Source organism: Klebsiella sp. K5-306, assembly GCF_051835185.1.
GTDB classification, from domain to species: domain Bacteria; phylum Pseudomonadota; class Gammaproteobacteria; order Enterobacterales; family Enterobacteriaceae; genus Klebsiella; species Klebsiella oxytoca.
This window is the reverse complement of the sequence record NZ_JAIFJY010000001.1, coordinates 227,995-285,665: the sequence shown is the minus strand read 5'-3', so window position 1 is coordinate 285,665 and position 57,671 is coordinate 227,995. Positions and strand designations below refer to the sequence as shown.

The 57,671-nt window shown below is 56.8% G+C and carries 42 protein-coding genes and 1 pseudogene (1 of these 43 running past the window's edge); 20 read left to right on the top strand and 23 right to left on the bottom strand.

Annotation, left to right across the window (positions count from 1 at the left end):
- Positions 1–112 precede the first annotated feature (112 nt).
- The 5 genes from ygeW (at position 113) to arcC (ending at position 6,237) form a co-directional block, all read left to right on the top strand.
- Positions 113–1,300 carry a knotted carbamoyltransferase YgeW gene (ygeW, locus tag K2184_RS01360; protein ID WP_004103164.1) on the top strand — a complete coding sequence of 396 codons (1,188 nt, stop codon included), beginning with the start codon at positions 113–115 and terminating at the stop codon, positions 1,298–1,300.
- Between the two features lie 61 nt (positions 1,301–1,361).
- The gene (dpaL, locus tag K2184_RS01355; RefSeq protein ID WP_017145668.1) at positions 1,362–2,561 is read left to right on the top strand and encodes a diaminopropionate ammonia-lyase; all 1,200 of its coding nucleotides are present in this window, start codon (positions 1,362–1,364) and stop codon (positions 2,559–2,561) included.
- A 62-nt stretch (positions 2,562–2,623) separates the two neighbouring features.
- Positions 2,624–3,835, top strand: coding sequence for a YgeY family selenium metabolism-linked hydrolase (locus tag K2184_RS01350; protein ID WP_004113674.1), 1,212 nt, complete (start codon positions 2,624–2,626; stop codon positions 3,833–3,835).
- Positions 3,836–3,885: 50 nt separating this feature from the next.
- A complete protein-coding gene (gene hydA, locus K2184_RS01345; protein ID WP_163524884.1) occupies positions 3,886–5,292 on the top strand; it encodes a dihydropyrimidinase in 1,407 nt (468 codons plus the stop codon).
- Positions 5,293–5,304: 12 nt separating this feature from the next.
- Complete coding sequence (gene arcC / locus K2184_RS01340; RefSeq protein WP_004103169.1) at positions 5,305–6,237, top strand: carbamate kinase; 933 nt, start codon at positions 5,305–5,307, stop codon at positions 6,235–6,237.
- 107 nt (positions 6,238–6,344) lie between these two features.
- Here the strand turns inward: arcC and K2184_RS01335 are convergent.
- A pseudogene (locus tag K2184_RS01335) lies at positions 6,345–7,121 on the bottom strand (XdhC family protein); the annotation flags it as partial.
- Positions 7,122–7,652: 531 nt separating this feature from the next.
- On the opposite strand from K2184_RS01335, the gene ygfK reads away from it, so the two are divergent.
- Both ygfK and ssnA read left to right on the top strand, forming a co-directional pair.
- Complete coding sequence (gene ygfK / locus K2184_RS01330; RefSeq protein ID WP_064383037.1) at positions 7,653–10,757, top strand: putative selenate reductase subunit YgfK; 3,105 nt, start codon at positions 7,653–7,655, stop codon at positions 10,755–10,757.
- 2 nt (positions 10,758–10,759) lie between these two features.
- A complete protein-coding gene (ssnA, locus tag K2184_RS01325; RefSeq protein ID WP_196552946.1) occupies positions 10,760–12,091 on the top strand; it encodes a putative aminohydrolase SsnA in 1,332 nt (443 codons plus the stop codon).
- Positions 12,092–12,189: 98 nt separating this feature from the next.
- Here ssnA and K2184_RS01320 read toward each other — a convergent pair whose 3' ends face one another.
- Together K2184_RS01320 and ygfT are read right to left on the bottom strand one after the other, a co-directional pair.
- Positions 12,190–12,666: a 4Fe-4S dicluster domain-containing protein gene (locus K2184_RS01320; protein ID WP_004103174.1), complete on the bottom strand. Its 477-nt coding sequence runs from the start codon at positions 12,664–12,666 to the stop codon at positions 12,190–12,192.
- Positions 12,663–14,603 carry a formate-dependent uric acid utilization protein YgfT gene (gene ygfT, locus K2184_RS01315; RefSeq protein ID WP_163524878.1) on the bottom strand — a complete coding sequence of 647 codons (1,941 nt, stop codon included), beginning with the start codon at positions 14,601–14,603 and terminating at the stop codon, positions 12,663–12,665. The genes K2184_RS01320 and ygfT overlap by 4 nt, the downstream gene beginning before the upstream one ends.
- A 510-nt stretch (positions 14,604–15,113) precedes the next feature.
- Here ygfT and K2184_RS01310 point away from each other — a divergent pair.
- Positions 15,114–16,589, top strand: coding sequence for a nucleobase:cation symporter-2 family protein (locus K2184_RS01310; protein WP_004103176.1), 1,476 nt, complete (start codon positions 15,114–15,116; stop codon positions 16,587–16,589).
- Between the two features lie 133 nt (positions 16,590–16,722).
- Entirely contained in the window at positions 16,723–18,870 is a 2,148-nt protein-coding gene (fdhF, locus tag K2184_RS01305; protein WP_163524876.1) for a formate dehydrogenase subunit alpha, read from the top strand.
- Positions 18,871–18,943: 73 nt separating this feature from the next.
- On the opposite strand, the gene K2184_RS01300 is transcribed toward fdhF, so the two are convergent.
- From K2184_RS01300 to K2184_RS01290, 3 genes are all read right to left on the bottom strand, one after another.
- Positions 18,944–19,549: a nucleotidyltransferase family protein gene (locus K2184_RS01300; RefSeq protein ID WP_004113683.1), complete on the bottom strand. Its 606-nt coding sequence runs from the start codon at positions 19,547–19,549 to the stop codon at positions 18,944–18,946.
- Positions 19,550–19,614: 65 nt separating this feature from the next.
- On the bottom strand, positions 19,615–20,073 hold the full coding sequence (locus K2184_RS01295) for a (2Fe-2S)-binding protein (RefSeq protein ID WP_004103181.1): 459 nt from the start codon (positions 20,071–20,073) through the stop codon (positions 19,615–19,617).
- Between the two features lie 12 nt (positions 20,074–20,085).
- A complete protein-coding gene (locus tag K2184_RS01290) occupies positions 20,086–23,298 on the bottom strand; it encodes a molybdopterin cofactor-binding domain-containing protein (protein WP_163524874.1) in 3,213 nt (1,070 codons plus the stop codon).
- Between the two features lie 1,011 nt (positions 23,299–24,309).
- On the opposite strand from K2184_RS01290, the gene K2184_RS01285 reads away from it, so the two are divergent.
- Together K2184_RS01285 and K2184_RS01280 are read left to right on the top strand one after the other, a co-directional pair.
- Complete coding sequence (locus tag K2184_RS01285) at positions 24,310–25,749, top strand: sugar porter family MFS transporter (protein ID WP_004113687.1); 1,440 nt, start codon at positions 24,310–24,312, stop codon at positions 25,747–25,749.
- A complete protein-coding gene (locus K2184_RS01280; RefSeq protein ID WP_004103186.1) occupies positions 25,746–26,180 on the top strand; it encodes a PTS sugar transporter subunit IIA in 435 nt (144 codons plus the stop codon). The genes K2184_RS01285 and K2184_RS01280 overlap by 4 nt, the downstream gene beginning before the upstream one ends.
- 96 nt (positions 26,181–26,276) lie before the next feature.
- Here K2184_RS01280 and uraH read toward each other — a convergent pair whose 3' ends face one another.
- Positions 26,277–26,651: a hydroxyisourate hydrolase gene (gene uraH / locus K2184_RS01275; protein WP_029779342.1), complete on the bottom strand. Its 375-nt coding sequence runs from the start codon at positions 26,649–26,651 to the stop codon at positions 26,277–26,279.
- A gap of 249 nt (positions 26,652–26,900) precedes the next feature.
- Between uraH and K2184_RS01270 the strand changes: the two genes are divergently transcribed.
- Positions 26,901–27,428, top strand: a complete 528-nt coding sequence (locus K2184_RS01270; RefSeq protein WP_004103190.1) for a lipocalin family protein — start codon at positions 26,901–26,903, stop codon at positions 27,426–27,428.
- 78 nt (positions 27,429–27,506) lie between these two features.
- Here K2184_RS01270 and K2184_RS01265 read toward each other — a convergent pair whose 3' ends face one another.
- Both K2184_RS01265 and pckA read right to left on the bottom strand, forming a co-directional pair.
- Positions 27,507–28,001 (bottom strand): hypothetical protein, encoded by a 495-nt coding sequence (locus tag K2184_RS01265; protein WP_004103192.1) that lies wholly within the window; start codon positions 27,999–28,001, stop codon positions 27,507–27,509.
- A 232-nt stretch (positions 28,002–28,233) separates the two neighbouring features.
- Complete coding sequence (gene pckA / locus K2184_RS01260) at positions 28,234–29,874, bottom strand: phosphoenolpyruvate carboxykinase (ATP) (protein ID WP_163524870.1); 1,641 nt, start codon at positions 29,872–29,874, stop codon at positions 28,234–28,236.
- A 315-nt stretch (positions 29,875–30,189) separates the two neighbouring features.
- Between pckA and K2184_RS01255 the strand changes: the two genes are divergently transcribed.
- Complete coding sequence (locus K2184_RS01255) at positions 30,190–31,083, top strand: LysR substrate-binding domain-containing protein (protein ID WP_004103196.1); 894 nt, start codon at positions 30,190–30,192, stop codon at positions 31,081–31,083.
- A 59-nt stretch (positions 31,084–31,142) separates the two neighbouring features.
- Positions 31,143–31,829: an RluA family pseudouridine synthase gene (locus tag K2184_RS01250; protein WP_163524898.1), complete on the top strand. Its 687-nt coding sequence runs from the start codon at positions 31,143–31,145 to the stop codon at positions 31,827–31,829.
- A 193-nt stretch (positions 31,830–32,022) separates the two neighbouring features.
- Here the strand turns inward: K2184_RS01250 and K2184_RS01245 are convergent, their stop codons facing one another.
- The 3 genes from K2184_RS01245 to K2184_RS01235 all read right to left on the bottom strand — a co-directional run bounded on the left by K2184_RS01245 (position 32,023) and on the right by K2184_RS01235 (position 35,044).
- Positions 32,023–32,823: a phosphate/phosphite/phosphonate ABC transporter substrate-binding protein gene (locus K2184_RS01245; RefSeq protein ID WP_123830330.1), complete on the bottom strand. Its 801-nt coding sequence runs from the start codon at positions 32,821–32,823 to the stop codon at positions 32,023–32,025.
- Positions 32,816–33,799: a fatty acid desaturase gene (locus K2184_RS01240; RefSeq protein WP_163524869.1), complete on the bottom strand. Its 984-nt coding sequence runs from the start codon at positions 33,797–33,799 to the stop codon at positions 32,816–32,818. Before K2184_RS01240 ends, K2184_RS01245 begins: the two co-directional genes overlap by 8 nt.
- A gap of 105 nt (positions 33,800–33,904) precedes the next feature.
- Positions 33,905–35,044, bottom strand: a complete 1,140-nt coding sequence (locus K2184_RS01235) for a multidrug effflux MFS transporter (RefSeq protein ID WP_163524867.1) — start codon at positions 35,042–35,044, stop codon at positions 33,905–33,907.
- Positions 35,045–35,138: 94 nt separating this feature from the next.
- Between K2184_RS01235 and K2184_RS01230 the strand changes: the two genes are divergently transcribed.
- Positions 35,139–35,906 (top strand): AraC family transcriptional regulator, encoded by a 768-nt coding sequence (locus K2184_RS01230; RefSeq protein ID WP_049591838.1) that lies wholly within the window; start codon positions 35,139–35,141, stop codon positions 35,904–35,906.
- On the opposite strand, the gene K2184_RS01225 is transcribed toward K2184_RS01230, so the two are convergent.
- The 7 genes from K2184_RS01225 to K2184_RS01195 form a co-directional block, all read right to left on the bottom strand.
- The gene (locus tag K2184_RS01225; protein ID WP_163524865.1) at positions 35,891–36,643 is read right to left on the bottom strand and encodes a proteasome-type protease; all 753 of its coding nucleotides are present in this window, start codon (positions 36,641–36,643) and stop codon (positions 35,891–35,893) included. The genes K2184_RS01230 and K2184_RS01225 overlap by 16 nt on opposite strands.
- A 16-nt stretch (positions 36,644–36,659) precedes the next feature.
- A complete protein-coding gene (locus K2184_RS01220; RefSeq protein ID WP_004103213.1) occupies positions 36,660–37,475 on the bottom strand; it encodes a transglutaminase family protein in 816 nt (271 codons plus the stop codon).
- Positions 37,472–38,401: an alpha-E domain-containing protein gene (locus tag K2184_RS01215; RefSeq protein WP_163524862.1), complete on the bottom strand. Its 930-nt coding sequence runs from the start codon at positions 38,399–38,401 to the stop codon at positions 37,472–37,474. Before K2184_RS01215 ends, K2184_RS01220 begins: the two co-directional genes overlap by 4 nt.
- Entirely contained in the window at positions 38,395–39,834 is a 1,440-nt protein-coding gene (locus tag K2184_RS01210) for a circularly permuted type 2 ATP-grasp protein (protein WP_004113694.1), read from the bottom strand. Before K2184_RS01210 ends, K2184_RS01215 begins: the two co-directional genes overlap by 7 nt.
- A gap of 275 nt (positions 39,835–40,109) precedes the next feature.
- The gene (locus K2184_RS01205) at positions 40,110–42,890 is read right to left on the bottom strand and encodes a beta-glucosidase (protein ID WP_163524860.1); all 2,781 of its coding nucleotides are present in this window, start codon (positions 42,888–42,890) and stop codon (positions 40,110–40,112) included.
- A gap of 83 nt (positions 42,891–42,973) precedes the next feature.
- Positions 42,974–44,365: a carbohydrate porin gene (locus K2184_RS01200; protein ID WP_004103222.1), complete on the bottom strand. Its 1,392-nt coding sequence runs from the start codon at positions 44,363–44,365 to the stop codon at positions 42,974–42,976.
- A gap of 102 nt (positions 44,366–44,467) precedes the next feature.
- On the bottom strand, positions 44,468–45,826 hold the full coding sequence (locus tag K2184_RS01195; RefSeq protein WP_163524858.1) for a glycoside-pentoside-hexuronide (GPH):cation symporter: 1,359 nt from the start codon (positions 45,824–45,826) through the stop codon (positions 44,468–44,470).
- Between the two features lie 508 nt (positions 45,827–46,334).
- Between K2184_RS01195 and K2184_RS01190 the strand changes: the two genes are divergently transcribed.
- On the top strand, positions 46,335–48,041 hold the full coding sequence (locus tag K2184_RS01190) for an alpha,alpha-trehalase (protein WP_163524856.1): 1,707 nt from the start codon (positions 46,335–46,337) through the stop codon (positions 48,039–48,041).
- A gap of 102 nt (positions 48,042–48,143) precedes the next feature.
- On the opposite strand, the gene emtA is transcribed toward K2184_RS01190, so the two are convergent.
- The gene (gene emtA / locus K2184_RS01185; protein WP_016808276.1) at positions 48,144–48,755 is read right to left on the bottom strand and encodes a membrane-bound lytic murein transglycosylase EmtA; all 612 of its coding nucleotides are present in this window, start codon (positions 48,753–48,755) and stop codon (positions 48,144–48,146) included.
- Positions 48,756–48,850: 95 nt separating this feature from the next.
- Between emtA and ldcA the strand changes: the two genes are divergently transcribed.
- Together ldcA and K2184_RS01175 are read left to right on the top strand one after the other, a co-directional pair.
- Positions 48,851–49,765: a muramoyltetrapeptide carboxypeptidase gene (gene ldcA, locus K2184_RS01180; RefSeq protein WP_004103238.1), complete on the top strand. Its 915-nt coding sequence runs from the start codon at positions 48,851–48,853 to the stop codon at positions 49,763–49,765.
- 92 nt (positions 49,766–49,857) lie between these two features.
- Positions 49,858–51,591: a potassium/proton antiporter gene (locus K2184_RS01175; protein ID WP_004103240.1), complete on the top strand. Its 1,734-nt coding sequence runs from the start codon at positions 49,858–49,860 to the stop codon at positions 51,589–51,591.
- A gap of 16 nt (positions 51,592–51,607) precedes the next feature.
- On the opposite strand, the gene dadX is transcribed toward K2184_RS01175, so the two are convergent.
- Entirely contained in the window at positions 51,608–52,678 is a 1,071-nt protein-coding gene (gene dadX, locus K2184_RS01170) for a catabolic alanine racemase DadX (protein ID WP_163524854.1), read from the bottom strand.
- Positions 52,679–52,690: 12 nt separating this feature from the next.
- A complete protein-coding gene (locus K2184_RS01165; RefSeq protein ID WP_004103245.1) occupies positions 52,691–53,989 on the bottom strand; it encodes a D-amino acid dehydrogenase in 1,299 nt (432 codons plus the stop codon).
- Between the two features lie 320 nt (positions 53,990–54,309).
- Between K2184_RS01165 and K2184_RS01160 the strand changes: the two genes are divergently transcribed.
- A complete protein-coding gene (locus K2184_RS01160; RefSeq protein WP_004103247.1) occupies positions 54,310–55,842 on the top strand; it encodes a SpoVR family protein in 1,533 nt (510 codons plus the stop codon).
- A gap of 58 nt (positions 55,843–55,900) precedes the next feature.
- On the opposite strand, the gene fadR is transcribed toward K2184_RS01160, so the two are convergent.
- The gene (fadR, locus tag K2184_RS01155) at positions 55,901–56,620 is read right to left on the bottom strand and encodes a fatty acid metabolism transcriptional regulator FadR (protein ID WP_004103249.1); all 720 of its coding nucleotides are present in this window, start codon (positions 56,618–56,620) and stop codon (positions 55,901–55,903) included.
- Between the two features lie 245 nt (positions 56,621–56,865).
- Between fadR and nhaB the strand changes: the two genes are divergently transcribed.
- A protein-coding gene (nhaB, locus tag K2184_RS01150) for a sodium/proton antiporter NhaB (RefSeq protein WP_049094619.1) crosses the window boundary here: on the top strand, positions 56,866–57,671 show its 5' portion. The gene runs 748 nt beyond the window's last position; 806 of the gene's 1,554 nt are visible here — the first part of the coding sequence; its start codon is at positions 56,866–56,868; the stop codon falls past the right edge of the window.

Here is a 57,671-nt window from a genome sequence, read left to right as displayed (position 1 = left end):
TGGCACGCTTATTGTTAGTGATTATACAGCGCTGGCAGTCGCTAATTCGGCAACTCTGCATATCCGACCGCACAGCAATCATTAAGCCGTCATTCACGACCAGGATTGAAACATGAAAACTGTTAACGAACTGATTAAGGATATCAATAAACTTAACTCTCATCTCAGTGAGAAAGACTTTTTGCTGACCTGGGAGCAATCGCCGGATGAGCTGAAGCAGGTGCTGGATGTCGCCGCCGCGCTGAAAACCCTGCGCGATGAAAATATCGCCACCAAAGTGTTTAACAGCGGATTAGGTATTTCCGTATTCCGCGATAACTCAACCCGCACCCGCTTCTCCTATGCCTCCGCGCTCAACCTGTTAGGTCTGGCCCAGCAGGATCTGGATGAGGGAAAATCGCAAATTGCCCACGGCGAAACGGTCCGTGAAACCGCCAACATGATCTCCTTCTGCGCCGATGCCATCGGCATCCGCGATGACATGTTCCTTGGCGCGGGCAATGCCTACATGCGTGAGGTAGGCGAAGCGCTGGATGACGGCCACAAGCAGGGCGTCCTGCCGCAGCGTCCGGCGCTGATCAATCTGCAGTGCGATATCGACCACCCGACGCAATCCATGGCCGATCTCGCCTGGCTGCGCGAGCACTTCGGTTCGCTGGAGAACCTGAAGGGCAAGAAAATCGCTATGACCTGGGCCTATTCGCCGAGCTATGGCAAACCGCTCTCGGTACCGCAGGGCATTATCGGCCTGATGACCCGCTTCGGAATGGACGTTACCCTCGCCCACCCGGAAGGTTACGACCTGATCCCGGACGTTATTGAAGTGGCAAAAAACAACGCCAAAGCTTCCGGCGGCAGCTTCCGCCAGGTAAACAGCATGGAAGAAGCATTTAAAGACGCCGATATCGTCTACCCGAAATCCTGGGCGCCGTACAAGGTGATGGAAAAACGCACCGAGCTGCTGCGCGCGAATGACCATGAAGGCCTGAAGGCGCTGGAAAAAGCCTGCCTTGAACAGAACGCCGGACATAAAGACTGGCACTGTACGGAAGAGATGATGAAACACACCCGCGACGGCGACGCGCTGTACATGCACTGCCTGCCGGCGGATATCACCGGCGTCTCCTGCGACGCGGGCGAAGTCACCGAGGGCGTCTTCGAGAAGTACCGTATCCCGACCTACAAAGAGGCCAGCTGGAAGCCGTATATCATCGCCGCGATGATCGTGTGCCGCAAATACGCCAATCCGGGCAAGGTGCTGGAGCAGCTGCTCAAGGAAGCGCAGAAACGCATCAAATAATCCCCAGGCTGGCCTGCGGGCCAGCCTCATGACTTCGCCCATAAAAGGATAAGGATCGAGTATGTCTGCTTTCTCACTGAAAATGGATATTGCCGAAAACCGTTTTTTCAACGGGGAGACTTCGCCGCTGTTTTCACGCCAGCAGGCGCAGCAGGCTCGCCGCTTTCATCAAAAAATTACCGGCTATAAGCCTACGCCGCTGGTGGCGCTGAACGAGCTTTCCGCCCTGTTTGGCGTGCAAAAAATCCTCGTCAAAGACGAGTCCCGGCGCTTTGGCCTCAATGCCTTCAAAATGCTCGGTGGCTCTTACGCTATTGCCAGGCTGCTCTGTGAAAAATACCATTTAGATATCAACGATCTCTCCTTCGAAACGCTCAAATCCAGCATTAAAGAGAAGATGACGTTCGCCACCACCACCGATGGCAACCACGGCCGCGGAGTGGCGTGGGCGGCCCGCCAGTTAGGCCAGAACGCCGTTATCTATATGCCTAAAGGTTCCGCACAGGAGCGGGTTGATGCCATTCTGCGCCTCGGCGCCGAGTGTATCGTCACCGACATGAACTACGACGACACCGTCCGCTTTACCATGCAGACCGCGCAGAAAAACGGCTGGGAGGTGGTGCAGGACACCGCCTGGGAAGGCTACACAAAAATTCCGACCTGGATTATGCAGGGCTACGCCACCCTCGCTGATGAAGCGGTAGAACAGCTCTCCTCGATGGGTATCGCCCGTCCGACGCACGTGCTCCTGCAGGGCGGCGTGGGGGCGATGGCGGGCGGCGTGCTGGGCTACCTGGCCGATGTCTACGGCGCGAAGCATCTCCATTCCATTATCGTCGAACCGGAGCTGGCCGACTGTCTCTACCGCTCTGCCCTGAAGGGCCAGATCGTTAACGTCAGCGGCGATATGGCCACCATTATGGCCGGCCTCGCCTGCGGTGAGCCTAACCCGCTGGGCTGGGAAGTGCTGCGCAACTGCGCCACGCAGTTTGTCTCCTGTCAGGACGCCGTCGCCGCCCTCGGCATGCGGGTGCTGGGAAACCCGACGGGCCAGGATCCTCGCATCATCTCCGGCGAATCCGGCGCCGTCGGTCTCGGCCTGCTGGCGGCGATTCATTTCCATCCGCAGCGCGAAGCGCTGATGCACAAGCTCAAGCTGGATAGCGATTCCGTGGTGCTGGTGATTAGCACCGAGGGCGACACCGACGTTAAGCACTATCGCGAAGTCGTCTGGGAAGGCAAACATCCGGCCGCGCAGTAGCCGACTTATCAAATTCCTCCCGCCCGGCGGGAAACCTGTATTCAGAACTGGAGAACATCCTTATGGCTAAGCAAATTCCGTTCAACGCGATCCTGGAAAAATCAAAACAGTATGAAAAAGAGATGACCCGCTTCCTGCGCGATATGATCGCCATCCCCAGCGAAAGCAGTGATGAGAAGCGCGTGGTGCACCGCATCAAAGAGGAGATGGAGAAAGTCGGGTTCGACAAAGTGGAAATCGATCCGATGGGTAACGTACTGGGCTACATCGGCCACGGCCCGCGTCTGGTCGCCATGGACGCGCACATTGATACCGTCGGCATTGGCAACATCAAAAACTGGAACTTCGACCCGTACGAAGGTATGGAGACCGATGAGCTGATCGGCGGACGCGGCGCGTCTGACCAGGAGGGCGGAATGGCCTCCATGGTTTATGCCGGTAAAATTATTAAAGATCTGGGTCTGGAAGATGAGTATACCCTGCTGGTGACCGGTACCGTTCAGGAGGAGGATTGCGACGGCCTGTGCTGGCAGTACATTATTGAACAGTCCGGCATTCGTCCTGAATTTGTCGTCAGCACCGAACCCACCGACTGCCAGATTTACCGCGGCCAGCGCGGGCGTATGGAGATCCGCGTGGAAGTTCAGGGCGTCAGCTGCCACGGCTCCGCTCCGGAGCGCGGCGATAACGCCATCTTCAAAATGGCCCCCATTCTCACCGAGCTGGAACAACTTTCGCAGAAGCTGGGCTACGACGAGTTCCTCGGCAAAGGCACCCTGACCGTGTCAGAGATTTTCTTCACCTCGCCGAGCCGCTGCGCGGTGGCGGATAGCTGCGCCGTCTCCATTGACCGCCGTCTGACCTGGGGCGAAACCTGGGAAGGCGCGCTGGAAGAGATCCGCGCGCTGCCGGCGGTGAAAAAAGCCGCCGCGGTGGTCTCAATGTACAACTACGAACGCCCCTCCTGGACCGGGCTGGTCTACCCGACCGAATGCTACTTCCCGACCTGGAAAGTGGAAGAGAACCACTTCACCGTCCGCGCCCTGAGTAACGCCTACGAAGGTCTGTTCGGCAAAGCGCCGGTGGTGGATAAGTGGACCTTCTCCACCAACGGCGTGTCAATTATGGGCCGCCACGGCATTCCGGTTATCGGTTTTGGGCCAGGGAAAGAGCCGGAAGCGCACGCGCCAAATGAGAAAACCTGGAAATCGCATCTGGTGACCTGCGCCGCAATGTATGCCGCCATCCCGCTGAGCTGGCTGGCTACGGAGTAATTGTTCGTCCTGTCTGCCGCCGCGCTCTGCGGCGGTATGTTGAGGTTTCTATGCGCGTACTGATTAAAAATGGCCTCGTCGTCAACGCCGACGGACAGGTAAAGCAGGACCTGCTCATTGAAGATGGCCTCGTCAAGCGCCTTGCCGATTCTATTGAGGCAGAACAACCCTGCGAAGTGATTGACGCCGAGGGCTGCTACGTGATGCCCGGCGGCGTCGACGTTCATACTCATTTCAATATTGACGTGGGGCTCGCCCGCAGCTGCGATGATTTTTTTACCGGAACCCGGGCCGCGGCCTGCGGCGGCACCACCACCATTGTTGATCATATGGGCTTTGGCCCCGTCGGCTGCCACCTTCGCCACCAGTTCGAAGTCTATCGCGGCTACGCCGCCTATAAAGCCGTTATCGACTACAGTTTTCACGGCGTTATCCAGCACGTTAACCACGGCATTCTCGACGAGATCCCGATGATGGTGGATAGCGGCATCAGCAGCTTTAAGCTCTATCTGACCTACCAGTACAAACTTAACGATGACGAGTTGCTGCAGGCAATGCGCCACCTGCAGCGCGCCGGCGCGCTGACGACGGTCCATCCGGAAAACGATGCCGCCATCGCCCAGCGCCGGGCGGAATTTATCAACGCCGGTAAAACCGCGCCGCGCTATCACGCCCTGAGCCGCCCGCTGGAGTGCGAGGCGGAAGCCATCGCCCGAACGATCAACCTCGCCAGGCTGGCGGCAAACGCGCCGCTCTATATTGTTCATCTTTCCAACGCCCTGGGCCTGGAGTATCTACGTCTTGCCAGAAGACGCCACCAGCCGGTGTGGGTAGAGACCTGCCCGCAGTATCTGCTGCTCGACGAGCGCTGCTACGAGCGTGAAGATGCGCTTAACTACCTGCTCAGCCCTCCCCTGCGCAACGCCAGTAATAACGATGCGCTATGGCGCGGCATCCATGATGGGGATATTGACACGGTCGCCACCGACCACTGCGCTTTCTCTGCGCAGCAGCGCAGGCAGATCTCCGGCGGCGACTTTAGCCGCTGTCCGAACGGTCTGCCCGGAGTAGAAAACCGGCTGCTGCTGCTGTTCTCGCACGGCGTGATGAGCGGGCGCATCACCCCCGAGCGCTTTGTGGCGCTCACCAGCGCCAATCCGGCGAAGCTGTTTGGTCTGTGGCCGCAGAAGGGTCTGCTGGCGCCCGGCGCCGATGGCGACGTGGTTATCATCGATCCACAGCGTACGACCACCATCCGCCATGCCATGCTGCACGACAACGCAGACTATTCACCCTATGAAGGCTTTATCTGCCAGGGCGCGATTCGCCAGACGCTCTCCCACGGCAGAGTGATCTTTGATAACGGCACCTTTACCGGCATCGCCGGACAGGGCCGCTTTTTACGCCGACAACCTTTTTCCACCGCTCACCAGGCCGTCAGCGGAACAGAAACGTAATGAGAGGAAGCTATGAGTAAAAAAATTGTTCTCGCTCTCGGCGGGAATGCGCTGGGCGACGATCTCGCCGGACAGATGCGGGCCGTACAGCACACCGCCCGGACGATCGTCGATCTTATCTCCCTTGGTCACCAGGTGGTGGTCACTCACGGCAACGGCCCGCAGGTGGGCATGATTAATCAGGCCTTCGAGGCCGCGGCAAAAACCGAAGCCCACACACCGATGCTACCGATGTCGGTCTGCGTGGCTCTCAGCCAGGGCTACATCGGCTACGACCTGCAGAACGCGATTCGTGAAGAACTGCTCACGCGCCAGCTGGACATTCCGGTGGCCACCCTGATAACCCAGGTGGAAGTGGACGCTAACGATGAGGCTTTTCTTAATCCGACCAAGCCCATCGGCTCATTCTTCAGCAAAGAAGAGGCTGAGAAGCTGAGCCAAAACGGCTACATCATGAAAGAGGATGCCGGGCGCGGCTACCGTCGCGTCGTCGCGTCGCCAAAGCCGGTCGATATTATCGAGAAACAAACGGTAAAAGCGCTGATGGATGACTGCCACGTGGTGATCACCGTCGGCGGCGGCGGCATTCCGGTCATACGCGAAGGTAATCATCTGCGCGGCGCCAGCGCGGTCATCGACAAGGACTGGGCCAGCGCGAAGCTGGCGGAGATGATCGACGCCGATCTGCTGATCATCCTCACCGCCGTGGAGAAGGTGGCGATCAACTTCGGTAAACCTGATGAGCAGTGGCTGGATAACCTCTCCCTGCGCGATGCCGAACGTTTTATCGAAGAGGGACACTTTGCCAAAGGCTCTATGCTGCCAAAAGTGGAAGCCGCCGCCGCCTTCGCCCGCTCAGGCCCGGGGCGCAAAGCGCTGATCACGATGCTAAGCAAAGCCAAAGAGGGGATAGAAGGAAAAACGGGCACCATCATAAGCCAATAAGCTGTACGCTACGGGTTGCCGGGAACCTCCCGGCAACTCTCCCCTGCTCTTCAGATTGCCACCGCCTCAGCCAGACAATCCGGCTGACAAGATTGCCGCACCTGATCCATAAGCCCCCCAGGCGCGCCGTTTTTCACCTGCAGGATTTCCGCCAGTACGCTGATAGCAATCTCGTTTGGCGTCTCGGCGCCGATGTCATAACCAATCGGCGCCCGCAGGCGGCTGATATCCGCCTCCGGCACGCCGTTCTCCCGCATCTGGCGTAAAAAAGCCTGCACTTTCCGTCGGCTGGCCAGCAGCCCAAGCCAGGCTACCGGCTGGGTTATCAGCCTGTCCAGCGCCTCGCGATCCTGGTTGTTGGTGGCGATCAGTACGAAATCCTGCGGCCGCACCGCCATCGCCTCGACCACTTCCGTAAAGCTGGAGCCATGGACCAGCCTCGCCGAAAGCGGAAAAGCCTCCGGGCAAAGGCTGGCGGGATAGATATCGCCCACGCAGATGTCAAAATCCACCAGCGCCGCGGCGTGGGCAACCGCACGATTGACGTGCCCGGCGCCGACCAACAGCAGGCGCGGGCGCAGGCCGTGAACGCTGATATAAACCGACATCGCGCCGCCGCAGTCGGAGCCCACGGCGTCGCTACCGGTGCGCGCCATGCGGCCGTGGAACATTCGCGACTCCCGCTCGCTCAGCGCCTCCAGCGCCTCATCGATGACTTTACGCTCCACCATCCCGCCGCCAATGGTGCCCACAATCGAGCCGTCCTCCCGGATGAGCATCTGAGCGGAGTGTCGGGGGGTAGAGCCCCGGCTTTCGACAATCTGCGCCAGGGCAAAGGGACGGTTCTGCTCCTCAAGTCGTGCAGCTTCTGCAAAAACATTCATACCAACCTCAAAGGCGATGTTTACGGCTCTATTTGATTATCTGCGATATTTCCCCGGGTTCTCAGTTTGAGAGTCTACCCGGCGTAGAAATAGCGTCGCAGCGACCCGTAGCAACTATGCAATATTTATACTTAGCCGCTATTTTTCATCGTAAATTGTGAGCCAGGTCATTTCGTTAGCCCTATTGACGCTGCAACGAGGGTATCTCATCGATTATTTCCTCTGTTACCGCAGCAAAAATAAGCCGCCTGCTGAAATCACCGCCGAATAGCCGACATAAATTATCATTCTGATATTCCGGATCTGATTTTGAGAAATCTCGCCGAATGATAAAGCGTATTGATTTGAGTTCTCATTTACCCGCTATGGAATTATTCGCCCGGCATCGTCGAGTTTCGACCTGGTTCACAAATTAATTATTTCGCCGCCGCGGTTTGAATAACTGGTGTGATTGTTGCTCCTCTTTCGTTATCCGTCGGGATTATTACCACCGGCAATGTCGATCTTACAATGATATCTAAGGAGAGGGTTATGGGAGATATAATGCGTCCCGTGCCGTTTGAGGAGCTTTTAACGCGCATTTTCGACGAGTATCAGAGTCAGCGGACTATTTTTGGCATTCCCGAGCAACAGTTTTACACGCCGCAGGCGCAGAGGTCGATCGGCGTATTCGGCGAAAGCTGTGCGACGCCGCTCGGCCCGGCAGCAGGGCCGCATACCCAGCTGGCGCAAAACATCATTACCGCATGGCTCACCGGCGGGCGGTTTATCGAGCTGAAAACCGTACAGATCCTTGACCGGCTGGAGCTGGAAAAGCCTTGTATCGATGCCGAAGATGAGTGCTTTAACACCGAATGGTCCACCGAATTTACCCTCAAGAAAGCCTGGGATGAATACCTGAAAGCCTGGTTCACGCTGCATCTGCTCGAGCAGGTCTTTCCGCTGGGCACCCATAAAGAGAGCAAGTCGTTTATTTTCAATATGAGCGTTGGCTACAACCTTGACGGTATTAAACAGCCGCCAATGCAGGAATTTATCGACAATATGATGGACGCCTCCGCCCATCCTAAATTCGCCCAGTACCGCGACACCCTGAACCGCTGGCTGCAAAATAGAACCTTTATCGATCGCCTACCAACATGCGCGCGCAAAGACGCGCTCGATAACCTTGCCCAGCGCGTGCCCGCCAGGCTGGTGGAAGGGGTGACCCTCTCGACGATGCACGGCTGTCCGCCGGATGAGATCGAAGCCATCTGCCGCTATATGCTGACGGAGAAAAACCTCAACACCTTTGTGAAGCTCAATCCGACCCTGCTCGGCTATCCACGCGTACGCCAGATCCTCGACGCCTGCGGCTTCGGCTATATCGGCCTTAGCGAAGAGTCATTTGACCACGACCTTAAGATCGACCGGGCGCTGGAGATGCTGACGCGCCTGATGGCGCTGGCGAAAGAGCGCAGCCTCGGCTTTGGCGTCAAGCTGACCAACACCCTCGGCACCGTCAATAACAAGGGGGCGCTGCCGGGAGATGAAATGTATATGTCCGGCCGCGCCCTGTTCCCGCTATCTATCAACGTGGCCGCCCTGCTCTCGCGGGCGTTTGACGGCAAGCTGCCGATCTCCTATTCCGGCGGCGCCAGCCAGCTGAATATTCGCGAAATTTTCGAAACCGGCATTCGCCCTATCACCATGGCCACCGACCTGCTGAAGCCGGGAGGATATCTGCGCCTGAGCGAGTGCATGCGCGAGCTGGAAAAAGCCGACGGCTGGAACATGACGCAGATCGACGTCGAGCGCCTCAACGCGCTGGCGGAAAAAGCGGTGAGCATGGACTACACCCAGAAACAGTGGAAGCCGGAAGAGCGCATTGATACCGGCGAGCCCCTGCCGCTGCTTGACTGCTACGTCGCCCCCTGCGTAACGGCCTGCGCCATTAAGCAGGATATTCCGGAATATATTCGCCTGCTGGGCGAGCATCGCTACGCCGACGCGCTGGAGCTAATCTATCAGCGTAACGCGTTGCCGGCCATTACCGGCCATATCTGCGACCACCAGTGCCAGTACAACTGTACGCGCCTGGATTACGACAGCGCGCTCAACATTCGTGAGCTGAAAAAAGTGGCGCTGGAGAAAGGCTGGGACGAGTACCGCAGCCGCTGGCACAAACCCGCGGGCTCCGGCTCCCAGCACCCGGTAGCGGTGATCGGCGCAGGCCCTGCGGGTCTCGCCGCCGGATACTTTCTCGCCCGCGCCGGGCATCCGGTCACGGTTTTTGAACGCGAAGCCAACGCCGGGGGCGTGGTGCAGAATATCATTCCGCAGTTCCGCATTCCCGGCGAGCTTATCCAGCACGATATCGATTTTGTCGTCGCCCACGGCGTCAAAATTGAGTACGGCTGCGACCCGCATCTGAGCGTAGAAAAGCTGCAGGCGGAAGGTTTTCGTTATGTGCTGGTCGGCACCGGTACCGATAAAAACAGCGGCGTGAAGCTGCGCGGCGACAACCAGAACGTGCATAAGTCGCTGCAGTTCCTGCGCCAGTTCAACCGCGGCGACCGACTGGATCTGGGCAAACGCGTGGCCGTGGTCGGCGCCGGCAATACCGCGATGGACTGCGCCCGCGCGGCGCTACGCGTTCCGGGCGTGCAGAGCGCAACCATCGTCTATCGCCGTTCTCAACAAGAGATGCCCGCCTGGCGCGAAGAGTACGATGAGGCGCTGCTCGACGGCGTCGACTTCGAGTGGCTATGCAACCCGGAACAGTTTAACGCCGACGGAACGCTCGTCGTACGCGTGATGAAGCTGGGCGAGCCGGATGAGAAAGGCCGCCGCCGTCCGGTAGAAACCGATGAACTTCGCACGCTGAAAGTCGACTCCCTGATTACCGCCATCGGCGAGCAGCAGGACGGCGAAGCGCTGTCGGCAATGGGGATCCCGCTCGACCCGCAGGGCTGGCCGGTGGTCAACGCCGATGGCGAGACCAGCAAGCCGAACGTCTTTCTGATTGGCGACGTTCAGCGCGGCCCCTCTTCTATCGTCTCCGCTATCGGCAACGCGCGGCGGGCCACGGACGTGATCCTGGCGCGGGAAAATATCGCCAGCAGCTACGGGAATAAAGTCTGGAACAATGTCGATCCGGCAAAGGTGTATCAGCGTAAAGGCGCTATCGCCGTCACGCTGGTGGATAAAAACCAGCGCGAGGCTTTTGTCGAGCAGGAAGCCAGCCGCTGCCTGGAGTGCAACTACGTGTGCAGCAAGTGCGTCGACGTCTGTCCAAACCGCGCCAATATTTCCGTGGCCGTCCCGGGGTTCCAGAATCGTTTCCAGACCCTGCACCTGGACGCTTATTGCAACGAATGCGGCAACTGCGCTCAGTTCTGCCCGTGGCAGGGGAAACCGTATAAAGACAAAATCACCGTATTCAGCCTCGAGCAGGATTTTGTCAACAGCACCAATCCGGGCTTCTTCGTCGAGGGCGCCAGCGTCAAAGTGCGTCAGAACGACCAGACGTGGCAGCTGGAAATTAACGACCGCGGCCAGTTTAACGAGGTACCGGCCCAGCTCGACGCCATGTGCCGCATCATAAGCCATATTCATCAGCATCAAAGCTATCTCCTGGGAGGCGTTGAAGTATGAGTATCCTGATCCTGAAAAATGCCACCGCCGCGCAGATCTATCCGGCGAAAGTGTGGGAGAACGTCGATATTGCCATTGAGGATGATAAAATTCTCGCCGTCGGCCCCGGCCTGTGCCAGCGCTATCCGCAGGCGCAGGTGAAAGAGATGCGCGGGCAACTGGTAATGCCCGGCATGGTCTGCTCGCACAATCACTTTTATTCCGGCCTGTCCCGGGGGATTCAGGCTAATATCGCGCCCAGCCCGGACTTTATCTCCACGCTGAAAAACCTGTGGTGGCGCCTTGACCGTGCGCTGGACGAAGAGTCGCTTTTCTACAGCGGGCTGATCTGCGCCATGGAGGCCGTGCGTAGCGGCTGCACGGCGGTTATCGATCATCATGCGTCGCCCCACTATATCGCTGGCTCCCTGAGCCAGCTGCGCAACGCTTTTCTCAAAATCGGGCTGCGCGGGATGACCTGCTTCGAAACGACCGACCGCAACTTTGGCAGCCGCGAGCTGCGCGACAGCGTTGAGGAGAATATTCGCTTTGCCAGAGAGATCGACGCCGCCCGCGAAAAAGGAGAGCAACCTTATCTGGTGGAGGCCCATATCGGCGCCCATGCGCCGTTCACCGTGCCTGATGAAGGCCTGGCGATGCTGCGCGAAGCGCTAAAAGCCACCGGCCGCGGCCTGCATATCCACGCGGCGGAAGACCGCTACGATGTTTCTCACAGCCATCACCTTTACGGCAAGGACCTGCTGGTGCGGCTGGCGGAGTTCGACCTTATCAACAGTAAGACGCTGATTGCTCACGGTCTGTATATCTCCGATGCCGACGTGGAGCTGCTCAATGCGCAGGATGGTTTCCTGGTGCATAACGCGCGCTCCAATATGAACAATCACGTCGGCTACAACCACCGCCTGCCGCAGATCCGTAATCTGGCGCTCGGCACCGACGGCATTGGTTTCGATATGTTCGAGGAGCTGAAGTTTGCCTTCTTTAAACACCGCGACGCCGGCGGGCCGCTGTGGCCGGACAGCTTCGCGAAGGCGCTGAGTAACGGTAATGAACTGTTGAATCGCAACTTCAACGCCCACTTTGGCCGCCTTGAGGCGGGCTATAAAGCGGACCTCACCATTTGCGACTATATGGCGCCGACGCCGCTGATCGCGGAAAATATCGCCGGACATATCGCCTTCGGCCTGGGAGCAAACAGCGTGCGCAGCGTGATGGTGAACGGCGTGATGATCTACGAGGATCGCCAGTTCAGCTTCGACTGCGAGCCGATATTCCGCGAAGCGCAGAAAGTGGCGAAAAAAATGTGGGCGCGAATGGATGCGCTCCCCGCATAGCCCGTGCAAAAATGCTAAGCCGGCCTGACAAGCCGGTTTTTTTTGCAGACAGCGCGCGTGAAATGACCCGGCAGCTTACGCGCCGCCGGGCGCAACGTTTATAGCGACAGCAGCGCGGCAGTAGCGATATTGCGCTGCTTTTGCAGCGCTCTGAGCTGCTCTTCGGTCATGATACTCAGCGCCGCCGTCGGGCAGACATCAACGCAGGCGGGGCCACGCTCGCGGGTACCACAAAGGTCGCACTTGACGATAACCGGCGTCAGACCGGCCTCCACCTCGATGGTAATCGCCCCAAACGGGCAGGCGACAACGCAGCTCTGACAACCAATGCAGCGTCCGCCGTCGGCTTCAACTTTCTCCGCCCCCATACTCAGCGCCCCGGTCGGGCAGGCGCCCACGCAGGGCGCATTCTCGCACTGATGACACATCACCGGCACGCTAAGATCGTCGAGGCGCATCACCTTCAGGCGGGGATGGAACTCCGCCCCCGGCGCCACATGTTCCAGCGCACAGGCAACCTCACAGGTCCTGCAGCCGATGCAGGCCTGCGAACTGGCAACGATAAAACTGGTCATATCTCCTCCCGGGCCCTGAATTGCGTCAACATCTCGCTGGCCGCCTGCCGCCCGGCGACCATGGCGGTAACCACCAGGTCCGCCCCGGTCACGGCGTCGCCGCCAGCAAAGATTTTGTCATGGCTGGTTTGCGTCGTTCCGCGCCCTTTTCCACCGGTGACTATCTGCCCCCAGCGGTCCAGCTTAATGCCGTGGCCGCGTAGCCACGGCATCTCGTGAGCCTGAAAGCCAAACGCCATAATGAGCACATCGGCTTGAAGTTCAAACCCGGAATCCGGGATCGGCTGCGGCCGGCGGCGGCCGTCCGGCCCCGGCTCGCCCATCTTCGTGCGGATCATCTCCACCGCGCAGACCTGCCCCTTACGGTTGAGCTGAATGCGCTGCGGCTGCACGTTAAACTCAAATTTCACGCCCTCTTCCCGCGCGTTCACCACCTCTTTTTTCGATCCGGGCATACTCAGTTCATCGCGACGGTAAGCGCAGGTCACGCTCGCTGCGCCGCGGCGAACGGCGGTGCGCAGACAGTCCATCGCCGTATCTCCCCCGCCAAGCACCACCACGCGTTTCCCCTTGATGTCGGTCAGCGGATACTCGGCGCTCTCTTCAAGCCCCATCACCTCGCGGGTGCTGGCAATCAGGAACGGCAGGGCCTGAATCACGCCGGGGGCGTTCTCTCCCTCCAGACCGGCGGCCATCAGACCGTAGGTGCCCACGCCGAGGAAGACGGCGTCATAGTTTTTCAGCAGATCGGCAAAAGCCACGTCGCGACCCACCTCCTGATTGAGATGAAAATTGACGCCCATGGCGCTAAAAATGTCGCGGCGCATCTCAAGCACCTTTTTATCCAGCTTGAACGGCGGGATACCGAAGGTCAGCAGACCGCCGATCTCCGGATGACGGTCAAAAACGTCAACGTGCACGCCCGCGCGCACGAGAATATCGGCGCAGCCCAAACCGGCAGGCCCGGCGCCGATCACCGCCACCCGCTCCGGTCGCGGGGCCACTTTGTCGATTGTCGGCCGCCAGCCCATCGCCAGCGCGGTATCGGTGATATAGCGCTCAAGGTTGCCAATGGCGACCGAGCCGCCTTCGTTCTTGAGCGTGCAGGCCCCTTCGCACAGCCTGTCCTGTGGACAGACCCGGCCGCAAATCTCCGGCAGGGAGCTGCTCTGATGGCATAACTCCGCCGCCTCGATAATCTTGCCCTCGTTCACCAGGCGAATGAAATCGGGAATATGATTATGTAAAGGACAGGTCCAGTTGCACCATGCCTTCTGCGCGCAGTAGAGACAGCGTTCGCTCTCGTACTCCGCATCGCACTCGCTCAGCGGCTGATAGATTTCCCGGAAGTGCTGCATGCGGTCATCGGCGGGCACTTTTTTTGCGCCAACGCGCGGAGGTTTATTGAGTATCGCCCGACGTCTTACGCCACGAACGGCTTCCAGCGGGGTTTCCAGCGCGGAGCGGATCTGCCGCGCGGTACGCAGCTGGTTAACCGCGGCTTCATCCATCAGACGCAGCGCCTGGGTTGGACAGCTGGCCACGCACGCCTGCTGACCGGAAGGATGCTGACGGCAAAGATCGCATTTCTGCGCCAGCTGCGGCGCGTCGTCATCGTTGGCCACCATCTCAATCGCCCCAAAGGGACAGGCGATGACGCAGTTTTTACAGCCGATGCACAGCGCCTCTGTAAACTGAACGCTGTCGTTGGCTACGATCAGCGCCTGGGTCGGACAAGCGCCGACGCAGGGAGCGTCGTTGCAGTGGCGGCAGGTTGTCGCACTGCTGGCGTTGCGGTGGAAGAACACCCGAATACGCGGCAGAAAGTCGCTGCGCTGCTGGGGCCAGTTGTCCTGGCGATGAGAGGTGACGCAGGCCACTTCACAGGCGTGGCAGCCAATACAGTTTGCAGAATCGGCAACAATAAATTTATTCATTTGCTTCCCTTTATTATTCCAGGACTCACCGGGAAGCGATGCAATAATCAGGCGATTTTTTTCAGGGTATTCATATGCTGTTCATTTTTGCGAGCAGCCTCAAAAAAAAGTGCCCCTCAGCGTAACGGCGAGATAATTATCCACGCGCCCTGAGGGAAGATTATTCGCTGCGTTCTGGATTTAATCATGTTGATAATTCAACGTATCGTACGTAATACCAAAATGAGATTGTCCCTATCTCAATGTGATAGCGCACATTTTTTGCCAACGCGTCTTATTTAAAGATATGGCCCTCAGAGAGATATTCCGCCCTTTTTCCCGTGAGTTATTTCACACAATTCCTCTTCGATTCTCCGGATATTTATTTTTGGCACATCTTACGCATATCACTCAACGTGCGCGCAACACGCTGGTGAACGCATCAGCTCAGGGAGGCAGCGGCCTTCGAATCGTAACTTCGGCTCCGTTCACGTTTATACGGAGTGAAGTCGTACAGGAGATAACAACTTCATGAAAGATATCGCCAATTCCGCCTCACGCAACGGTCATTCAACCGCACCGGTTGATGAGGTTTTACCCGTTACGCAAATGATTCTTTATGGACTACAGCACGTGCTGGTGATGTATGCGGGCGCCGTGGCGGTTCCGCTCGTTGTGGGTAATGCGGTAGGGCTCCCGCCGGAGCACATTATTTTACTGATTAGCGCCGACCTGTTTATCTGCGGCGCGGCCACCATCGTACAGTCGCTGGGGGTCGGTAAGTGGCTCGGCTGTCGGCTGCCGCTAATCCAGGGTTGTACCTTCGCCGCGCTGATCCCGATGGTGTTGATCGGCAAGGAGTATGGGATCGGCGGTATTTCCGGGGCGGTGATCGTCTCCGGTATTTTCATCCTCTGCTGCGCCCCGTGGATTAGCAAGCTCATCCGCTTCTTTCCCAAGGTGGTCATGGGCAGCATCGTCACGCTTATCGGCATGTCTATTATGCCGGTCGCTGGCGGGTGGATCGGCGGCGGCAGCAGCGAGATGAGCGGTTTTGGCGCCCCCTTCTCGCTGCTGATGGCGGCGATTACTCTGGTGATTATTCTTAATATTTACACCTTTGCCTCCGGCGTGGTGAAAAATACGTCGGTACTGATCGGCCTGATTATCGGCACCGTACTCTGGAGCTGCTTTAAGCCTCTCGACTTTAGTCTGGTCCACGCCACACCCTGGCTCCATCTACCGACCCTGATGCCGTTTGCCAAACCTGAATTTCATATTATCCCCGTCGCCCTGCTATCAATGGTCATGGTGGTGGTCATGGTGGAAACCATGTCCTCAATGATGGCGACCGGGGATATCGTCGGGAAAAAAGTTGACGCGAAAATGCTGCGCAACGGCCTTAACACCTGCGGCATCGCGACCACTATCTGCGGCTTTTTTAATCTGTTTCCCTACGCCGCGTTCGCGCAGAACGTCGGCCTGATCGGTTTAACCGGGGTACGCAGCCGCTTTGTGGTGTCGGTCTCCGGTATCATTCTGATTCTGATGGGCGTGTTCTCAAGGATGGCGGCGCTGGTGGTGCTGATACCAAAGCCGATCCTCGGCGGCGCAGGCATCGTCATGTTCGGTATGGTGGCCGTCTCCGGTATTCGTACCCTGGGGCAGGTGAACTATCGCAACAATAATAACGGCATGGTCGTGGCGTTGACCCTCGGCCTCGGCATGATGCCGGTGCTGGTGCCCAATCTGTTTACCCAGTTTCCGCCGATGGTTCAGCTGTTTCTGCACAGCGGGATCACCATCGGTACCCTGACGGCTATCGTCGCCAACCTCACCCTCAACGGCAGCGTACCTTTCCGCGTTAACCACGAAACGCCGGTCCCCGATCCGGCCCCGCCGAGCTCAGCGGCGCGCAATATGGCCGTCAGAACCGTCAGAATGTGGCTCCTGCTGCGCAAAGTTCAGAAGGAGAGACAGCCTGAAGAAGCCCAGGAGGGACAGTAATGCCCACCCGAATCCTGTTTGCCTTGATCACCCTGCTGCTGCTGGCGATACCCGTCGTGCAGCAGGGAATAGCGCAGGGCCTTAGTTGCCGCTTTAGTTATGCCCTGCTGTTCTAAGTTTAAGGACCACTGCTATGAAGAGAGTAACGACCGTCTGCCCCTACTGCGCCTCCGGCTGCAAAATGCAGCTCACGGTAGAGGAGGGAAAAATTACCCGCGCCGACGCCGCGATGGGGAAAAACAATCAGGGCACTCTGTGCCTTAAGGGCTACTACGGCTGGGATTTTATTGACGACCCGCAGATCCTCACGCCGCGCCTGAAAACCCCTATGATCCGCCGCCAGCGCGGCGGCAAACTGGAATCCGTCTCCTGGGACGAAGCGCTCGATTATGTGGCAAATCGCCTCAGCGACATCAAGGCGAAATACGGACCGGACGCGATTCAGACCACCGGCTCTTCGCGCGCCACCGGCAACGAAACCAACTACATCATGCAAAAATTTGCGCGCGCCGTTATTGGTACCAATAACGTCGACTGCTGCGCACGCGTCTGACACGGCCCTTCGGTTGCAGGTCTGCACCAGTCGGTCGGCAACGGCGCAATGAGTAATGCCATCACCGAGATCGATAATACCGATCTGGTGTTTATTTTCGGCTATAACCCGGCGGATTCGCACCCGATCGTGGCGAATCACATCCTCAATGCTAAACGCAACGGGGCCAAAATCATCGTCTGCGATCCGCGCAAAATCGAAACCGCGCGCATTGCCGACCTGCATCTGGCCCTGAAAAACGGTTCCAATATTGCGCTGCTCAACGCCATCGGGCAGGTGATTATTGCAGAGGATCTCTACGATAAATCCTTTGTCGCCGGGCGTTCCGAAGGTTTCGAAGCGTATCGCAAAATCGTCGAAGGCTATACGCCGGAGTCGGTGGAAGCCATCACCGGCGTCAGCGCCAGGCAGATTCGCGAATGCGCGCGGCTGTATGCCACCGCCGGAAACGCCATGATTCTGTGGGGAATGGGCGTGACCCAGTTCTGGCAGGGCGTCGAAACGGTGCGTTCCCTGACCAGCCTGGCGATCCTCACTGGCAATCTGGGGAAACCGCACGTCGGCGTTAATCCGGTACGCGGCCAGAATAACGTCCAGGGCGCCTGCGACATGGGGGCGCTGCCGGACACCTATCCCGGCTATCAGTACGTAAAATTTTCGGAGAATCGGCAAAAGTTCGCCAAAGCCTGGGGCGTCGGGAGCCTGCCGGAGAACCCTGGCTACCGCATCAGCGAGCTGCCGCACCGCGTAGCGCACGGCGAAGTGCGGGCGGCGTATATCATGGGAGAGGATCCGCTCCAGACCGATGCCGAGCTTTCCGCCGTGCGTCAGGCCTTCGAAGAGATGGAGCTGGTCATCGTCCAGGATATCTTTATGACCAAAACCGCCGCGGCGGCCGATGTGATTCTGCCCTCGACCTCATGGGGCGAGCATGAAGGCGTCTATACCGCAGCGGACCGCGGCTTCCAGCGGTTTTTCAAGGCGGTAGAGCCGAAGTGGGATCTGAAAACCGACTGGCAGATCATCTGTGAGATCGCCACCCGTATGGGTTATCCGATGAAGTACGACAACACCCAGCAGATCTGGGATGAACTCCGCCACCTGTGCCCCAATTTCTTCGGCGCGACCTACGAGAAAATGGGGGAACTGGGCTACGTGCAGTGGCCGTGTCGCGACGAGTCGGAGGCGGACCAGGGCACTTCGTATCTGTTTGCGGAACGTTTCTCCACCCCGAACGGGCTGGCGCAGTTCTTCACCTGCGAATGGCAAGCGCCGATCGATAAGCTGAGCGACGAGTATCCACTGGTGCTCTCCACGGTGCGCGAAGTGGGCCACTACTCCTGCCGTTCGATGACCGGCAACTGCGCGGCGCTGGCCAAACTGGCGGACGAACCGGGCTACATCCAGATCAACACCGCCGACGCAAAACGTCTCGGCATTGAGGACGAAGAACTGGTGTGGGTTAACTCGCGCAAAGGCAAGGTGATTTCCCGGGCGAAGATCAGCGACAGGCCGAATAAAGGGGCCGTCTATATGACCTATCAATGGTGGATCGGCGCCTGCAACGAGCTGGTCACCGAGAATCTCAGCCCGATAACCAAAACCCCGGAGTACAAGTACTGCGCCGTTAACGTTGAGCGCATTGCCGATCGGCAAGCCGCCGAAAGGTACGTCATTGAGGAATACAGCAAGCTGAAAGCCCGCCTGCGCGAAAGCGCCGCGGGGTAAAAATATCGCCCCGGCGGTCAATCCCCGGGGCGATATTGTCTCTGCTTATTTTTTCTGGTGACGTCCATCAACGCTATCCGACAGCCGTCAGATCCTTGCGGCAGCGGCGCGCGACCGCAAGATACTGCTGCGGAGTGTCTACATCCCAGTGAATTCCCTGATTCTCCACCGGGATAACGCGCACTGCCATCTGACCGATGACCTCCCTCAGGGTGACCTCTTCCGCCGCGTGGTTAATCAAAGATATCGCCCGCTGCGGCAGAAGTACCGGGTGGCCTTTACCGCGATCGTAAGCCGGAATGAGGCAGCTTTCCGCGTCGGCGTTGGCCCATAGCCTGCGGTACACGCCCGGCGTGACCTCCGGCATATCGCCCAGCGCCAGAAAGAAACGCGAAGCGCGGATATGGCTCACCCCGCACTGAATCGAAGAGAACATGCCCTCCTGATATCGCGGGTTAAAGACCACCTCAACGCCCGGATGGTCCTGATAGCACGCGGCCAACTCATCGCCGCGAAACCCCGTGACCAGCACCACCCGATCGCAGAACGCCAGGGCGCTGGCAAGGGCGCTATCCAGAATCGTTCCTTCGCCCCACGGCATCATCATTTTCCACTTGCCCATGCGGCTTGAGAGCCCGGCGGCCAGCATAATGCACTGCTTATCGACTTTTTTGCTCATTGTCATCCTCCTCCTGCAGCCGAAAAAGCGCCGCCGTCAACTGGCGACGGCGGCGCTTACGATGGTCAGGATTTCAGCACGGCTTTAATCGAGGTGATGATCGGCTGATATCCCGTACAGCGGCAGATATTCCCTTCCAGCGCCTCTTTCAGCTCATCGTCGCTGGGGGCCGGGTTGGCATCCAGCAGCGCTTTAGCGCTCATCAATACGCCGGGGGTGCAGAAGCCGCACTGAACGCCGCCGTGACGAATAAAGGCATTCTGCAATTTTTTGCCGACCGGATCGTGATGCAGCGCTTCGACGGTGGTGACCTCCGCCCCGTTGCACTGGGCGGCCAGCAGCAGGCAGGAGCAGACCGATTTTCCGTCCAGAATGACGGTGCAGGCGCCGCACTCACCCACCGAACAGCCCTCTTTGGTGCCGGTTAACTTGAGATCTTCACGTAGAAAATCGATCAGGCGGACATTGTCTTTAACATCGCGGGCAATGCGGATGCCATTCACTTTTAGCTCAATATGGTTCATGTTCATGGCTCCTTATTTCTTCTGCTCTGTCATGACTTCCTGCAGCATCTGCCGGAACATATCGATAAATACGGGGACTTTATAGGGGGCTGACCAGCGTCCGCCGATGGCTTTTTCTACCTTGTCGTGAAGCACGCCTGCCGCATAGTCGATGGCGGCGGCGTCTAGCGTCTTACCGGTGAGCGCCTGCTCAACCTCAGTCAGCCGCTGCGGTTTAGCCATCAGCGCGCCATCCACCAGACGGCACAGGCGAACCACGCCCTTATCGACCATGAACTGCCCGGTTAAGCTCTGGCGCGTAATGTTCAACGCATTGCGTCGGCCAAGCTGCAGATAGCGATTGATCAGCGGTTGCTGCGTCGGCGCCGGCAGGATAAAGCGGACCACCAGCTCATCGGGTTCAAGAAGGGTGCGATAGCCGCCCACGACGAATTCGCTGACCGGCATCCGGCGCGTTCCGCGCGCGCTGCGCAGCTCGACTTCCGCATCATAGATAATGAGCGGCGGCATGGAGTCCGCGCACGGGGCGGCGTTGACGATATTGCCGCCGATCGTTGCCCGATTGCGCAGCTGCAGGGAGCCGACGGTTTTACAGGCAGTGACCAGTAGCGGATAGCGTTGCTGAATCAACGGATGCTTAACCAGATCGGTAAAGCAGACGCCGGAACCAATTGAGACGCCACCCTCAACGTCAAAAATCTCCTTCAGCTCCGCCAGCCCGGCAATATTAACAAGCGGCACTTCGCCGGACAGCATCCGGGCCTGAACCAGCACATCGGTACCGCCGGCAATAGGCATTGCCCCCTTCTCGGCCATCAGCGTCAGAGCCTCTTTCAGGGTTTGCGGGACGCTCAGCGACAGGGTGTTGAGGCGGTGAACCTGTTTCTTATCGCCCGATTCCAGCATCTGCTCGCTCTGGCGTTCCGGCTTCTTAAGGTTATAGCCGAGGCGAACCTGTTCAAGCGTCAGCGGCAGGGTCCGGTTGGGTCGGTCGATGGCGAAGCTCACCGCGTTGTTGAGGGCCGCAGCGCCCAGTTCGAGCACCGGTTCGCCGATAACCTTCGCCCCCATCGGGCCCGCTTTATCATAGTTTTCCACCGCGATGATATCGATGTGCGGCATATCCTTGATGGTCGGCAGCAGATAGGTATCGAAGTTTTCCGATTTCACCACGCCGTGCTCGGTGTTGAAATCCTCCAGCATGCCGTAGCCGATCATCCCCTGCAGCACGCCGCCGTAAACCTGGCCGCTAAAGCCAACCGGGTTAATGACTTTTCCCACATCGTGAGTGGCGACGACGTTATTGACGGTAATTTTACCGGTGCGCATATCCACCGCCACGTCGGCCAGCTGGCAGCCGTACACCCAGGTGAAATAGGGGCTGCCGCAGCCTTTCTCTTCATCCCAGTGAATATTCGGCGCCACGTGCCAGCCGTAGGCGGAGAGGTTTGCCCCGGTAGCCCGGGTCATATCGCACACCTGCTGGAAACTGAGACTCAGCTCCGGGTTGTGGCGGTTGAACACTTTGCCATTTTGCCAGGCAATATCGTCAATGCTCTGCGCTTTTAGCGTTTCCCTGACGGCGTCCGCCATGCGTTGTTTAATTTTGTTCGCCGCGCTCAGAATCGCCTGCCCGCCCATCAGGGTATCGCGCGAAGCGACCGTTGAGCCGCCGTCGGCGATCATCGCGGTGGCCGGTTCGCTAAACATCACCCGATCGAGCGCAATACCGAACGCTTCCGCCGCCAGCAGCGACATGGTGGTCTGCAGCCCCTGCCCGTTCTCGGATACCGAAGTGGAAATGTTCACGCTGGCGTCGGCATTCACCTGAATCAGGGCCGAGGACGCATCCAGCCCCTCCGCCCCCAGAGAGCAGCCGCGATGGCTCAGTGCGAAGCCGATCCCGTAGCGAATCGGGCCGCCTTCCGCGTTAAGTTTTTTATAGTGCTCGCGTTTGGCCTCGTATTCGGCCTTGAGCAGCGTCTTCTCCAGCACCTCCTGCGCGGAGACGGTATGTTCGCTGAAGACCTGCCCGGCCATGCTGGTATCGCCCTGTTTGAGAATATTGCGCAAACGGAATTCGACGGGCGACAGTCCCAGTTCGCCCGCCACGTCATCCATCAGCGATTCGTTGGCGAAAATGACCTGCGGCGCGCCGTAGCCGCGGTAGGCCGAGGTGTAGTTGTTGTTGGTATACACCCCCACCAGATCGACGCGCACGTTAGGAATATTATAGGGGCCCGCCGCCTGGACGGAACTGCGCCAGGTGACAAACACCGTCTGGCCGCAGTAGCTGCCGCCATCGGCGATGATGTCAATTTTAATCGCCTGAATACGCGCGTCGTCGTCCACGCCAATGCGGTATTTCATCTTATAAGGATGGCGCTTGTAGCTCTCGCGCATCGACTGTTCACGGTTATAGGAGATCTTAACCGGCCGTCCGGTCAGGTGCACCAGCAGCGCCGCGCGGCAGGAGACATTATCGATAATGTCATCCTTACCGCCGAAGGAGCCGCCGAGGACCGAACGCTTAATATTGACTTTCGCCTGGGGCAGGTCGAGATATTTGGCAATCACCGCCCGGGTGCGGTGAGCGTTCTGAATCGACCCTTCAATGGTCATGATCTGTTCATTATTGTCCAGATAGGCAGTAATGGACTCCGGCTCAATATAGCCATGCTCCTGAAAACCCACTTCATATTCACGTTCAAAGATATGGGTGGAGGCGGCAAAGCCGGCTTCTATATCGCCCTTCGCCGTGTGGTGGCGATTGATGATATTGCTATCGAGTTCGCTGTGGATAAGGCGCGCCCCGGGCTTCATGGCCTCTTCCGGCGAAGTAATCGGTTCCCACGGGGTATAGGTGATTTTGATTTTATCGACGGCAATGCAGGCCGCCTCATAGGATTCCGCCGCCACGACGGCTACCACGTCGCCGCGGTAGGCGATCTCCTTGTCAATAATCGGCGGATGATCGGGAACAATCGCCCCCAGTTTGCGCTGGCCGGGTATATCGTCCCAGGTGGCGATGCACACGACCCCCGGGACTTTTTCCGCCTCCGACAGGTCTAGAGAATCAATACGCCCGGCAGGGATATCGACGTAGCGGCATACGCCATACAGCATATTATTCATGGTGATGTCATCGCCGTAGACAGCTTTACCCGTCACCTTGGCGAGCCCGTCTACGCGGGGCACCTCACTGCCAACAAGCACTGTATCCATATTATTCAGTCTCCACTCACAAAGAAAGATGACTGAATAAAGCAATGGCTATGCCACCTATAAATAAAGGGTTATTTGAGGGTAAGTTATGTGAAGCATCTCTAAAAAAACCTGCCGCTGAAATAATATGACATGGATAAGCCTGCCGGGTAATTATCAAAAAGAGAACAGGCGTATCACTATGATAATCGGTTGTTCTCAATTCTCTTTCCCGGAGCCGCCCCGCCGCTAATCATTGACGACATACATAGATCTCAGCCTTCGCTTGCGGTCAAAAAGCGGACTCAGGAGGTTAAGCCGTGAATGTTAACGCTCGCCACGGCAGCAGCTTTTTGCCATCAAATTTCGAATAAAAATTAAAATAATTTCAATAATGGAATTTAAATTCCATAAAATATGCGGCAAACAAATGTGATATATATCATAATTTTAACAATACATCGGCATACTGATAGCTACACCCCCCATTTGCGAGCTAAAAAATTACTCTATATATCAGATGATTATAAACAAAGCCCTTGTATAAACAAGGCTGATACACTTGCCTCACAAAACACACTCGAAACAAAACTTTCAAAATGTGATCTGTTTGCATTTTTATTTCAATTATTGCGTCAATAATAACGTCTCACTAAACGCACTCTGCCCGCCTTAATGGCGCAGCAGAAATCCTAACCCCCCGGAGGATGCAATGAAGGAAGTGAGATCAGGATTTATCAGAACCGTTTATATTGGCCCACCCCTTTTCCACCCTCACGCTGCCGGGGACTTTCTGAACGTCGACCATCCCGGAGGACCCAGCCCCGCATCTACCGATGATTCATCATTAATCAAAAAGAAACCTCTTTGATCGGTTTTATTTAGCGCATAGCAATCGCGCTAAATAGTTGCACTAAGAACAAAAAATTATTTCATCCCGACCGTGCTTCGCTTGGCGCAAAGGCAGGCCATGACGGGGATGGGATGACACGTTTTTATCTCGTGCCGTTAATCAAAACAAAAGGTATAAAAATGTCTCTTATTATGAATCTGAACCTACAGCAGAGAAAACGACTACACCAGATAACCCTGGTTGCGACATTTGGCGGCCTGTTATTCGGTTATGACACCGGCGTTATTAATGGCGCATTTTCCTCTCTGAAACAATATATGGCGTTGACGCCGACCACTGAAGGTCTGGTCATGAGCGTATTGCTGATCGGCGCTGCGCTAGGCAGCGTGTTCGGGGGAAAATTCGCCGATTTCTTTGGCAGAAGAAAATACCTGCTTTTTTTATCCTTTATTTTTTTCATCGGCGCACTGATGTCCGCTCTGGCGCCAGATATCACCGTACTGCTTATTTCACGTTTCATCCTCGGCTATGCCGTCGGCGGCGCTTCGGTCACCGCCCCCACCTTTATATCTGAAGTCGCGCCAACGGAAATGCGCGGAAAACTCACTGGCTTAAATGAAGTCGCGATTGTCATCGGCCAGTTAGCCGCATTTGCCATCAACGCCATTATTGGCATCCTCTGGGGCCATCTGCCCGACGTCTGGCGCTATATGCTGATGGTACAGACCATTCCCGCTATCTGCCTGTTTATCGGCATGCTGCGTTCGCCGGAAAGCCCTCGCTGGCTCGTTAGCAAAAACCGCCATGAAGAAGCGCTGGAAATTTTAAAGCAAATCCGCCCGCTTGAACGCGCAACCAAAGAATTCAACGATATCACCACCTTAATTAAGGCCGAAGCCGATAAAAAGCTCCATTCGCAAAACGCCTTTATCACCATCCTTCAGACGCCATGGATTTTCAAACTCCTGCTGGTAGGGGTGATTTGGGCGGCGCTGCAGCAGACCACCGGGGTCAACGTCATCATGTACTATGGCACTGAGATCCTGAGCAGCGCCGGATTCTCCGAAAGAACCTCCCTCATCTGCAACGTACTCAATGGCGTGTTCTCCGTCGGCGGCATGTTATTTGGCGTTCTGTTCCTGGTCGATCGTTTTAAGCGTAAAACCATCATTATTTATGGTTTCGCGATCATGGCTACCCTGCACCTTATCATTGCCGGCGTAGACTACACCCTGGTCGGCGACATCAAAGCCACGGCCATCTGGCTGCTCGGCGCGATGTTCGTTGGCGTAATGCAGGGGACGATGGGCTTTATCACTTGGGTGGTGCTGGCGGAACTCTTTCCGCTCAAGTTCCGCGGACTGTCGATGGGCATATCGGTATTTTTCATGTGGGTGATGAACGCCATCGTCAGCTATCTGTTCCCATTATTGCAGGCCAAGCTCGGGTTAGGCCCGGTGTTCCTGATTTTTGCCGCTATTAACTACCTGGCGATTATTTTTGTCGTCACGGCGCTACCTGAAACATCAAATAAATCGCTGGAGCAGCTGGAAGAAGAGCTGTCGGCCAATAAATCTTCAGCACGACTCAATGCAGCAACAAAGGAAAGCGGATTATGATCGATAACATTACGCAAGATAATCTTCATCTGTCATGCCGGGCGAAAAATAAAGCGGAAGTGCTGGCGATGATTGGCGCTGACTTTAAGGCCAGGGGTTATGTCAGTGAAGATTGCGTGGCCTTTCTTGCTGAAAGAGAGCGCCAGGTCTCCACCTTTTTAGGTAACGGCATTACGCTGCCGCATCTGCCTAAATCAGCCACAAACATCATAGTTAAAACCGGCGTTGAGATTTATCAGTTCCCTGACGGCGTAATCTGGGACAGAAATAACGTCATGTTCATTGCCATTGGCGTGATTGCTAAAGAGAGTGAGCACATTGATGTGCTAAGAGAAGTCGCGTCAATCTTTAGCGATGAAGTTATCGCCAGAGCGCTGTCATTGATTGCCAATAAAGCGGACTTTTTAAGGATCCTCCAGCAAAACCAATAAGCACGGCGCGCTACCGAAAGTCGTCAGATAAAAGCCTGCTTGTAAGCAGGCTTTTGTTTATTATGGCGTGAGGTAAAGCGTGTTTATTGCGAGCGATCAGCTGCCTTTATAGGTGGAATAGCCATACTGGCTGAGCAGCAAAGGAATATGTAGCTTTTCATTGGTGCGCGTCACGGTAAAGAGAACCGGGATCTCCGGGAAAAATGAGGCCAGTTTCTGCTTATTGAAGTCATCGCCAGTTTTGAAGGTCACTTTGTAAATCCCCGGCTGCATATCCCCTTCTGCCGGATACAGCGATTTAATTCGGCCATCGTTGTCGGTTACGCCGCTTGCAAGCTCGGTCCATTTATTCGCCTGCTGTTTTTCCAGGGTCACCGTCACGCCCGAGGAAGGCAGCCCGGTTTGCTGATTGAGAATATGTACGCTGAGCGTCCCGGTGGGAGCACTAAACGCTGCGGGGATGAAAGACATAGCAGATAACAGAACCAGACCGGATAATTTTTTCACAATGTTTTCCTGTTGCGGATAATAACAATTAAACGTTAGCAGCTGGGCTGTGAAAATATATTCAATTTTTCGTGATAAACGCGGTTATGGAAACAAGCGCAGAATGCTATTCGTCCCGGGGACGATAGATTTTTCTGAATATAACCTCAACGATCGGGAAAAGAATAAGCCTGCGCTATACTTCCTGTTCCTGCGTTCACAAAAGGACTTCACATGAAGATATGGCCTGTTCTGACTGGCGTTGCTATCGCATTAACCCTTGTCGCCTGTAAATCCCCCACGCCACCCAAAGGTGTCCAGCCCATAAGCGACTTTGACGCGAGTCGGTATCTGGGCAAATGGTATGAAGTTGCCCGCCTTGAAAATCGTTTCGAACGCGGCCTGGAGCAGGTCACCGCGACCTACGGTCAACGCAGCGATGGCGGCATTAGCGTAGTTAACCGTGGTTACGATCCGCAGAAACAAAAATGGAACGAGAGCGAGGGTAAAGCTTATTTCACCGGCGCTCCTGATACTGCGGCGCTGAAAGTCTCCTTTTTTGGCCCGTTTTACGGTGGCTATAACGTGATCGCGCTGGATAGCCAGTATCAATATGCACTGGTCAGCGGCCCCGATCGCGGCTATCTGTGGATCCTGTCGCGCACGCCGACCATCCCTGACTCCGTGAAGCAGGAGTATGTGAGCATTGCGCGGAAGTTGGGCTTCCCGGTCGATAAACTCGTCTGGGTGACCCACAAGTAAAAGGCAGAATCCACATTATCTTCAGCGAACCAACGCGCTGAAGATAATGTTGGCATAAGGCTGGAGGGCGAAAAATAATCAGTGTGATGTCTGCTGGTTAGCATTGGCCGCATCTTCTGCGGTTTTAGCGGGAGCGATACTCTCTTTAATTTCTTTTGTTTTATTCGCCGCATCGTTGGCCAGATTATTGGCATCAACAATCGCGCTGTCTTTAATTTTGCCAGCTTCCTGCACGATTTGGTCGCTTTTCTGCCGGGCATCCTGCTTGACGGCATCAGCCTGGGCCTGGGCCTGCTGAGCAATTGCTTCCGCTTTTTTATCCGCCTCCGCCTTGATGCTGGAGGCCTGGCTGCTGAGATTGTTGGCCTCGTCCGCCGCCTGTTTTTTTATTGCATCAATGTGTTTATCAGCTTCATCCTTAATGGCGTCGGCTTTATCGGACGCCGCCTCTTTAATTTGTTGGGCGTTATCTTTTGCTTTATCCAGATTAGCATCAACCTTTGAGGAATCATCACAGCCGGCAAGAAATAAGCATACGGCAGAAGCGATTAGCGTTTTACTCCAGAGTTTCATAGTCATTCCTTTATTTATCGATATCAGCGTATCGAGGGATCATCGCAGCGGGGTTACCAGGATAATTCTCATAACAACAATGCCATGAGGTTATTTTGACCCAATCCTGAGCCCTGCATCCCTTTATTTATAATCGCTAAACAGGCAGAGTCAAGTTCCTGCGCCATTCACCCGGCGATGGCTAACGTAAAAAACCCGGGCGGCTGCCCGGGTTGGTCGCTGAAAAAATGCCTTAGGCCGTAACGGCTGATTTTGTCAGCGTCGGACCGGCTAACGCCAGGCGGGCGCCGGCTTCGGTATCGCTATATTGCCTGAAGTTATCCATAAACAACTGCGCCAGACTTTCGGCCTTCTCCTGCCATTTGTCGGCGGAAGACCAGCCGCTACGCGGGTCAAGCAGCGCGCTATCCACGCCTGGCACGGTTTGCGGAATAGACAGACCGAACACCGGGACCGTCTCCTCGCGCAGCTCGCCGGTAGTGCCGTTTAAGATCGCGCTGATGATATTGCGCGTATCGCGTAGTGAAAGGCGCTTGCCCTCTCCGTTCCAGCCGGTATTCACCAGCCAGGCCTCGGCGCCCGATGCCGCCATTTTCGCTGCCAGAACGCTGGCATACTGCGTCGGGTGCAGCAGCAGGAAGGCCGCGCCATAGCAGGCGGAGAAGGTTGGCGTTGGCTGAGTAATGCCGCGTTCGGTTCCGGCCAGCTTCGAGGTAAAACCCGACAGGAAATGATACTGCATCTGCTCGGTTGTCAGACGGGATACCGGCGGCAGCACGCCAAAAGCATCGGCGGCAAGAAAAATGACCTTCGACGGATGGCCCGCGCGCGATACCGGTTTCACGATGTTGTCAATATGCGACAGCGGATAAGAAACGCGGGTATTTTCAGTCTTACTGCCGTCGGCGTAATCCACGCTGCCATCGGCTCTGACCACCACGTTTTCCAGCAGCGCGTTACGACGAATCGCGCCGTAAATTTCCGGTTCGGCATGCGGGTCAAGATTAATGGTCTTGGCATAGCAGCCGCCTTCGAAGTTAAACACGCCTTCATCGTCCCAGCCGTGCTCGTCATCGCCGATCAGCTGACGCTGCGGGTCGGTGGAAAGCGTGGTTTTGCCGGTGCCTGACAGACCAAAGAAGAGCGCCACGTCTCCCGCTTCGCCGCGGTTAGCTGAACAGTGCATCGAGGCGATCCCCTGCTGCGGGAGCAGATAGTTCATCACCGAGAAGAGACCCTTCTTCATTTCGCCGCCGTACCAGGTGCCGCCGATCAGCTGAATTTTTTCGCTCAGGTTAAAGGCGACAAAGTTCTCGGAATTCAGCCCTTGTTCCTGCCATTTGTCGTTGGTGCAGCCCGCGCCGTTGAGGACGACGAAGTCCGGCGTAAATTCAGCCAGCTCTTCCGCGCTCGGCGCAATAAACATGTTTTTGACGAAGTGCGCCTGCCAGGCCACTTCGGTGACGAAGCGGACGCCCAGGCGCGTTGCCGGACTGGCGCCGCACCAGGCATCGACAACATACAATTTTTTGCCGCTCAGCTGTCCGGCAACCAGCGTCTTCAGGTCAGCCCAAATCTCCGTGGATAACGGCTTATTATCGTTGCGGCCAAGGCCGGAATCGGACCACCAGACGGTGTCACGCGTCAACTCGTCTCTGACGATATATTTGTCGCGCGGAGAGCGTCCGGTAAAGATCCCGGTATCCACGGCAACGGCCCCGGACTCGGTCATGACGCCGCGCGCCGCGCCGATGAGCTCTGCACTGGTTTCATGCGCAATCAGCAAGTCGTAATCGGGGTTATAAAACAGCTCGCTGCTTTCCTGAATTCCGAGCGCAAGAAGAGCGTCTTTTACTGATTCAATACGTGACATGGCACTCCTGACAAACTATTGGCTGGATAAGATGCTATTCGGTTATTTCAACCCGTTAGTTAAGCAGATGGATTTATTTTAATAAAAAAACCATCGTGCAATTAAATAACCAGGATGAACAGACCAGAGCCGGCGATTTAAAATCGTGCTCGTGTAGGGTTTCGCCTGTACTTTAGAAATATCGTTGGCACGTATACCTCATAAGCTAACTCTGCTAAAAATGTTAACACCTGTAGGTAAGTATGTTAATTGCATAGTTTCTATGCATTATGCTAAAATTGCATAGCATTTATTGCAGGAATGAGGAATGGATCGGTGCTGGCGAATCTTGAAGTAAAATGGCTTTACGATGTGATTGCCCTTGAGGAAGCCAGAAGCTTTACGCTCGCGGCCAAAAGCCGCAATATTTCGCAGTCCTCCTTCAGCCGCCGCATTCAGGCGCTCGAGTCTTCGCTGGGCTTCAGCATCTTCGACCGTTCGGCAAACCCGCTGCAGCTGACCAACCGCGGGAAGATTTTCGTTGGCTACGCACGAAATATGCTCGACGATATGGACTTCCAGATCAGCCGAATTAAAGGGCTGAACAACACCACGCAGAAAATAAGAATCGACGCCGCGCCGTCGCTTTCCGTTTTATTACTGCCAGAAATTATCGCCGGTTATACCGACCGGAAGAATAAAACTTTTCATGTTGAATCGATTAATGTCAACGATGCCGTATTTAATCTTAAAGAAGGCAAAAGTGATTTTATCCTGTCGTTTTATAATGAAGAGCTGATGAACTATCCGTTTATCAATCATAAAATTTTCGACTCAGCGCTGCACCTCGTTTCTCCCTGCGATAAGCACGGCAGACCGCTTTTTAATTTGCATCGCGGGGTGCTGCCGCTGATGAAATACGCCAACGACAGCTATATGGGGCGCCAGGTGAATCAGGTGATCGACCGCAAGCCGGAAATTACCTTCTCGCTGACCTTTGTCTCCTCAATGAGCGAGCTGTTAAAACGTATGATCCTCAACGGCGATGGCGTGGGCTGGCTGCCGCAATACTCTATCAAGCGCGAGCTCGAGGAAGGCCGCCTGACGATAATGGATGAGAGCCTGTCCTTGCCGATCGGCGCCTATATTTATCGCTCCGGTGCGCGGCTCAACCAGTCCGCCGAACGTTTCTGGCAGCATATTAAGGCCATGAGTACCGTCACCGCATAGCTCGCGTGAAGGCGAATAATACGCTATTATCCGCCTCCACTCTCTCTCCGTGCAGCCTGATGTCTACCGTTATCGATACCTTTATCGCCCCGCCGTGCCACGCTGAAATCGATATCCTCTACCAGGATGACCATCTGCTGCTGATCGATAAACCCTCAGGCCTGCTGAGCCTGTCGGGGAAAAATCCCCTGAATCTCGACTCGGTACATTATCGACTGGTACAACAGTTTCCCGGCAGCACGCTGGCGCATCGTCTTGATTTCGGCACCTCCGGGCTGATGGTGATTGCGCGCAACAAGGCCATCAACGCCGCGCTCTGCCAGCAGTTCAGCCAGCGTGCGGTGAGCAAAGTCTACAGCGCGCTGCTGTGCGGGCATCTGGCGGATGATGAAGGAACCGTTGACGCTCCGATAGCCAAAGATCCGGCGCTGTTTCCGCTGATGACGATTTGCCCGCGCCACGGCAAACCTGCCCGCTCCGGCTATCGGGTCGTGGAGCGCCTGCGCTATCAAGGTCAAGTGCCGGTAACGCGAGTCCAGCTGACTCCGGAAACCGGCCGCACCCATCAGTTGCGTATTCACTGCCAGCACCTTGGCCACCCTATTCTGGGCTGCGATCTGTACGGCGGCATGGCGCTTCCGGGAACAGAACAGGCACCGCGCCTGATGCTGCACGCCAGCGAACTGCATTTCGTGCATCCGGTTAGCGGAGAGAGGATTGACGCCGTCAGCCCGAGCGCGTTTTAACTCGCTTCGCTCGCCAGCCCGCTGGGCCGACGCTCCCCTACGCCAATTGACGTCAACGCCTGAATTCGACTCGCTGACCGCGCTGCGACTTGCTTCCCGGTGGCGCTGTGCTGACCGGGCTACGGGTTCACAGCCGCCTGCGATCGGGTAGCCCGGGCAAGGCGCTTGCGCCGCGGCCCGGGGCAATTGCCAACTATAGCCGCACAACGCCTCTGGCCGCGGCCTCTTCACGCCACGCCAGCAGCGGCTGATAGTCCGCGCGCCGCATATCGCTGTAGCCGCAGATAAACAGCGCTTCGCAAAGCGGCTGATAGCGTTCATCGCTCACCAGCTGCTGCAATGCCTCTCTGAGCAACTCCAGCGTCGCCGCGGGCGTCGTCGCCGACGTAATCAGCGGTAGCCCCGGGGCCAGCGGGCTATGGGCAATCACCGTCAGCCCCGCCAGCGCCTCCGGCTGATGACGCTGCAGCAGCGCCCAGGTCACGCAATCAATGGCGGCAATATCCGCCGTCCCCTGCTGAAGTTCACGCAGCGACTGGCGATGGCTGCCGCTAAACGCGACCGTTGAGAAGAAACGCCCATCGCGCGACAGCGGCGCGATCATTTTTAACAGCACGTTATAGCCGGACTGGGAATCCGGCGAATTGCACGCGACCCGACGCCCGTGAAAATCTGCCAGCGACTTCCCTCCGTCCGCTTCACGCGCCACCAGCAGGCTGCGGTAGTTCCGCCCTTCGCATCCGGGCGCCGAATAGTGAAAACAGCCGACCGTTTGCACGTTCGCCAACAGCGTCACCAGCGGATAACCGCAGGTCTGGCTCAACAGCAGCGCCGGATGGCGCCAGTGCGCCAGCAGATCCTCAGGTACCGTATATGACAGCCCATCCTCATCCACCACGCCGCGAGCCGTCAGCAGCTGCCGCACCGCCCACCAGAGCGCCTGAGTATCCTCGTCATTCACCGCGTACATCGGAAACGCCAGCCTTTCACTCATGCTCTTCATCCGCCTTACCCTGCTGGTTGAACCCGGGATGCGCATTCACCGTCACCGGTCTGGCAAAAAAATGCCGCAGCCATTCACCGTAGCCGCGCACCACAAACCCGGCGTTGCGCCGCTGATACTCCGCCTGATTATGCAGATAGATTTTTCGCAGCCCGTACCACGGTACGCCCGGCAAATCGTGATGCACTGAATGGTAGTTGAGATTGAGGAACAGCACCCGCCAGACCAGTCCCGCCTCGTTAATCACCGAACGGGCCAGCGGATCGTCCGCGGCGCGGTGCTCAAGAAAAGAGCGCACTTTGGTTAACGCCAGCGCAGGATAGCTGACAGCCAGCACGAAATAGAGCGACGAAAAGTCAAGGTGATGCATCCACGCGAACAGCGCCGCCAGCAGCAGGCCGTGAACCAGCCACATCGCTAGCGTTTTCACCCGCCGAAGACGCAGCGCCGTCAGCGCGCAGCTGAGCGTCTGGGCAATATCCAGCAGCGGCGCTACCAGCAGCCTGCCGATAAACGTATTGCGCAGATGAATAAGACTGCGCTGCCAGGGGGCAAAATGCTGCCAGCTCTGCGGCGTAAAATAGTAGGATTCCGGATCGTCAACCGGCTGCGTCAGCAGATGATGATTATGGTGCGCGAGGTGCGAGTCGCGATACAGACCATAGGGGTACCAGACCGCCAGCGGCAGGGTCCCCAGCAGTTGATTAAACCACGGCCGCGAAGTGGGATGGCCGTGAATGAGCTCGTGCTGCAGTGACATATACCAGGCGGTGAACCAGACCAGCAGCAGCGTGGCCGGGAACAGCCCCAGCGCGCGCCACCAGGCCAGCGAGGCAAACCAGCCGCCGTAGATCGCAAAAATCAGTAGCCAGGTCGGCAGTTCGCTGCGCCACAGCCAGCTGCGGGACAACTGCTGAATCCGCTCGCGCTGCTGCGGATGCAAATAGGCCGATCTGCTTTTTGCCATTCCTGAAGCTACCTTTTCGCGTTATCGTTTTGCTCCCCCGAAGATGTGAGATAACGCGTTAAATAACAAAGAAATTAAATCACTAAGCTTTGCCAGAAATCGGCCTTATGCGTCGTTGAGCGAGTGCATATAGCGCCACCCGGCGATGAGGCTTACCCCAGCGCACAGCAGCAGCGATGCGCCCAGCGATTGCCCCCATCCGGCCGCCAGCAGACCGGCGCCTATCAGAAGATAATAAAACAAGCCGAAAATGGCGCCGGCGGTGCCCCGACAGTCGCCATAGGCGCTCAGCGCCGATCCCAGAACCAGCGGGATCGCCATCGCATACGCGAGGGTGACCAGCGCGACCGGCGCCACAAACCACAGCGATTCCCGCAGCACGTACACGGCGGCAGCGCCCGCCAGGTGGAGGATGCAGGCGATCGCGAGCATTTGCCCCAGCGGGACATTCTGACGCAGCAGACGGCGGTTAAGCAGCGCGCCGAACAGCGAACCCGCGGCAAGCGCCACGCCGCTGTAGCCAAAGGCCAGGGCATCGAGATCGAATCTGGCGAACAGAAAGGGAGCCAGACTGTAGTAGCTGAACAGGCTGATGTTAAATGCCGCCACCAGAATTGCCGCCAGAGCGATACGCCTGTCGCCCGCCATCCGCCTCAGCACGTCAAGAAAAGACCCTCCCCTGAGGTTATGCGGGCGCGTTTCCGGCAACAACCACAGGCAGCCCAGCAGGAGCGCGGCGGCAAAAATCGCCAGCGCGCTGAAGACACCGCGCATACCCCAGATGGCGGTCAACCCACCGCCGATATAGACCCCGATGGCCGGGCTCACCGCCAGCGCCAGGCCGATAAACGAAAAAATCCCCGCCAGCTGCCGCCCGCTATAGCAGTCCCGCAGAACCGTCTGCGTCACCACTGAGCCAGTTGCCGCGCCAGCGGCCGTGACGATCCGCGCCACCAGCAGCAGCGAAAAATCGCTGGCCCACAGCGCCAGCAGGCACCCCGCCGCGTAGACACCTAACCCCGCCAGCAGGGCCGGGCGCCGACCGTAGCGATCGCTGAATCCGCCCCACAACAGAACGCCGACGGCAAAACCGATAAAGTATACGGAGAGCGTTTGCGCCGCCTGCGCTGCGCTCACGGAAAACCGGGCGCTGATATCGGTCAGCGCCGGGCTATAAATCGTTTCCGCTATTTGCGGAAACATCAATAGCGCAGTAACCAGTACCAGCGCGGCACGTCCCAACATATCTACCTCCTGATAAACAAGAGGCGCTATTGTAGGTAAGCCGTTTATCGAACATTATAAACATAATGACTTTAAATATCGGAAATCAGACATTATGGCCTGGCTTGACGCTGATGCGGCATTCGATCCGGATGCGTTAATAAAAAGCCTGATTGGCGTGCAGTCGGCGCTGGGTAACCATGACTCCGGCAGCCACCAGCATAAGATGGCGCAGATCCTGTTTACCCGTCAGGGATGCGTACGTTTGACGCTCGACGATGGCGCGCTGCTGTGCCTGCTTCCGCCGGGACGCGCCGCCTGGATCCCGGCCGGTATCAGCCATCGCGCGGAGATGAAAAATATTGTCGATTATCGTTCAGTCTGGTTTCAGCCGCAGCGTTACCCTCAATTGCCAACGCAGGCGGCGATACTCAACGTGGTGCCGCTGCTGCGCGAACTCTTAGAGCGTATCAGCGCCAGCCCCTGGGATACCGACTGGGAAACCGAGCCGGCGCGGCATCTCGCGGCCCTGTGCCAGGCGGAAATTCGCGCCGCCGCCCAGGAGCCGATGATGCTGGCGCTGCCGCAGGATAAACGGCTGGCGCAGCTTTCCGGCGATGCGCTACCGCCGGCGCTTGGGACGCTCGCTGCCCGCTGCGGCGCCAGCGAAAAAACCATCAGCCGCCTGTTCCGCCGCGAAACCGGTATGTCCTACCAGCAGTGGCGTCAGCAGTGGCGATTAATGAAGGCAGTTGAGATGCTGGCTACCGGGCAGCGGATTACCGATACCGCGATGGCGCTTGATTTCGCCAGCGATAGCGCCTTTATCTACTTTTTCCGCACCATGACCGGCATGACGCCGGGACGCTATTTCGCCCCCTGATCCTGGCCGCCCGGCGTGAACGGCGGCAGCTGCAGGAAGGTGCTTTGTAACCCCTCGGACCAGGCTTTGCGAATGGTATTGAAATAGGGATCGCTTTCGGTGATCCGATGCTGCCCGGCGCTGCTCAGGCTACCGCTGCGGTAGAGCAGCGTGTCCAGCGGCAGTCCCACCGAAAGATTGCTGCGCAAGGTGGAGTCGATCGAGATCAGCGCGCAGCACATCGCCTGCTCAAGGGGGGTATCGATGCACAGGACCCGGTCGATGATCGGTTTGCCGTATTTACTCTCGCCAATCTGGAAATAGGGCGTGTCGCGCGTGGCTTCAATAAAGTTGCCTTCCGGATAGATATGGAACAGCCGGTGCGTTTCCCCGGCAATCTGCCCGCCGAGCAACAGGTTACAGTTGAAGTTGGTATTGCCGCAGTTCTGCTGATTGCTGGTGTCGCGTTGAATCACCTCCTGCAACGTTTTGCCGATCAGCATCGCCGCGTCGTATAACGAAGTCACCTGCATCAGATTCGGTTCCTGCTGGGTACGAATGCGGGCGCTGAGCAGGCTAATCACGCTCTGAGTCGTGGCCAGGTTACCCGCAGACTGCAGGACCATGACGCGTTCGCCATCCTGATGGAAAACGTGCAGTTTTTTAAACGTTGCAATATGGTCCACTCCCGCGTTGGTGCGGGAGTCTGAGGCAAACACCAGTCCATCTGACAAACACATGGCCACGCAATAGGTCATCGTTTCATTCCTGCGGTTATTGCTGCTGCGCCTGTTGTGAATGCTCGCGCACCTCAGCGTTAGTTAACAAAATTTCTCCGCCGCCGCCGAGGCGGGTACCGCGCACCGGACACGCATCAAGATAGTCCAGCCCGGTCGCCAGCCGCAAATGCTGATTCAGACGGCGGGTATTGTTCGTGATATCAAACGGCTGCCAGCGATCGTTCAGCCATACTTCAGCCCAGGCGTGCATAGCGACATGCTCGGCGTTATCGCTGTAGACATAGCCGCTGACGTAGCGCGCCGGGATCGCCAGCGCCCGGCAGCAGGCGAGAAACACATGGGTGTGATCCTGGCAAACCCCTTTCGATCGCGCGAACGCGTCGGCGGCCGAGTCCTGTACCTGCGTGGCGCCCGGCGAATAGGGCATTCTCAGCAGCAGCTCGGCCATTAACCGGTTCAGGCTCGCTTCCTGAGCCTCCGGCTGATACCAGCGCTGGGCAAATTCGCGGATCGGGCCGTCAGCGCGGGTAAGCGGGGTACAGCGCAAGAAAACCAGCGGCGACAGCAGCTCCTGCGGCTCCGCGCCAATCTCTTCCCCCTCTTCCACGATATCGACGATCCCGCTGGCGCGGATGGTAATCTCTTTATGCGGATTATCCAGCGTCAGCACGTGCAGCACGTTGCCCCACGCGTCGGTGGTGGCGACGGCGGAACCGTCCGGCAGGGTTAATGTCCAGGCGGTGATCTTCTGCCGACCGCTGCTGCGCGGCGTCAGGCGCAGGTACTGGGTTGAAAACTTCACTTCTTCATCGTAGCCGTAGCGGGTCAGGTGATCGATTACCAGTTTCATAACGCCTCCAGATAGGTTTGTCTGATGCTGTCGGAAAGCGCGTTAATCCGCGCCAGCAGTGCATTAAGGGTGACCTGCAAATCAGCCTGCGCCAGATCGTCGCGGGTGCTAAAACGCAGGTCGACGTTAAGCTGGTGCGCCAGGCGCAGCGGCAGGTGCGAACGATCGTTGGCAATCTGCTCCAGCTGCCCGACGAGGTCGGAAATGCTCGCTCGCAGCGATCTCGGCACATCGTTGCGCAGGATCAGCAGCTCCATCACCGTTTCGCGGCTGACCGGCTGGCGGTAGATGCTGTTATAGGCCTCGCGTGCGCTGACCGCGTTAAGCAGCGTATCCAGCCGGTAATACTCGCGGACCGGATCGGGATCGCTGTTTAACTGCTGATCCTTAATCAGCAGCAGCTGGGCGGTGGCGGATGCCCGTTCGATCAGCGTCCCGATACCGATAAAGCTCAGGGCGTCGTTACGCAGCAGCGTGCCGAGAATCGCCCCGCGAAACAGATGAACCCGCTCTTTTACCCACTCAAAGAAAGCGTCGTTGCCCAGCTCGCCGATCCCCTGCTGGCGCAGTTTTCGCAGCTCAATACGCGTGGCGTTGATGCTTTCCCACACTTCCGCCGACAGGCTGCCGCGCACCGCGTGGGCGTTGTTCCACGCCATCTCGACGCAGCTAAAAATGCTGTACGGGTTGTTGCCATCGAGGGCGAAAAAATTAAGCAGGTTGCTCATGGTGAAACGCGCGTGCCGGGCCTGAAACAGCTCATGGGTCAGCGATAGATTTAGCGGCAAGCCTAAATCCCGCGACTGCTGGCTGTGGCGGGGGATCATCGACAGCTTCCAGGTCACGTCCAGCACCCGGGCATAGCTTTCCGCGCGCTCAAGATAGCGCGCCATCCAGAAGAGTTCACTCGCTGTGCGGCTTAACATGATTCGTCCTCCTCCATCACCCAGGTATCCTTGGTTCCGCCGCCCTGCGACGAGTTCACCACCAGCGAGCCTTCGGTTAGCGCCACCCGCGTCAGGCCGCCGGGAACCAGGCGGATCTCCTGACCGGAAAGGACAAAGGGCCGGAGATCGATATGGCGCGGCGCCAGCCCCTCTTCTATAAAGGTCGGGCAGGTTGACAGCGCCAGGGTGTCCTGGGCGATATAGTTGGCCGGGTTTGCCAGCAGACGCTGACGAAACGCATCGCGCTCCTCTTTGGTCGAGCGCGGGCCGACCAGCATGCCGTAGCCGCCCGCGCCGTGAACCTCTTTCACGACCATCAGCTCAAGATGGCTCAGCACGTAGCTGAGATCTTCCGCTTTACGGCATTGCCAGGTGGGAATATTGCTGAGGATCGGTTGCTCGCCCAGATAGAAACGGATCATCTCCGGCACGAAGGGGTAGATCGATTTATCGTCGGCGACGCCGGTGCCGATGGCATTCGCCAGCACCACGCCTCCGGCGCGGTACACCGACAGCAGCCCCGGCACGCCCAGCATAGAGTCGGCGCGAAAGGCCAGCGGGTCGAGATACGCATCGTCGATCCGCCGGTATATAACGTCCACGCGCCGCGGCCCCTCGGTGGTGCGCATATACACCGCCCCGGTTTTAATAAACAGATCCGCGCTCTCCACCAGCTCAACGCCCATCTGCTGGGCCAGAAAGCTGTGTTCAAAATAGGCGCTGTTAAACCGCCCTGGGGTCATCACCACCACGCACGGGTCGTCCACGGGCGAGCTTTCGCGCAGCGTTTGCAGCAGATAGCTGGGGTAGCGTTCTACCGGCGCAATACGGTGCTGTTCGAACATTTCGGGGTAGAGCCGCATCATCATTTTGCGGTTTTCCAGCATGTAGGAGACGCCGGAGGGGGTGCGGAGATTATCCTCCAGCACGTAATACTGGCCGTCGCTGTTGCGCACCATATCAACCCCGGTGATATGGGCATAGGTGTTATTGGGTAAGTTTATCCCCTGCATACAGGGCTGATACTGTTCATTCGCCAGCACCTGTTCGGCCGGGATCAGTCCCGCGCGCAGGATATTTTGATCGTGGTAAATATCGTAAAGAAAGGCGTTGAGCGCCTTCACCCGCTGGCGGATGCCGCGGTCGATTCGCTGCCACTCGCCGGCGGGGATAATGCGCGGCACGCTGTCGAAAGGGATCAGACGTTCGGTCCCCTCGTCTTCGCCGTAGACGTTAAAAGTGATGCCGATGCGGTGAAAGAGCAGCTCCGCCTGCTCTTTTTTCTGCCGGATAGAGAATTGATCGGTACTGCGAAACCATTGCCACCAGGCGTTATAGTGCTGACGCTGCTCTCCCTGTGCGGTAAGCATCTCATCATAATAATGCCCGTCAGGAAGCGTTATTTTTATCATGGCCGTCTCCTCCGGTTGTACTCACTTTGAGGTCATCCCCGGGAGAGATAAGCATTAATTATGCCAGGTAGCACAGCGCAGCGGCATAGCGTAACGCCGCGCTTATCTGAATAAAAAAACAACCCGTTATTATGCTTGTTCAGGCTCTGCCGTCAGCCAGAATCGCACCAAATTGGGGCGTTCGCTCCCGCGTTAACGGGCGGGTCGATAGCCCGCATCCGTCGCCAGATAACGGCTCGCGAAGAGGCCGCACGCGACCTGAACGTCTGCCACGGTTAGTCGTTAACGCGCCTCAGCTCCAGCCACTCCACCACCAGACCCGGCTTGATAACGTCAAACCCCACGCGGTATTTCCCCGGCTGTAGCGCAACCCGACACAGCTTCTGCACCATTTCCCGGCCGAGCGTGCCGTGGGTGTGTATCGTTGCCACGAACTGGTCATTGAGCAGCAGATTGCCGGCGGTTTGCGCCAGTGGCGCGCCGTCGGCGTACACGCTGACCAGCACATCGTAGACTGCCGCCTGTTCAACGCTCAGCACCAGGTCCTCGTCATAGCGCAGACGCGACTGCTCGGCGATTTTAATTGCCCCCTCGCAGCCGGCGGCGCAGGCCGGTTCTGCCGCCAGGTGAATCACATTCGCCCGGGGCGCCTCTCCACGCTTAAAGGCCTGAGTCTGCAGCATAAAATCGAGGATGTTTATCGCGCAGCGCTGAAGCTCCCCGAGCGTGAGTTCCCCTTTTGCCAGCGCCGCCAGGGTGTTATCACCGGCAGCGTTAACCTCCGCGCCGTTATTATTGACCACCATATAGAGATCGTTCTGCGCGCGGATCATCGCCGCGGTGTTGCGGGTGCTCGCCGCGCCGCCATCGATGGGATCGTTCATCGTTGCCCACCAGTCGGTCATGACGATCCCGCGAAAGCCCCACTCTTCGCGCAGTACGGTGGTGGTGAGATCGTAGCTGGAGGCCGCCTGGTAACCGTTGACCGGGTTGTAGGCGGTCATCACCGCGCTGGCGCCGGCGGATTTCACCGCGTACTCAAAGCCTTTCAGGTAGATTTCACGCAGCGCGCGCTCCGACACTACCGAGTCCGCTGTGGCTCTGGCGAACTCCTGATTATTACAGGCAAAGTGCTTAAGCGTCGCCACGCCGCCGCCGCTGCGAATGCCGCGCACCACCGCCGCCGCCATCATCCCGGTGATAAGCGGATCTTCGGAAAAATATTCAAAATTGCGCCCGTTGAGCGGATGGCGCTGGATGTTCATCCCCGGCCCCAGCAGCAGGTCGATACCGTTGCGCAGCAGCTCCTTGCCCTCCATCACGTATAAACGCTCCACGAGTATCGGGTCCCAGCTGGAGGCCAGCAGCGTACCGCTGGGCAGCAGAGTGGCCTTTGCACCGTTATCCATGCGAATACCGGAAGGCCCGTCGGCGGCACACGCCAGCGGAATGCCTTTTTCCAGCAGGCTGTCCGCCACTCCGCCAAAGGCCGACGCGACGCCGGGGGTGACTTTGTAGCTGCACATGCCCTCCCCGCGCACCAGACAGGCCAGCTCCTCCACCGACAGCTGAGCAACAAAAGCGTTCATCGTCGCGCGCCCTTCCGCAACGTCGCTGAGGGTAAGCCCCTGGTTGCCGGTGAGAGTGATGCTCTCTGGCAGGCGCTCCTCAATACGCGAGCGCAGGTTAATCTTCCGTCGCGGCACTTCTTCCCATTCGATCTGGTAGCGCCCATCGCCGCCATCGCCAGCGGGCCTAATGCGCACGAAAGGTACCGTTGGCGCCAGCACCTGCTGATGGCGGGAGAGGATCCGCAGAGTCTTCTGCGTGTACCCCGCCTCTCCGTCTACCGGCAAAGGTTGCAGATCGCGCACGCTGTTCCCGATCAATAAACGATACAGTCCGGGTTCCATCACGTAGCAATGGGGATGCCCGGTAGCCCCGCTATCGTCGAGGGAAGCAAAACGCTCCAGCGGGATCGATAACGTTAAGGTTTCGCTTTCACCCGGCTGCAGCAGGCGGGTTTTGGCGAAGGCCACCAGCGCCCTGGCCGGTTTCCCGAGCGCGCCCTGCGGCGCCTGAAGGTAAATCTGGACGACTTCTTTGCCCGCAAAACGCGCGCCGTCGTTGGTTACGGTGACGGTCGTCTGGATCTGGTCGTCAAAGGCTTCCGCTCGCGCCGATTGCAGGGTGAAGCGGGTATAGGAGAGACCAAACCCAAAAGGAAACTGCAAACGCTGGGGACAAAAGGTTTCAAAGTAGCGATAGCCGACGTAGATATCCTCCTGATAGAGGTTTTGCGCTTCCGCTCCCCAGCAGGGCGATGCCGGATGGTCATCCAGCGATTTGACGATGCTGCCCACCAGCTTGCCGGATGGCGTTACCTCACCATAGAGAAGCGAAGCAGCCGCCTGCGCCCCGTCGGCGCCGCCGTGCCACACGTACAGCAGCGCGCGAATGCGAGTACGCAGCAGCGGATCGTCGGCCCATGCGAGATCGATAAGCCCGGCGGTATTCAGCACGACCGCCACATCGTCAAACTCGCGGCAGACCTGATGTAGCAGCATCATTTCATCGGCCGTGAGCCGGTATCCGCCTTCAACATCCGCGTTATCCTGATCTTCACCAGCGGTACGGCCAAGGACAATCACCGCCTGGGTCGAGACGGCGCGGGCCTGACGAATCTGCTCATCGCTCAGCGGCATCTCCTGCTGATACCAGGGCTCAGCCGCCCAGCCTCCGCCGCCGTTGTCAAAAGGATGCTGTTGCGTCCAGGTCTCGTAAAGCGCGGCCAGCTGCTCATTGAGCTTCCCCCCGCTGCGCGCGCGCATGGCCTGCAACAAGGTGGTTCGGCTCACCACATTTACCGCCCCGCCCGAGCCGGTACCGCTACGATAGTAGTCAATTTGCGTACGGCCAAATAACGAAACCGGCTGCTGAACGTCAAGCGGCAGCATGCCGCGATCGTTTCTCAGCAGCACCGCGCCCTCGGCAGCGGCGGCGGCGGCAAATTCGGCAAACCCTTCCAGCGGGGTCCCCGCTTTACTGTCATACATGGTGTTGTCCTGTTAACTCGAGCCTCCGCAGGAGGCGTAATGGCATATTGACCAGAGCCCGCGCAATGCGGGCGCGGCTTTGATCAGAAGAAATATTTGAAGCGAAGACGGCCGCCGTAGCGGGAGTCTTCATGTTTGTCGCCATCCGTTGGTTTCGCTTCAATCCACGAGGCGTAAGCGCCAAGGTAGATATTGAAGTTCTTCATATCCATGACATTGGGGAACAGGTACGACGCGTGAATGGTGTGGATATCGTAGTCACCCACGTTGGAGATCCAGCAGCCATCGTCGCAAGTAGAGACATAATTAGCCGAGTTGAACTTGTCGATTTTGTTGTGGGCGTAGATATAACCCAGTTCAAAACGATGCCAGAGGGAGTTAATAGCTGCGGTGAAATCCTTCTCATCGGAGGCATCCATATAGGCCACGTTCAGGTTAGTGGTGACCCCATCTTCCGGATCGGTTTTTTGTCCATTCCATGACATCGTCAAGCCATAGCCGGTGCGGTCCGACTGGTCGATCCAACTGCCGCGATTGTCGTAATAACCGTAAGCATTCTTCACGACGTTCTTTTCCATCGCGACGGCGGTAGAGAAGCGACCGCTATTCCACGCAATCACCGGACGTAAATAGGCAACGTTTTTCTCATTTTCCAGGTTATTGCCGTGATAGCTGGAGTCCCGGAACAGCGTGCTGCCATTTTCCACCAGATTATTAAGTTCGAAATACCAGTTATCTATCGTTTTACTGAGCAGGAAGTTGCCACCGCTGCTGCTACGGCCGCGGCCCTCTTTCATCATGTAAATATAGCCGTAGCCATCGCTATAAAGGTCGTTAGCCGTGTTGCCGGAGTATTCGACAAACGTATCCTGATTCAGCGGGAACATATCGTAGGCTTCGAAACGACCAACTTTGACCTTCCAGTCATCTTCCCGGCCAAAGAAGAATACCGCATCATCAAGGTTCATCTTACCGGTCATATCGGCCAGCGGCTGGGCGGAGAAACCGGCGAAATTGCCGTTATCCATTTTGCGCATACCATCGAAGCCCAGCAGAATACGGCCGTTAATATCCCAACGTTCTTTAGTACCCGGCGCCCAGTTTTTATTCGAAGAGGTTTTTACCGACGTCAGGCTACCGCTGCTGCTGGCGCCGTCCATGTTGAATTCGACATCGCCGTAAAACTTGATATCCCCATAGCCAGAGAGCGTCAGTTTCGTTGGCGCCGCGCCCGGTGCGACGGGCTCCGCAGACTCGACCTTCACGGTTGGCGCATTTTTCGCCGCCACGTTCTGCTGCTGGGTTAGCGTCTGAATTTTCGCTTCCGCATCGGCGGCCCGCTGTTCAGCGTTAATTAAACGCTGTTCAAGCTGTGCTAACCGTTTTTCAATATCCACAGAGTTATTATTTTGGGCGGCCAGCAGACCGCCAGAAAATACGGCACTCATAACCAGAGCGATATATTTCACTTTCATTTTTAACATCCCTAATTACGTTATTGTATATGTCATCCCGGATACCACCGGGCTATCCGGAGGCAATAAATCAGATAGCCCTTGCACTTTTTTAGTGTTTAATCAGGATTCAGCAAAAGTTCCGTTTTTCAAATCATCAACGATGCCGTTCATTCTATTTTCAGTTAAGCCATAGAATTTAATAGAGACTGCGGTAAGAACATAAAAAACAGAAGGTACCAGCGTGAATAACAGCACCACCCCCTGTACGGCGGAAGCCGGCTGTACCGTGGTGTTAGCGGCGTAATGGTAATAGGCTAATATCCAGCCAAGGATCGCCCCACCGACGGCGACGCCCAGTTTTATCACAAAGATATTGGCTGCAACGTTCATACCGGTAATACGCCGCTGGGTTTTCCATTCGCCGTAGTTGTTCACATCGGTAATCATCGACCACTGCAGCGCGCCGTTACCGCCCTGAATAATGGAGATCAGAATATGGACCCCAAGCACCAGAAGCCAATATTGCACCGGTACAATAAAGCACACGACCCCCAGCGCAGCGGTCAACAGGTTAATCCAGAAAGAGAGTCTGACTTTACAAAAACGCGTACCGAACGGTTTTGCCAGCACCGAGCCCAGCATGGAGGCAAACATCCCACCAAGCATGAATACCGTAATCACGTCGGCGCCTTTGTGCAGCACGCTATTAACATAATAAACGACGGCGCCGCCGCGAATCACCACGGCAACCAGCATCATAAAGTTGTAAACGGAGAGAATACGCCACTGATCGTTGCGGAAAAGAATTTTCACATCGCGGGCAATATTCAGATTTTCTTCTTTAATCGGCTGAACGCGCTCTTTAGTGGTGGCGAAACAGGTGATAAACATCAGGCAGCCGATCACGCCAAATATTGCCATCGACACCTGAATACCGGTCGCACGGTCGCCCGGATAGAGAAAGTCAGCCAACGGTAGAATAAACGCGGTACCGAGCGCCCCGCCGATCGGCGTGATGGCAAAACGCCAGGATTGCAGAGAGAGGCTTTCACGCGGATCGGAAGTCAGCGCCGCGCCCAGCGAGCAGTAAGGAATATTAATGGCGGTGTACATCAACGTCATAAATATATATGCCGCAACCGCATAAACCACTTTCCCCGAGTCGGAGAAAGACGGTATGGAGTAAACCAGCACGCAGCTCACCGCAAAGGGGACGCATATCGCCAGCAGCCACGGACGAAAGCGCCCCCAGCGGGTTGAGGTGGCATCCGCAATCGCCCCCATAATCGGATCGGTAATCGCATCCAGCAGACGAACCAGCAAAAACATCGTCCCCATCACGGCGGGCGGTAGACCATAAATATCGGTATAGAAGTAGGCTAAGATGGCAACGGAGGAGTCAAATACAATATGGCTCGCTGCGTCCCCCAGGCTGTAACCTACTTTTTCTCTGACAGAAATTTTGTCGCCAGCAGACATACATCACTCCTTTACGAAAAAATGAAACCGGTTTCTGTAAAGTCTGCATTTTTTACTTTTCCCTCCTACAGATGCCATTATGTTTTTTTATTAATTATTTATGTTTTTTTATTTATGTGATCCTGTCAGCCTTCAATGGTATTAGAACCCGGTTTTTTGTTTGGCAGATCACATGTTTTAATACTTCGCTAACTTTTTTCAGGCGACAGGGATGAGCCGATAAAAATGCCATATAGGAATACCATGCCGCTTGTCTATTTATTTTTCTTATTCACGGATTATGTTTTTTATCAATTATCAGATATTCAGCGCCCCCCGAAGTACCATACAAGACAGCACTGTTTTAATCGCCAATATTTTGTCGGCGCGGAACAGAGCGATGCCCGGTAAATACACTGTTTTCACTTAAAATGTTACCTCGGACACGCGCAGCGGCGGATATTCGTCTAAGGTTTTCTGATGGCCGAATGCAGTGGCACATAGTCTGCAATGATAAGGAGAACAATTTATGACGAGTCCGGTTTCCCGTCGCCCCGCAACCCTTCGTCTGGCGCTCGGGGGCGCATTTGTCGCTCTGGCGACGCTGACGGCTCAGGCTGAAGAGACCCGCCCTACCCCGCAATCGCCCGATATCCTGCTCGGACCGCTGTTTAACGACGTGCAAAGCGCCAAACTTTTCTCTGACCAGAAAACGTTCGCTGACGCCATCCCTAACGGCGATCCGCTGATGATCCTTGCCGATTATCGTATGCAGAAAAATCAGACCAGCTTTGATTTGCGGCACTTTGTCGAGCTTAACTTTACCCTGCCTCAGGAAAACGACCAGTACGTTCCGCCAAAAGGGCAAACCCTGCGCCAGCATATCAATGGACTCTGGCCAGTGCTGACCCGCAGTACCGTTGAAGTAGAAAAATGGGATTCGCTGCTGCCGCTGCCAAAACCTTACGTGGTGCCCGGCGGACGCTTTCGCGAAGTCTATTACTGGGATAGCTACTTCACCATGCTTGGCCTGGCTGAGAGCGGCCACTGGGATAAAATCGAAGATATGGTGACCAACTTTGCCGCCGAGATCGACGCCTGGGGTCATATTCCCAACGGCAACCGCACCTACTATCTGAGCCGTTCGCAGCCGCCATTCTTCCCGTTTATGGTTGAACTGCTGGCCACCCATGATGGCGACGAGGCACTCAAGAAATGGCTGCCGCAGATGGAGAAAGAGTACCAGTACTGGATGGATGGCGCTGAGGCGCTTCAGCCCGGCAGCGCCAGCAAGCGCGTGGTGCGCATGGCCGACGGCGCGCTGCTCAACCGCTACTGGGATGATAACGACACGCCGCGCCCGGAATCCTGGCTGGACGATGTGACCACCGCCAAAAATAACCCCAATCGTCCGGCGACTGAAATCTACCGCGATCTGCGCTCTGCCGCGGCATCCGGCTGGGACTTTAGCTCACGCTGGATGGATTACCCGCAGCAGCTCGGCACTATACGTACCACCTCTATTGTTCCGGTCGATTTGAACTCGCTGATGTTCCATATGGAAAAAGCCATCGCTCGCGCCAGCAAAGCGGCGGGAGACTCGACCAAAGCCGCGAAGTATGACGCGTTAGCCAATGCCCGCCAGAAAGCGCTGGAAAACTACCTGTGGAATGATAAAGAGGGCTGGTACGCCGATTACGATCTTAAAAGTCATAAGGTGCGCAATCAGCTGACCGCCGCGGCGCTGTTCCCGCTGTACGTTAACGCCGCCTCCAGCGAACGCGCGGCGAAAGTCGCCGCCGCCACCGAAACGCGGCTACTTAAGCCCGGCGGCCTGACCACCACCACGGTGAATAGCGGCCAGCAGTGGGACGCCCCCAACGGCTGGGCGCCGCTGCAGTGGGTCGCGGCGGAGGGTTTGCAAAAATATGGCCAGCAAAAAATTGCGATGGAGGTAAGCTGGCGTTTCCTGAGCAACGTCCAGCACACTTACGACAGCAAACAGAAGCTGGTGGAAAAATATGATGTCAGTTCGACGGGAACCGGCGGCGGCGGCGGCGAGTATCCGCTACAGGACGGCTTTGGCTGGACCAACGGCGTCACGCTGAAGATGCTGGACCTGGTGTGCCCGAAAGAGAAGCCGTGCGATTCCGTGCCTACCGCGCGCCCGGCGGCGAATGACGATATCGGCTCGGCGCAGCCTGCTGCGGTTGAGGAGAAAAAAGCCGCGCAGTGAACCTTCGCGCGGCGGGACTCCGCCGCGCGTCTTTCTCACTTTACTGTCCCTGAATCGGCTGGGCTGATGACCCCCGGCAAGCTAAGCCAGTGGGAGCGCCCGTTACATGGCGTCCAGCGCTTTCTGCAGCTTCCAGATATAGCGCGGGGCCTGCGGTGCCGGATGTTTCTTCACCACGTGCTCAAAGAAATCATCGGCGTCCATATCGTTAATCTCCTCAATCGCATCCTGGCGATTAGACGAGAAGGTGCGCAGCAGCGCGCCCGCGCCGTTGGCGTAGGAAACCACCACCGCATAGCGCATCACCTGCGGATCTTTAATCCCCGCCAGCGGACCGTTCTCGAGAATGCTAAGGTAGGCCGCCCCCATAGAAATATTACGCTCGGGATTTTTCAGTTCGCTCACCGAAGGATCGCCGCTCCAGCCCATCCGCCGGTAAACATCGCGCCCGGACGTTGAGGGTTTCAGCTGCATCAGGCCAACCGCGCCGGATTTGCTGACCACCGTCGGGTTGCCGCCGGATTCAATGGCGATAATGGCGGTAATCAGCTGGGGATCAACGCCCCACGCCGCGCCGGCTTTTTCGCTGATTGGCATCCACTGCATCGCCCGCTTAACCGGGACTTCCGGATTCCACGGCGGGTTACGATAATCGTGTTTTGAACTACAACCGGCCAACAATACAAATAAAAAAACACACCATCTCAATTTCACACATCTATCCTTATTGGCTGAAGTTTGCCGCACGGAGATGACAATAAACGCTCCAGGCGGCATGATAACCCTTTCATTCTTAGCAAGGAATTGTCATGTCTCAGTTTTATCTCATCGCCCCCTCCGGCTATTGCATCAACCAGGAAGCGGCGAATCGCGGCGTGCAACGTCTGCAGGAGGCCGGGCATCAGGTGGCGCACCAGGAAGTCATTCCCCGCCGGGCACTGCGCTTTGCCGGGACTGAGAACCAACGCCTTGCCGATATTAACCAGCTCGCCGCCCTCGACGGCAAAAACCGTATCGTGCTGGCGGTACGCGGCGGCTACGGCGCGACTCGCCTGCTGCCGCAAATTGACTGGCAGGGGCTCATTGCCCGTCAGCAGCAGGATCCGCTGCTCATTTGCGGCCACAGCGATTTCACCGCCATCCAGATGGGCCTGCTGGCAAAGGGTAGCATAATCACTTTTAGCGGGCCGATGCTGGCGGGAAACTTTGGCGCCGAAGCGCTTAATGAATTTACCGAACACCATTTCTGGCAGGCCCTGCGCAACCCGGCGTTTACGCTTGAATGGCACGGCGAGGGGCCCGACTGTCGCGCCAGCGGCACGCTATGGGGCGGCAACCTGGCGATGCTGACCTCGCTTATCGGTACCCCGTGGATGCCGAAGATTAGCGACGGGGTTCTGGTTGTGGAGGATATTAACGAGCATCCCTTCCGCGTTGAGCGTATGCTCTTGCAGCTGCTTAATAGCGGTATTCTGGCGCGCCAGCGGGCGATTATCCTCGGCAGCTTTACCGGCGCTGTCGCCAACGACTACGATGCCGGATACGATCTGCCGATGGTATACGACTACCTTCGCCAGCAGCTTAACATTCCGGTCATCAGCGGCCTGGATTTTGGCCACGAGCAGCGCACGGTCACCCTACCGCTTGGCGCCAGAGCATTGCTGGTCAACAACGCCTCTGCCACGACGTTGAGCATCAGCGGCCACCCGGTACTGACAGAATAAAAATTCCTCTAACGCATATCCTGATCGGCGTCGGATTGTTAAAATGGTGTAGTTTTTAATTTATCTTCACGCCGGTAAGGAGTACGTCAACATTGGACGCCGCTGCGGTCATCAGTCTGTTTATCCTGGGTTCTGTTTTAGTAACCTGTAGCATCTTATTAAGTTCCTTTTCCTCACGCCTCGGCATCCCGATTCTGGTTATCTTCTTAGCCATTGGGATGCTGGCGGGTATTGACGGTATCGGCGGCATTCCGTTTGACAACTACCCTTTCGCCTACATGGTAAGTAACCTGGCGCTGGCGGTCATTCTGCTTGACGGCGGGATGCGCACCCAGGCCAGCTCCTTTCGCGTAGCGCTTTGGCCCGCGCTGTCGCTTGCCACGGTCGGGGTGTTAATTACCTCGGCCCTGACCGGACTCATGGCGGCCTGGCTGTTTAAACTCGACCTGATTGAAGGCATGCTGATCGGCGCGATTGTCGGCTCGACGGATGCCGCAGCGGTGTTCTCACTGCTCGGCGGAAAAGGGCTAAACGAACGCGTCGGCTCAACGCTGGAAATTGAATCCGGCAGCAACGACCCGATGGCCGTGTTCCTGACCATTACGCTTATCGAGATGATTCAGCAGCATGAAACCGGCCTGAGCTGGATGTTCCTGGTGCATATCGTGCAGCAGTTTGGCTTAGGTATCGCCATCGGTCTCGGCGGCGGCTATCTGCTGCTACAGATGATTAACCGCATTGTGCTACCCGCCGGGCTTTACCCGCTGCTGGCGCTGAGCGGCGGGATCATGATTTTCGCCGCCACCACCTCGCTGGACGGCAGCGGCATCCTCGCGGTCTACCTGTGCGGCTTCCTGCTGGGCAACCGGCCGATTCGCAACCGCCACGGCATTCTGCAAAACTTTGACGGGCTGGCGTGGCTGGCGCAGATCGCCATGTTCCTGGTGCTCGGCCTGCTGGTCACGCCGTCAGACCTGTGGCCCATCGCCATCCCGGCGCTCATTCTGTCGATGTGGATGATTTTCATCGCCCGTCCGCTGTCGGTATTCGCCGGCCTGCTGCCGTTTCGCGGCTTTAACCTGCGCGAGCGCATATTTATCAGCTGGGTGGGTCTGCGCGGCGCGGTGCCGATTATTCTCGCCGTCTTTCCGATGATGGCGGGCCTGGAGAATGCGCGCCTGTTCTTTAACGTGGCTTTCTTCGTGGTGCTGGTCTCGCTGCTTTTACAGGGTACGTCGCTCTCCTGGGCGGCCAAAAAAGCCAAAGTAGTGGTGCCACCGGTCGGATCGCCCATCTCACGCGTCGGGCTGGATATCCATCCGGAAAATCCGTGGGAGCAGTTTGTCTATCAGTTGAGCGCGGAGAAATGGTGCGTCGGCGCGGCGCTGCGCGACCTGCATATGCCGCCGGAAACGCGGATTGCCGCGCTATTCCGCGATAACGCTCTGCTGCACCCCACCGGCAGCACCCGCCTGCTGGAAGGCGATATTCTCTGCGTGATTGGCCGCGAACGCGATTTACCCGCGCTGGGTAAACTGTTCAGCCAGTCGCCGCCGGTGGCGCTCGATCAGCGCTTCTTCGGTGATTTTATTCTCGATGCCAGCGCCAGGTTCGCCGACGTGGCGCAGATTTACGGCATTGACGGGGGAGAAGAGTTTCGCGATCGTCAGCAGTCGCTGGGTGACGTCATACAGCACCTGTTAGGCGCAGCCCCGGTTGTCGGCGACCAGGTGGAATTTGCCGGCATGGTGTGGACGGTGGCGGAAAAAGAAGAGGATCACGTTCTGCGGGTTGGCGTACGGATGGCGGAAGATGAGGCGGAGTGATCCGCCTCGGTTCAGGTTACACTGTCACAACCGGCACGCGCGGCGCAAGGGCGCACATTAATTCATATCCGACGGTGCCGCAGGAGGCTGCGACATCGTCAATTTTGATCTCTTTACCCCATAGCTCGACCGGCGCGCCAATGCCTGCCTGCGGGCAGGTTGTCAGGTCCACCGCCAGCATATCCATTGAGATACGCCCGACCGTTACGGTGCGGACGCCATCAACCAGCACCGGCGTTCCGCTGGGCGCTAAGCGCGGGTAGCCGTCGGCATAGCCGCAGGCAACGATGCCGATTCGCCGCTCCTCAACCGTGCGCCAGGTTGCGCCGTATCCAACCGCTTCACCGGCTTTCAGATTCTGCACGGCGATAATTTCGCTGCTTAGCGTCATGACCGGTTTCAGCCCGGTATTGGCCACATCCTGCCACTGGCCGGAAGGCGAAGCGCCATAAAGCACGATCCCCGGCCTCACCCAGTTAAAATGCGACTCCGGATGCCACAAGGTGGCCGCCGAGTTCGCCAGCGAGCGCGGGCAATCCAGCCCTTCCGCCGCCTGCTCAATGCGCCGCATCGGCTCCGCGATGCCATCCGGATTTTCCGCTTCGGCAAAATGCGACATCAACGTCATTTCACTGACGTTGCTGAGCGCTCGCAGCTGCTGCCAGACGATTTGCAGACGATCCGGCATAAACCCCAGCCGGTTCATCCCGCTATTCACCTTGACGTAAATATCAAGCGGCGCATGCAGCTTCGCCTGCTGAAGGGCCTTAATTTGCCAGTTACTGTGCACGCTGGTGGTCAAGCGGTATTTATCAAATAACGCCAGCTCATCGGCATGAAAAAAGCCTTCCAGCATCAGTATCGGCCCTTTCCAGCCCAGCTCACGCAGCAGTATCGCCTCTTCAAGATTCAGCATCGCGAAACCGTCCGCGGCGCTAAGCGCATTCCAGACCCTTGCCAGACCGTGGCCATACGCATTGGCTTTGACCACCGCCCACAGGCGCGAGCCGGGCGCCGCGCGGCGAACAATTTGTTGATTCTGGCGTAAGGCTGACATATCAATGCTGGCCTTTACAGGACGAGACATGAAAGCTCCTTGTTAATTGTGAACGCCATGCAGATGCTGAGCGCGGGCCGGCGTAAAGCCGCGTCCGTAGCGGGCGACGGCAAGATCGTCATACGGGATCGCCGGCGTGCGTCCGGAGATCAGGTCGCTAATCAGCTGCCCTGAACCACAGGCCATGGTCCATCCCAGCGTGCCGTGGCCGGTGTTGAGCCACAGATTTTTATACCCCGTACGCCCCACCACCGGCGTACCGTCCGGAGTCATCGGACGCAGTCCGGTCCAGAAGGTTGCCTGTTCAACGTGGCCGCCGCGCGGGAACAGATCGCGCACTACCATCTCCAGGGTTTCACGCCGCGGCTGCAGCAGTTCTTTATTAAATCCAACAATTTCCGCCATTCCACCAACGCGAATACGCCTGTCGAAACGGGTGATGGCGATTTTGTAGGTTTCATCAAGGATAGTCGAAACCGGCGCGCCGTCCTCTTCCGCGATGGGGATCGTCAGCGAATAGCCTTTCAGGGGATAGACCGGAATATCCACCCGCCCTTTCAGCATGGCCGTCGAATAGGATCCGAATGCCATAACGTACGCATCGGCTTTAATAATTTCAGCGCCGCACTTCACACCCGAGATGAGATCCCCTTCATAGAGCAGTTCATCCACCGGAGTATTAAAACGGAAAGTCACGCCCGCCTGCTCCGCCATTCGGGCCAGACGAGTAGTGAAGAGCTGGCAGTCGCCGGTTTCATCATTAGGTAAGCGCAAACCGCCCGTGAGCTTATGGCTCACTTCTGCCAGCGCCGGCTCAACTTCCAGCAGGCGATTCGCTTCCAGCAGCTGGTAAGGCACGCCCGCATCCTGCAGCACCGCAATATCGCGGGTCGCGTTCTCGAACTGCTTGTCAGTGCGGAATAGCTGGAGCGTACCACCCTGGCGCCCTTCATACTGAATACCGGTGCTCTCGCGCAGCGCTTTCAGGCAGTCGCGGCTGTACTCGGCCAGGCGCACCATTCGTCCTTTATTTTCCATATAGTGGCGAGTGTCGCAGTTGCGCAGCATCTGCCACATCCATTTCAGCTGGAACTGGGTGCCATCCAGACCGATAGCCAGCGGAGCGTGGCGCTGGAACATCCACTTAATCGCCTTCAAAGGGACGCCCGGCGCCGCCCAGGGCGCGGCGTAGCCGGGGGAGATCTGCCCGGCGTTAGCGGCGCTGGTCTCTTCGGCCGGTCCCGGCTGACGGTCGATAACCGTCACTTCATGTCCTGCCTGGCTTAAATACCAGGCGCTTGCGACTCCTACAACCCCACTTCCCAGTATGACGACGCGCATAGCGGCTCCGTAATCGTTAAAGAACAATCATCTGATTACAAATTGATAACTCAGATGAAAATATTATTCAACATACGCTTTATTTATGGTGACTTATCTCACAGGATTCTGCGCCAGCGCTGACCCCGTCGCTTTACCATCTCCTGCTGCGCCTCATTTTTCTACAGAATAAAATTCTGATTAAAGCGCAAAACAGCGCCTTTAAGATTGTGAAATCGCGAAGAAAGGAAATGCGGATAGACGCAGTTTGCGACGCCGTGTTCTATGCTTGTTTAGAGGTTTTCCGTACAGAGAGAACCATCAACAACGAGGGCGCGCTAATGGCTACGATTGATTCCATGAACAAGGACACAACCCGTTTAAGCGATGGACCCGACTGGACTTTTGAGCTGCTGGAGACCTATCTGGCAGAAGTCGACCGGGTGGCGAAGCTGTATCGTCTTGACACCTATCCGCACCAAATCGAAGTCATTACTTCCGAACAGATGATGGATGCCTACTCCAGCGTCGGGATGCCGATTAACTATCCGCACTGGTCGTTCGGTAAAAAATTCATCGAGACCGAACAGGCCTATAAGCACGGCCAACAGGGGCTGGCTTACGAAATCGTCATTAACTCCAACCCCTGTATTGCCTATTTGATGGAAGAGAACACCATTACCATGCAGGCGCTGGTGATGGCGCACGCCTGCTACGGGCATAACTCGTTTTTCAAAAATAACTATCTCTTTCGCAGCTGGACCGATGCCAGCTCAATCATTGACTATCTCATCTTCGCGCGGAAATACATCACCGAATGTGAAGAGCGCTACGGCGTTGATGAAGTTGAAAAACTGCTCGACTCCTGTCATGCCCTGATGAATTATGGCGTTGACCGCTATAAACGCCCGCAAAAAATCTCGCTGCAGGAGGAGAAGGCGCGGCAAAAAAGCCGGGAAGAGTATCTGCAAAGCCAGGTGAATATGCTGTGGCGCACGCTGCCGAAGCGAGAAGAGGAAAAAACCATCGAAGCCGCGCGTCGCTACCCTTCTGAACCGCAGGAAAATCTGCTCTATTTCATGGAGAAAAACGCGCCGCTGCTGGAGCCGTGGCAGCGTGAGATCCTGCGCATCGTGCGCAAGGTCAGCCAGTATTTTTATCCGCAGAAGCAGACTCAGGTGATGAACGAAGGCTGGGCGACTTTCTGGCACTACACCATCCTGAATCACCTTTATGATGAAGGTAAAGTGACGGAGCGCTTTATGCTGGAGTTCCTGCACAGCCACACCAATGTGGTGTTCCAGCCGCCATACAACAGCCAGTGGTATAGCGGTATTAACCCCTACGCGCTGGGGTTCGCCATGTTCCAGGATATCAAACGTATTTGTCAGTCGCCGACGGAAGAGGACAAATACTGGTTCCCGGATATTGCCGGCTCTGACTGGCTTGAAACTCTGCACTTCGCGATGCGCGACTTTAAGGATGAAAGCTTTATCAGCCAGTTCCTGTCGCCGAAAATCATGCGCGACTTCCGCTTCTTCACCGTGCTGGATGACGATCACAACAACTATCTCGAAATATCCGCAATTCATAATGAAGAGGGATATCGTGAGATTCGTTCCAAACTTTCAGCGCAGTACAACCTGAGCAACCTCGAGCCAAACATTCAGGTATGGAATGTGGACCTGCGCGGCGACCGCTCGCTCACCCTGCGCTACGTGCCGCACAACCGCGTGCCGCTGGATAAAGGCCGCCGTGAGGTGCTTAAGCACGTTCACCGCCTGTGGGGATTTGACGTTCTTCTGGAGCAGCAAAACGCCGATGGCAGCGTCGAGTTGCTGGAACGCACCCCGCCGCGGCAGAACCCGCTGTAGCCGTTGAAAAGCAAAACGCCCGGGAAATCACCGGGCGTTTTTTATTCATTCCGTGGGCTTAACGCATATTAATCGCTAAGTCGCCCGGTAGATTCTTCTGCATACGATGCCAGATCTCACCGCTGTCGCGGCCGTAGCGGCGTACGATGTCATAAACCTGCTCATGCAGGCCCTCTTCACAAACTTTAGCCAGCTGATGATAGAAGCCGAGCGCCAGGCTGCGCGCTTCCGGATTGGCAAAATAGTGGCGACCGATACGGGTATATAAGCCTTTCATACCGTTGAGGATCAGACCATAGATGGGATTGCCTGAGGCAAACGCCAGACCGCGGAAGATATTGTAATCCAGCTCGGCAAACGCATCGGCGTGGTCTTCAATTTCACGCGCGCTCGCCAGTACCTCCAGCGCCTTATCCGGATGCTGACGGAAAGCGGTACGGATGAAAATGGTCGAAATATTGGTACGCACGGACAGCAGATTATCAATCAGCTGCGGTACGCTGTCATGGTCGAGACGCGCCAGGGTTTCGAGAATATTCAAACCTGAAGTTTCCCAGAAATTGTTCACCTTTGTCGGTTTACCATGCTGAATGGTTAACCAGCCATCGCGGGCCAGACGCTGCAACACTTCACGTAAGGTTGTACGGGTAACACCAATCAGTTCAGAAAGTTCACGTTCAGCGGGAAGAATTGAACCAGGGGGAAAACGGTTATTCCAGATACTTTCAATGATGTACTCTTCAGCGAAACCCGCAGGGCTTTGCGCCTTAATGACCATAATAAGATTTCCATTACACAGCGTTGCTATTCGACTCATCATACCAGAGCGGCCATAAGGCAGATAGCGCCAGAAAGTAATTAAAAAGGGATCGCCGTTTCATTTTCCACTTTTCATTTCACATTTTCTGTTGCTAAAGAATGTGATGCGAAGAAAGTTGCGTCTCGTTTTGCGCAACTGGTAATCTTGCGTATAGTTACGCATAAAATCATGTTTCAGAATTTGACGGAGAAAGGATGTCTGTCGTGGAAATGTCTTATGGCCGCGCCCTGTGGCGCAATTTTCTTGGCCAGTCCCCGGACTGGTACAAACTCGCTCTCATCATTTTCTTAATTGTTAATCCGCTGGTCTTTTATCTGCATCCGTTTATTGCCGGATGGCTGCTGGTTATCGAATTTATCTTCACCCTGGCGATGGCGCTCAAGTGCTATCCCCTGCTGCCGGGCGGCCTGCTGGCCATTGAAGCGGTATTTATCGGCATGACCACCCCGGGGCATATCCGCGAAGAGGTGGCCAGTAATCTTGAAGTCCTGCTGCTGCTGATGTTTATGGTCGCGGGGATCTACTTCATGAAGCAGCTGCTGCTGTTCATATTCACCCGCTTGTTGCTTGGCATTCGTAGCAAGATGCTGCTGTCGCTGGCGTTTTGCGTCGCATCCGCTTTCCTCTCCGCCTTCCTCGACGCGTTGACCGTTGTCGCAGTGGTGATAAGCGTTGCCGTCGGCTTCTACGGTATTTACCACAAAGTCGCTTCGGCGCGGCCGGATGATGACAATATGCTCGACGACAGCCATATTGAGCAGCACTATCGCGATGTCCTGGAGCAGTTCCGCGGCTTCTTGCGCAGCCTGATGATGCATGCCGGGGTCGGCACCGCGCTCGGCGGCGTGATGACCATGGTCGGCGAGCCGCAGAACCTGATCATCGCCAAGGCGGCAGGCTGGCACTTCGGCGAATTCTTCATGCGTATGCTGCCGGTTAGCCTGCCGGTGCTGGTATGCGGACTGATCACCTGTCTGCTGCTGGAGAAATTCCGCCTGTTTGGCTACGG

Bases quoted from the DNA above. Each gene is read 5' to 3' on its own strand.
- ygeW (WP_004103164.1), top strand. From the start codon at position 113: ATGAAAACTGTTAACGAACTGATTAAGGATATCAATAAACTTAACTCT.
- dpaL (WP_017145668.1), top strand. From the start codon at position 1,362: ATGTCTGCTTTCTCACTGAAAATGGATATTGCCGAAAACCGTTTTTTC.
- K2184_RS01350 (WP_004113674.1), top strand. From the start codon at position 2,624: ATGGCTAAGCAAATTCCGTTCAACGCGATCCTGGAAAAATCAAAACAG.
- hydA (WP_163524884.1), top strand. From the start codon at position 3,886: ATGCGCGTACTGATTAAAAATGGCCTCGTCGTCAACGCCGACGGACAG.
- arcC (WP_004103169.1), top strand. From the start codon at position 5,305: ATGAGTAAAAAAATTGTTCTCGCTCTCGGCGGGAATGCGCTGGGCGAC.
- ygfK (WP_064383037.1), top strand. From the start codon at position 7,653: ATGGGAGATATAATGCGTCCCGTGCCGTTTGAGGAGCTTTTAACGCGC.
- K2184_RS01320 (WP_004103174.1), bottom strand. From the start codon at position 12,666: ATGACCAGTTTTATCGTTGCCAGTTCGCAGGCCTGCATCGGCTGCAGG.
- ygfT (WP_163524878.1), bottom strand. From the start codon at position 14,603: ATGAATAAATTTATTGTTGCCGATTCTGCAAACTGTATTGGCTGCCAC.
- K2184_RS01310 (WP_004103176.1), top strand. From the start codon at position 15,114: ATGAAAGATATCGCCAATTCCGCCTCACGCAACGGTCATTCAACCGCA.
- K2184_RS01300 (WP_004113683.1), bottom strand. From the start codon at position 19,549: ATGAGCAAAAAAGTCGATAAGCAGTGCATTATGCTGGCCGCCGGGCTC.
- K2184_RS01295 (WP_004103181.1), bottom strand. From the start codon at position 20,073: ATGAACCATATTGAGCTAAAAGTGAATGGCATCCGCATTGCCCGCGAT.
- K2184_RS01290 (WP_163524874.1), bottom strand. From the start codon at position 23,298: ATGGATACAGTGCTTGTTGGCAGTGAGGTGCCCCGCGTAGACGGGCTC.
- K2184_RS01285 (WP_004113687.1), top strand. From the start codon at position 24,310: ATGTCTCTTATTATGAATCTGAACCTACAGCAGAGAAAACGACTACAC.
- K2184_RS01280 (WP_004103186.1), top strand. From the start codon at position 25,746: ATGATCGATAACATTACGCAAGATAATCTTCATCTGTCATGCCGGGCG.
- uraH (WP_029779342.1), bottom strand. From the start codon at position 26,651: ATGTCTTTCATCCCCGCAGCGTTTAGTGCTCCCACCGGGACGCTCAGC.
- K2184_RS01270 (WP_004103190.1), top strand. From the start codon at position 26,901: ATGAAGATATGGCCTGTTCTGACTGGCGTTGCTATCGCATTAACCCTT.
- K2184_RS01265 (WP_004103192.1), bottom strand. From the start codon at position 28,001: ATGAAACTCTGGAGTAAAACGCTAATCGCTTCTGCCGTATGCTTATTT.
- pckA (WP_163524870.1), bottom strand. From the start codon at position 29,874: ATGTCACGTATTGAATCAGTAAAAGACGCTCTTCTTGCGCTCGGAATT.
- K2184_RS01250 (WP_163524898.1), top strand. From the start codon at position 31,143: ATGTCTACCGTTATCGATACCTTTATCGCCCCGCCGTGCCACGCTGAA.
- K2184_RS01245 (WP_123830330.1), bottom strand. From the start codon at position 32,823: ATGAGTGAAAGGCTGGCGTTTCCGATGTACGCGGTGAATGACGAGGAT.
- K2184_RS01240 (WP_163524869.1), bottom strand. From the start codon at position 33,799: ATGGCAAAAAGCAGATCGGCCTATTTGCATCCGCAGCAGCGCGAGCGG.
- K2184_RS01235 (WP_163524867.1), bottom strand. From the start codon at position 35,044: ATGTTGGGACGTGCCGCGCTGGTACTGGTTACTGCGCTATTGATGTTT.
- K2184_RS01230 (WP_049591838.1), top strand. From the start codon at position 35,139: ATGGCCTGGCTTGACGCTGATGCGGCATTCGATCCGGATGCGTTAATA.
- K2184_RS01225 (WP_163524865.1), bottom strand. From the start codon at position 36,643: ATGACCTATTGCGTGGCCATGTGTTTGTCAGATGGACTGGTGTTTGCC.
- K2184_RS01220 (WP_004103213.1), bottom strand. From the start codon at position 37,475: ATGAAACTGGTAATCGATCACCTGACCCGCTACGGCTACGATGAAGAA.
- K2184_RS01215 (WP_163524862.1), bottom strand. From the start codon at position 38,401: ATGTTAAGCCGCACAGCGAGTGAACTCTTCTGGATGGCGCGCTATCTT.
- K2184_RS01210 (WP_004113694.1), bottom strand. From the start codon at position 39,834: ATGATAAAAATAACGCTTCCTGACGGGCATTATTATGATGAGATGCTT.
- K2184_RS01205 (WP_163524860.1), bottom strand. From the start codon at position 42,890: ATGTATGACAGTAAAGCGGGGACCCCGCTGGAAGGGTTTGCCGAATTT.
- K2184_RS01200 (WP_004103222.1), bottom strand. From the start codon at position 44,365: ATGAAAGTGAAATATATCGCTCTGGTTATGAGTGCCGTATTTTCTGGC.
- K2184_RS01195 (WP_163524858.1), bottom strand. From the start codon at position 45,826: ATGTCTGCTGGCGACAAAATTTCTGTCAGAGAAAAAGTAGGTTACAGC.
- K2184_RS01190 (WP_163524856.1), top strand. From the start codon at position 46,335: ATGACGAGTCCGGTTTCCCGTCGCCCCGCAACCCTTCGTCTGGCGCTC.
- ldcA (WP_004103238.1), top strand. From the start codon at position 48,851: ATGTCTCAGTTTTATCTCATCGCCCCCTCCGGCTATTGCATCAACCAG.
- dadX (WP_163524854.1), bottom strand. From the start codon at position 52,678: ATGTCTCGTCCTGTAAAGGCCAGCATTGATATGTCAGCCTTACGCCAG.
- K2184_RS01165 (WP_004103245.1), bottom strand. From the start codon at position 53,989: ATGCGCGTCGTCATACTGGGAAGTGGGGTTGTAGGAGTCGCAAGCGCC.
- K2184_RS01160 (WP_004103247.1), top strand. From the start codon at position 54,310: ATGGCTACGATTGATTCCATGAACAAGGACACAACCCGTTTAAGCGAT.
- fadR (WP_004103249.1), bottom strand. From the start codon at position 56,620: ATGGTCATTAAGGCGCAAAGCCCTGCGGGTTTCGCTGAAGAGTACATC.